Below are 56,293 nucleotides of genomic sequence, written 5' to 3' on the forward strand. Positions count from 1 at the left end.
AAAAAACCCGAAACTATCGTTTCGGGTTTTCTTTTGCGGAGAAAGAGGGATTCGAACCCCCGGACCTGTTACAGTCAACAGTTTTCAAGACTGCCGCAATCGACCACTCTGCCATTTCTCCAATAAGTCGATGCCTACTTGCGTAATGCGGTTGCAAATATAACAACCTTTTTCATTTTGCAAAAAGATTTAAGGTAAAAAATACACTTATTTTTTTGCAATAAAGCTATCCCATTCAATAACTGCTATTTACTTCCTAAAATAACTACTTCTTCATTCTTGCCTTTTGCCTAATGCCTATTGCCTTAATACCCCACATACTCCGTTATCTCCAATCCATACCCAATCATACCCACACGTTTAGTTTGGGTAGTGTTAGAGATGAGTCGGATTTTAGAAACATCAATGTCATGTAAAATCTGCGCGCCTATACCAAAGTCTTTGCTGTCCATTTTTACCAATGGCGCTTTCATGACCCCTTCGGCCTGCAAAAGTTTTAATTCAGATAAACGATTGAGTAAGTCACTCGAATCGCGTTCGCTGTTAATGAATACTACGGCTCCTTTTTGTTCTCTGTTGATGAGGTTGAACACGTCGTCTAACTTCTTATCCATACTATCCGTCAAAGAGTTCAGGATGTCATTGTTAGATTGGGTCGATATTACACGAGTCAATATAGATTCGCCCGAGCTCCAGCTTCCTTTGGTAAGGGCTATATGCACTTGCTTGTTGGTGTTTTGCCAATACGCTCTCAATCGGAATTGACCAAATCGAGTAGTCATTTCAAAGTCTTCTTTCTTTACAATCAGACTGTCGTGTTGCATTCTGTAGGCTACTAAGTCTTCTATAGAAACCAGTTTTAAATCGAATTTCTTAGCTACTTCAACCAATTCCGGTAAGCGTGCCATGGTACCGTCTTCGTTCATGATTTCTACAATCACACCGGCGGGTTTGAATCCGGCGAGTCTCGCAAAGTCGATGGCGGCTTCGGTATGACCGGTTCTTCTCAAAACCCCACCTTGCTTAGCCGTTAATGGGAATATATGTCCGGGACGCGCTAAATCATTCGGTTTGGTATCTTCTTTTACTAAAGCCAGGATTGTCTTGGCCCTGTCTGCTGCCGAAATTCCGGTGGTAACCCCATGTCCTTTTAAATCGACAGAAACGGTAAAGGCAGTTTCCATATGGTCGGTATTGTTCTTCACCATCGAATGCAATTCGAGTTCGTTACAACGACGTTCCGTCAGCGGCGCACAAATCAAGCCTCGGCCATGTGTCGCCATGAAGTTAATCATCTCCGGAGTTACCTTTTCGGCTGCCACCAAAAAATCGCCTTCATTCTCACGGTCTTCATCATCTACTACGATAATGACTTTGCCTTGGCGAATGTCTTCAATGGCTTCTTCTATAGTGTTGAGTTGTATTTTGTGGGTGTTGTTGTCCATTAGACAGGAGTGTTAGATTCTGAAATAAATTGGTTGACCAATAACTTATTGTACACATAAAACAGGAAGTAAAAAGGAAACCCTGCCAATAAGAGTACAAAAAGCGGAAGGTCACTATTTTTTGCAACGCGAAGGCTCAAAGCTGTTAAAGCTTGTTGGGCTTTGTATATGTTAAAGAACAGCAATACAGCTATGACTGAAGCTATGAGTATCATGGTTAAAGTGTCGGGTTGGCCCCAAAAGAAAACCCCAATCAAAAGCAGGTTGCTGATCAACGCGGCCAAACTAAATCGGTTGTATTGTTGGATTATACTCTCTAAAGATACTGTAGCTTTAGGAGCTGCTATTGGCTCCACAATAGTCTTAGGCACAACTTCTTCAGACAAAGTGTTTAGGTATTGGTGTACTTCTTTAGCATCAATAGCCAATTCAGGGGTTACTGAGGAAGGAACTAGTTCCGGTTGGGTCTTATCCGGGAAAATGCGGTTGAAGAAATTGGTCAACCAATCAAAGTTCATGCTAAAGCCTTTGTCATCGGTAGCCCTTTTGGTCAATAATATGGCAAAAGGCGTCAACACAAAAGAAGACATCCAACAGCCCAAGAAAGGAGAGATTTCATCCTGTTGCGCCACCTTTTTACCAAACGTATTAATGAAATGGAAGATGATAAAGATAAGGATGGCAAATACTATAGGCAATCCCAAGCCACCTTTGCGAATAATGGCTCCCAATGGCGCTCCTATAAAGAACATCAGCAAACAGGCATAAGCAATGACAAACTTGTCATACAAGGCTATCCAGTGTTGGTTGATGTTTTTTTGTTTGTCTTGCAAATCGTATTTAGAGCTTTCCAACGAAAAGTTGATGCCGTCAACATTGCTGCTGGCTACCCTAAGGATTTGTGTTTTGTCACTCTTGGAAAAAGTGCGCAATAAATCGGTGTTGTTGAGAGCAGGTGCCACAGTATCTTTATTAAGATCTATCGAAGTCATATTGGCACGCTGGTTGATGTTTTCGGTATAAGAGACGACTTCTTTTTTGTAGTTTTTCTGAAGCGAGTCGAGCGTGTAATTGAGTTCGCCCACATTCAGCATCGTATTGGTATTAGTGATTTTCTCTTCCTCTAAACTGGAGCTGTTTAGTTTAGACAAATCGATGTTGATGACATAACGCTGGAATTCGCTTTTAGCGAAAGGCATTTTACTGCGTTCTTCATATTTCTTCGGAACGATGTCTTCGTAATAATTACCGTCTTTCAAGATTAATTTCAACGTATTGGAATCTTCGCTGCTGACCAATTCGCCTTTCTTGGCTTTAATCACGGTATTGCTCGCCGATCCCATAGAAGATTTCTTGTGAATGGTTACTTGGCTGAGGTATTTGCCGTTTTCCCCCGATTTCTTTTCTACTTTGATGTTGTAATTGCCTACTTCACTAAATTGGCCTTCGGCGATGGCCATAGCGGGCTTCACTTGAGCAATGTTTCTACGGAAGTTGATGAACTTGTATTCGGCAAAAGGAATGACGTTATTGGCAAAGAAAAATGCCACGATACTCAACAATAAGATAAAAACGGTAAGACTGCGCATAGCTCGTTGCAAAGAAATCCCCGAAGACTTCATGGCAGCAAACTCATAGTTCTCGGCCAAGCTACCAAAAGTCATGATAGAAGCCAACAACACGGAAAGCGGTAATACTAAAGGAATGATGCTGGGCATTTTGAAAAGTAAGAACTTAAGAATCATAAAGATGTCTAAGTCTTTACCCGCCAATTCAGAAATGAAGAGCCAAACGACTTGCAATACGAATATAAAAAACAAGATTACAAATACCGTAGTAAATGTAATCAGGAAGGATTTTAATAAGTACCTATCAAGTATTTTCACCCGAGCTTAATCTATTTTGTTGATGTAGTAATTTGGATATTTACTCGGCACAAAGGTAAACTGATTTTTTGATAAAGGTTGGTTGGTTTTAAAAGAATTAACAGTCAAAGTAGTTTTAGTCCCGTTTTTGCCCATTTCAATCACATTGTAGATGTTTTTGGTTTGCGAATCGATGCCTAACAACACTTCTTTGCGTTGGTCTTTAGGATTGGTAGGAACCAATTTGATGTACTGAATTTTACGTCCTTTAACATCTTGAAGGATGTCCCAATAATACTTGTAACCACTGTTGAAAAAGGTAAGCATTTTGGCCGGAGTAACGGTGTTCTCCTCTTTTTCATTCACGCTAGAGATGGTAACTTCTTCGTCTTCGGGCACGATGGTGTAGCTTTTTTTGCCGTCGTATATTTTGGTTACGCCTAAAAAGTTCAACACATATTTGTTGCCTTCCAAAACCAGATTGCCTTTGCTTTCTTTGTTGATATTCTCTTTGCTGTTGGTAAGCGTGTATTTAAAATCGATGGAGATGTTCTTATAGGTTTTAACCTTAGCGGTAACTTGGTCGAGCAAGTCTTTGGCTTTTTTATCTTGTGCATTAGTAGTCAAACTAATGAATAGTAGTAATGCAATAGATAGTACTTTGTTCATTTTAATGGTTGTTTTGTTCATTGCTAAAAAATTGGTCTAACGAAGTCAAGTCGGGGATGTTTACACTACGCGCTTTACTTCCTTCAAACGGACCTACAATTCCGGCGGCTTCAAGCTGATCTATCAGTCTTCCGGCACGGTTGTAACCCAGTTTCAATTTCCTTTGCAATAATGATGCCGAACCCTGTTGGGCCGTTACAATAATTTCTGCGGCTTCTCTAAACATGCTGTCTCTTTCAGAGATGTCAAACTCTAAGTTGACACTGCTACCGTCTTCGCCAACGTACTCCGGCAATAGGTAAGCGCTGGCATACGCTTTTTGAGAGCCAATATAATCTACAATCTTTTCTACTTCAGGGGTATCAACGAAAGCACATTGTACACGCACCAAATCATTTCCGTTAGAGAACAACAAATCCCCACGACCAATCAACTGGTCAGCACCACCCGAATCTAAGATGGTTCGCGAGTCAATTTTAGAAGTTACTCTAAAAGCAATACGCGCCGGGAAATTGGCTTTGATCATCCCGGTAATTACGTTTACCGAAGGTCTTTGAGTGGCGATGATTAAATGGATTCCAATCGCACGAGCCAATTGGGCCAAACGGGCAATAGGCGTTTCCACTTCTTTACCGGCGGTCATAATCAAATCGGCAAACTCATCCACTACCAATACAATATAAGGTAAGAAACGGTGACCGTTCTCGGGATTCAGTTTGCGGGCTTTAAATTTCTCGTTGTATTCTTTGATGTTACGCACCATGGCGTCTTTCAACAACGAATACCGGTTGTCCATTTCCAAACAAAGCGAATTCAACGTGTTGATTACTTTATTATTGTCAGTGATAATGGCGTCTTCCGTATCCGGTAATTTGGCCAAATAATGACGTTCTATTTTATTGAATAACGTCAGCTCAACTTTCTTCGGGTCGACCAAAACAAACTTCACTTCAGCCGGATGTTTTTTGTACAACAAGGAAGTCAGTACCGCGTTCAATCCAACCGATTTTCCTTGTCCGGTAGCTCCAGCCATCAATAGGTGTGGCATTTTGGCTAAATCGACTACAAAGGTTTCATTCGAAATGGTTTTTCCTAAAGCGATAGGCAATTCCATTTCCGCTTCTTGGAACTTAGCCGAAGAGATAACACTCTTCATAGGCACCATGGTTGGGTTTTTATTCGGCACCTCAATCCCGATAGTACCTTTACCCGGAATAGGTGCGATGATACGAATACCCAATGCCGAAAGCGATAATGCAATATCGTCTTCCAAACTTTTGATTTTAGAAATACGAATACCGGCTTCGGGTACGATTTCATATAAAGTCACCGATGGACCAACGGTTGCTTTGATTTGGGCAATATCTATTTTGTAGTTGCGCAGGGTTTCTACAATACGGTTTTTATTTTCTTCCAGCTCTTCCTGGTTGATGGTGATACCCACAGAAGTATATTCTTTCAACAAGTCAATGGTTGGGAATTTGTAATTGGACAATTCTAAGGTTGGATCAAACAAACCAAAATCGGCTACTAATTTAGCGGCCAGGTTTTCATCCATGACATCTTCTTCTTCGGCTTTCTCGATTACAAAAGCTTCATCGTTGGTTTCTATAATTTGCTTAACCGGTTCTTTGTAAATTGGTTCATCCGGCGTTGGGGTAACCGCCATTTTGATGGTAGGTTCCAAATTGATTTCAGAAGCATTTTCAATCGTGGGTTTCAACGCTTCCTTATTGATTTCAAATTGGGAAGTTTTAAGCGATGGTTCTTCGATTGGCTCTTCCTCGGTATCATTTACGGCAAACTCTTCCAAATTGTAATCAGTTCCTTTGGCATTGGGAATGATGGTACTCAAATCTTCCTTGATGTCTTTGTGTTTCTTTTCGAAGAACGACTTGATGGCATCGGGTGATATTTTTATTTTGAAGATTAAATAAATAATGATGGAGAATATTAATACCAAAGCCGTTCCGGTTTTCCCGATATAATCCTGAAGGAATAAATTCATTTCGAAACCGATGGTGCCGCCTAATTCCGGTAAAGTATAAGCAAAGAAACCAAACAGGATAGACAAAACAATTAGGGCAAACAAATCCCAAAACCAAGTATTTTTCAATTTCTTCACCGGTAAATCCAAGACTAGGAAAGCCCCACTCAAAAAGAACAACTTGACGAATAGGAAGGAAGCGATTCCAAAACCGCGGTAGATAAACAAATCGGCTAAGTAAGCACCAAATTTGCCCAACCAGTTTTGCACCGGTTCGTCTCGGTCGGTTAGCGAATTAACAGCACTTTGGTCGGCCTGACCATGTAAAAAGAATGAAATAAAGGAAACCAAAAAGGCGATGGAAAGCAAGACCAACACAAAACCAAACAGCATTCGGTATTGTTTTTTAGTCTTTAGTATTTTAAGCTCCAGATTGGGATCTTTCTCTTTTTCTTTAGTTTCTTTCTTTACTGTTTTTGCCATTGGTTATCTATAACGCTATAAAAATAGAAATTAAATCGAATGATTATATAAATTTTGGCACATAAATGAGCAAACCAATAGCAATTGCGGCTATGGCGGCAAACAAAACACCACCGGCGGCAATGTCTTTGATAAAACCAATACGGTCATGAAACTCGGGATGCACAAAATCAGCCATTTTTTCAATACCGGTATTCATACTCTCAATGCCCAACACCAAGCCAAAAGCCAGTATTTGCATCATCCATTCATAACGGTCAATTTCAAAATAAAACCCCGCAACAATCATAAGGATGGCCAAAGAAAATTGCACCATAACACTGTGTTCGGTAGTAATTAGTTTGAAAGCACCTTTTACGGCAAAGCCCACGCTTTTTATTCTTCCGGTAATAAAGGAATTGTCTTTTTCGAATTCCATACTATTTTTATTATAACGCCGCTAAAGCAGATTCATAGTTAGGTTCGTTAGCAATTTCAGAAACCAGTTCAGTGTGTTTTACGGTGCCGTTTTCGTCAATTACAACGACAGCTCTTGCGTGTAAACCGCTGAAAGCACTGTCTACAATTTCCAAACCATAAGCTTTCCCAAAGTTTCCGGTATTGAAATCCGAAAGATTGATTACGTTCTCTAAACCTTCGGCACCGCAAAAGCGTTTTTGAGCAAAAGGCAAATCACGTGAAATACACAATACTTTGGTGTTTGCTAAAGTACTTGCTTTGGCATTAAATGTTCTTACTGAAGTCGCACAAGTATTGGTGTCAATGCTTGGGAATATGTTTAAAACAATTTTACTTCCGGCAAAATCGGCTAAAGTAGCGATGCTTAAATCGCTTTGTACTAGTTGAAATTCAGGGGCTTTTGAACCCACTTTTGGTAATTCACCATTGGTGTTGATTGGGTTTCCGCCCAAAGTAATTGCTGCCATTTTTTTTTCGTTTTTTGAATGCCAAAAGTAATGAAAATATTGGGAATTACGTATGGCAAATTATGAATTACGACTAAGAAGTTAAGATAATTTAAAAAACATTTGGTTTGTATTATTGTTTTATCGTAATATTGCAATATAATAATTATAAGAAACCATGGGCGCATCAAAAACTGAATCTTTTTCCTTTGAACAAAATGAAATGGCCACCTTATTCAAAGCTTTGTCACATCCGGCAAGAATTGCGATTGTTGATTATCTGTTGACCGTTGACAGTTGTATTTGTGGCGATATTGTAAACGAATTGCCTTTAGCACAACCAACCATTTCCCAACATTTAAAGGAATTGAAAAACGCCAATATCATCAAAGGCACTATAGAAGGTACCGCGATTTGTTATTGCATCAATCCGGATACGATTGACAAAATCGAAAACCATTTTGGTATGATTCGGCATAAACTCAAAAACAAATGTTGTTAATTACAAGGGAAAAGGGAAAAAGAAAAAGATTTCCTTTCTAATAATCTAAACAGTCTAACAATCTAAAAATCTAAATAATGAAACTCTCAGCAATTAAAAACGAATTAAAAAAGCTAAATACGATAGCTTTCCAATTGCCCAACGGCGACTTGGTTCCCAATCATTTTCACGTAACCGAAGTGGGTAAAGTAACCAAACATTTCATCGATTGTGGCGGAACTGTTCGTACAGAAGAAGTAGCCAACTTCCAATTGTGGGAAGCCAATGATTATGACCATCGCTTGCATCCGGAGAAGTTGGTTCACATTATAGAACTGTCTGAAGCCAAACTTCAAATCCCCGATTTAGAGATTGAAGTCGAATACCAAATGAAAGACACCATCGGTAAATTCAACTTGGATTTTGATGGCACTAATTTTTTATTGACTTCAAAACAAACCGATTGCTTGGCCAAAGACAACTGCGGCATACCACCGGAAAAAATGAAAGTCAAAATAGGCGAGTGGAAGCCAAAAGAAACTTCTTGTTGTGCGCCTAATTCGGGTTGTTGTTAATTAAATAGCCCAAAGTTTCGCAAAGAAATCGGTGTCCAAAAAAAGAAAAAGATGTTTGAAAATTTATCAAAAACTATCAAAAACATAACTGAAGTTTCAGTTTTAGAAGAGCGAAAAGAAGTGTTAAATCCCTTGGTGGATTACATTCAAAGTAAAGTCAATAATAAGGAAGAAATCCGTTTGAATTTTATTTGCACCCACAATTCCCGCAGAAGTCATCTGTCCCAAATTTGGGCTCAAACCATGGCGTTTCATTTCGGTATTACTAAAGTGTTTTGCTATTCAGGCGGAACTGAAGCCACGGCGATGTTTCCCAAAGTGGGAGAAACGTTATCCAACCAAGGGTTTCAAATACAAAAACTGAGTCAGGAACCAAATCCGGTTTATGCGGTGAAATATGCTGATAACCAACATCCGATTGTTTGTTTTTCCAAAGCTTATTTCGACGAGTTTAATCCGAAAACCCAATTTGGTGCCATCATGACGTGCAATAATGCCGACGAAGGTTGTCCGATGGTTTTGGGTGCAGAAGCTAGATTTCCTATAAAATATGATGACCCGAAAGCTTTTGACGGAACCGACTTGATGGATGAAAAATATGCAGAACGCAGTTTGCAAATAGCCAGTGAGATGTATTTTGTATTTTCACAGGTGAAGAAATAACAATAACAATAACAATAACAATGTCAATGTCAATATCAATGACAATATAAATATCAATGACAATATCAATATCAATGACAATATAAATATCAATGACAATTTCAAATAAGGGGTAATGATTCTTAATTGCTTAATGGTTCAATATGAAAAAAAGACTTAATTTTTTAGACCGATTTTTAACGTTGTGGATTTTTTTAGCCATGTTACTTGGCGTCGGAATTGGTTATTTTATTCCGAATTCGGATGATTTTATCAACTCGTTTTCTTCGGGAACAACTAATGTGCCTTTGGCGATTGGGTTAATCTTGATGATGTATCCGCCGTTAACCAAAATCGATTTTTCGAAAGTACCGCAAATGTTTAAGCAGCCTAAATTACTTACGGCTTCCTTTTTTATCACTTGGATAGTCGGACCGTTTTTGATGTTTTTTTTGGCAACATTTTTCCTTAAAGACTATCCCGAATACATGACCGGATTAATCATCATAGGCATTGCGCCTTGTATTGCGATGGTGATTGTTTGGAACGAACTGGCCGAAGGTAACCGCGAATTAACGGCCGGTTTGATTGGCATTAATAGTTTGCTTCAAGTATTCTTCTTCAGTTTATATGCATACTTTTATTTAGAAATCATGTTGCCGTTATTTGGTATTAAAGGATTAGCCTTAGATATTACTGTTGCCGAAATTGCCAAAACAGTTGGGATTTACCTAGGTATTCCTTTTGCTTTGGCGGTTGTTAGTCGATATGCGATTAAGCAATTGATTGGTGATAAATGGTTTAATCAAAAGTTCCTTCCGTTTGTTTCACCCATTACGTTGATTGCGTTATTGTTCACGATTGTAGTCATGTTCAGTTTGAAAGGCGAAATGATAGTCGATTTACCAATGGATGTAGTTCGAATTGCCATTCCGTTAGTGATTTTCTTTGCCATTATGTTCTTCTTGATGTTTTTTGTTTCGAAGAAGATTGGGGCGAACTACCGAGAGGCAGTTGCTTTATCGTTTACCGCTTCGGGTAATAATTTCGAGTTGGCAATAGCGGTTTCTATTGGCGTATTCGGGATTAATAGCGGACAAGCGTTTGCCGGCGTAATTGGCCCATTAGTAGAAGTACCGGCATTGATTATATTAGTCAATGTGGCTTTTTGGCTTAGAAAAAAGTATTTTACAAAAAACATTTAAATCTTATGGAAAGAAAAGAACACTGGGAAAATGTATTTTCTACCAAGACTGAAAAAGAAGTAAGTTGGTACCAACAATACCCCAAAACTTCCATCGATTATATAACCGCTTTAGGTTTGCCTTTGGAGGCGAAAATTATTGATATTGGTGGTGGCGATAGCTATTTGATGGACGCTTTGTTGGATTTGGGTTACACCAATTTGACTTTAGTAGACATTTCTGCGAATGCTATTGAAAGAATCAAAACCCGATTGGGCGACAAGGCAGCTAAAGTTACTTTTATCGTTTCAGATATTTTAGATTTTGAACCAACGGAACACTATGATTTTTGGCATGACCGAGCTTGTTTTCACTTTTTGACTAAACCGGATGATATTGATCAATATTCGAAAATTGTCAGTCAGGCTCTAGCCAATGACGGAAAGCTTTTTATCGGTACTTTTTCGGATAACGGACCTAAAAAATGCAGTGGTTTGGAAATCTCCCAATACAATAGGGAAAGTTTATGTTTTGTATTCGAAAGTGATTTTGAATTAAGCGGCTGTTTTACCGAAGCGCATCAAACGCCTTTTGACACGACCCAAGATTTCCTTTTTTGCGGATTCAAAAGAAAGTAAAAGCATGAAAAATATATTGGTTTTATGCACAGGCAACAGTTGTCGCAGCCAAATGGCACATGGTTATTTAACCCATTTTACAAATTCAAATGATGTTGCGGTTTATTCAGCCGGTGTAGAATCACATGGCGTAAATGCTTTGGCTGTAGCCATCATGAGAGAAGACGGCGTGGATATTTCAAAACACACTTCTAATCTTGCGGAGGAGTATTCAAATATTCCTTTTGATTTTGTGATTACGGTTTGTGACAATGCCAAAGAACGTTGTCCGTTTTTCCCAACGCAAGCCATAAAGTGGCACCATAATTTTCCTGATCCTTCAAAAGCAAAAGGGTCAACGATGGAAGTCATTGAATCGTTTAGAACAGTAAGACAACAGATTAAAGCGTATTGCAAAGACTTTGTCGAAACCCATAATCTCTAAATAAAAACGTCCCAAACAATCGGGACGTTTTTTATTATTATCTAACAATATAATTATACATGTAATGCACGGTTGTCAGTTGCCGCTAAAGCCGCTTCTTTTATGGCTTCCGCGAAAGTTGGATGCGCATGTGACATACGAGAAATATCTTCGGCACTGGCTCTGAATTCCATAGCGGTAACCGCTTCGGCAATCAAATCGGCACAACGAGCACCAATCATGTGGATTCCTAAAACTTCGTCGGTTTTGGCATCCGCTAAGATTTTTACAAATCCATCCAAATCACCACCGGCACGAGCTCTTCCTAACGCTTTGAAAGGGAAACTTCCTGCTTTGTAAGCCACTCCGGTCTCTTTTAATTGCTCTTCGGTTTTACCTACGGCAGCAACTTCCGGCCAAGTGTAAACTACACCCGGAATTAAGTTGTAATCGATGTGTGGTTTTTGTCCCGCCATGATTTCGGCTACTAAAACACCTTCTTCTTCGGCTTTATGGGCTAACATCGCGCCACGAACTACATCTCCAATTGCGTAGATGTTTGGCACATTAGTTTGCAAATGGTCATTGACATCAATCATACCTCTTTCGGTAACTTTTACGCCGGCTTTGTCTGCCGCTAATCCGTCAGTATAAGGACGACGACCTACGGCTACCAAACAATAATCGCCTTCAAAAGTTACGGTGTTACCTTTAGCATCATCGGCTTGAACGGTTACGCTTTTACCTTTTCGGGTTACTTCTTTTACTTTGTGAGAAGTGTAGAATTTCATGCCTTGTTTTTTCAAGACTTTGGTCAATTCTTTAGACAAACCGGCATCCATACCCGGAATGATTCGGTCTAAATATTCCACTACAGAAACTTGAGCACCCAATCTTAAATATACTTGTCCTAATTCGATACCAATAACACCACCACCAATGATGATTAAGTGTTTCGGTACTTCTGGTAATTTCAACGCTTCGGTAGAAGTGATGATTCTTTCTTTGTCCAATTTGATGAAAGGCAACGAAGACGGTTTTGAACCGGTTGCAATTACGATATTTTTTCCTTCGATTACTTCTGAAGAACCGTCGGCTTTGGTTACTTTAACATGAGTAGCATCTTCAAAAGACCCTAATCCTTCAAAAACGGTGACTTTATTTTTGTCCATTAAAAACTTCACACCACCGCTGGTTTGGTCAACTACGGCTTGTTTGCGGGCAATCATTTTTTCCAAATTTACCTTTACTTCTCCTGAAACCTCAATACCATGGTCGGCAAAGTGTTGTAATTCTTCATAATGATGAGAGGAAGCTAAAAGTGCTTTGGAAGGAATACAACCCACATTCAAGCAAGTGCCTCCTAAAGTAGAATATTTTTCAATGATGGCAGTTTTGAAACCCAATTGGGCACAACGAATAGCGGAAACATAGCCGCCCGGACCTGAACCTATGATGACAACGTCAAATGAACTCATAATACTATATAAAAATTAGTGTGTTTTGTTTACTGTGGCACAAAATTACGAATTAAATTTCAATGGCAATATCAATATTAATGGCAATGTTAATGATCATATCAATATCAATAATAATGGCCAAAATGAAATCATTTTTATAATGTAAAAGCCGTCGTGTTTTTAACTTCGCCAATCATGAATGTACTGTGTGTACTGCCTATGTGTTGGAGTGTAGTCAATTTGGTCACCATAAATTCGCGGTAAGCTTCCATGTCTTTGACACAAATTTTTAAGATATAATCGTAATCACCACTAACGTGAAAACACTCCAGAATTTCTTCTAATTTGACCACTTGATGTTCAAAAGTGGTTAAGAATTCTTTAGAGTGTTGGATGAGTTTGATATGGCAAAACACTACAAACCCTTTGTTTATTTTGTTTCGATTGAGTAAAGCCACGTATTGATCAATAATTCCTTCACGCTCAAGTTTCTTGATGCGTTCGTAAACAGCAGTAACGGAAAGATTTAGTTTTACCGATAACTCTTTAGTGGTTTTTTTGGTGTCTTGTTGGAGTAGGGCAAGGAGTTTTTTGTCGATGTTGTCCATGAGTTGTTGGTTGTTGGTTCTGAATAGTTTTAAAAACTAAAATTTTTCTTTTGAAAGTGTAAATTTAATAATTTTTACTATTAAAATTTATTTATATAGTTTTTAAATCTAAATTATATTATTTGTATTGATAATTTAACTGTATTTTATCAATTTTGTAAGTGAATATAACACATCCAATTTATGAATAACCACTTAAACCCGACAACCAACAACCGACAACCAACAACTAATTCAAATTTTCATCCTGCCGATAAAATCCAGGATTTGCAATACTTTGGAGAATTTGGAGGTGTGAATCCTTCTATTTCTGATAGCTCAACTTATACTTTTCTTTCGGCCAAAACCATGTTTGATACTTTTGAAGGCAATGCTGAAGGTTGTTACTTATACTCGCGTCATTCTTCGCCTATGAATTTGTATTTGGGGCAAGCGTTGGCGGCAATGGAAGGCACCGAGAGTGCCAATGTTTCAGCATCCGGTATGGGTGCAATTACGCCTGTTTTGCTCCAGTTGTGTGCTGCCGGAGATGAAATCGTCTCGAGTCGCACCATTTATGGCGGAACTTACGCTTTTATGAAAAACATGTTGCCGAAATGGAATATCAAAACCCGATTTGTCGATATTACCAAATTGGACCAAGTCACTGCAGCGATTACGCCAAACACCAAAGTTTTGTATTGTGAAACGGTTAGCAATCCTTTGTTGGAAGTTGCTGATATTGAAGCTTTAGCCATTATTGCCAAAGAGCACAATATTAAGTTGGTGGTTGACAATACTTTTTCGCCTTTGTCAGTCGCGCCGGCAAAACTGGGAGCTGATGTTGTGATTCACAGTTTGACTAAGTTCATAAACGGTAGTAGTGATACCGTAGGTGGTGTAGTTTGTGCTTCGCAGGATTTTATCAATGATTTGAAGAATGTGAATGACGGCGCAAGCATGCTTTTAGGACCAACTATGGATAGTTTAAGAGCATCAAGTATTTTAAAAAACTTACGCACACTCCATATTCGCATGAAACAGCATAGTCATAACGCTATGTTTTTGGCCCAACAATTTGAAAAAGACGGATTGAAAGTGGTTTATCCCGGATTGCCGAGTCATCCGAGTCATGAGTTGTATGACAGTATGATTAATCCGGAATATGGTTTTGGCGGCATGATGACAATCGATGTTGGAACTTTAGACAAAGCCAATGAGCTGATGGAATTAATGCAACACCGAAACTTGGGCTACTTAGCGGTAAGTTTAGGTTTTTATAAAACATTGTTTAGTGCGCCGGGAACTTCTACCTCAAGTGAGATTCCTTTGGAAGAGCAACACGAAATGGGCTTGACCGATGGCTTAATTCGTTTTTCCATTGGTTTAGATAATGACATTAAGCGTACTTATGAAATGATGAAACAATGTATGACTGAATTGAATATTATTTAAGTTATTATACTTTGATTTTTAATTTGATGTAACAGCTTTTGTGTTAAAGTTTTAAATAATATCAGGCATTAGTTGTAGGTATTTTTCTTGTTTTGTAGCTTTGAACATTAATTTTTTTGATATGAAACGAATACTACTTTTGCTCTCTTTTGTTAGTTTAAATGCGGTATCTCAAACGGTTAGTGTTTTGAATATTGCAACAAATGAATTGGTTTACAGCACACACAACGGAAAAATTTATGCTTCAATTCCAAGTGCTAACGGATCCAATGGAAACAGTATTGGAATAATAAACCCAACTACCATTTCTTTGGAAAATACTGTGCCTATTGGAAGTGAACCCAATGTTTTAGCCATTTCATCCGACGGGCAAACATTGTATTGTGGTTTTAACGGAACTTCCTCAGTAAGAAAGTTTAACGTGACAAACAATACAGCTGGAATTCAGTTTCCTGTAGGAAGTGATAGTTTTTTAGGCCCTTTTTACGCAGAAGACATTGAAGTGATGCCCGATAACCCTAACACAATTGCCGTTGCCCGTCGCAATAATGGTTTTAGTCCAAAACACGAAGGTGTAGCTGTTTTTGATGAAGGGATTATGCGTACTACAACTTCTCAAGACCATACCGGTAGTAACCAAATTGAATTTGTAAATGCTAATCTATTAGTAGGATTTAACAACGAGACTACCGAATTTGGTTTTCGAAAACTTACTGTAAATGCTTCGGGTGTTACAGAAACAAGTGTAGTGAACAGCATTACTTGGGGTTTTGGTTTAAAATTCTCATCACACAATGGGAAAGCATATTTCACCAATGGAACTGTAGTAGATTATAACTTTTCCCCTTTTGTTTCAGGTACTTTTACCAATGCCAATGGTCCGAGTGTTTTTGATACTAATACTAATTTAGTAGCTTTTGGAACTTATGATTTTAACGGAACCATCAATTTTAAACGATATAATCCGGAGACGTATTTGTTAACAGATAATTTACCAATAACTCAAGCTAACGGTGATGTAAAGTCGATTATTACTTGCGGTAATGGCTGTTATGCTTTCAATACTACAGATGATAAAGTGGTTATTATCAGATATACATTAGGAACAAACGACAATCATTTAGCGGCACAAACACAAGTATATCCTAATCCAACTAACGGTCTTTTGCACATAGTAATACCTGATAGTTTTACCTTGAATAATCTAACTATCACCAATACTTTAGGTCAAAAGATTATGACTTCTTACCAAAATACCGTTGATGTGAGTTCGCTATCAAAAGGCACTTATTTGATTACGGTAGAAACAGCTTACGGTAATGCCACGAAACAGTTTGTAAAATTATAAATGTAGTCAAATGAAAAAATGTCTTTTACTAATGGTTGTTATTTTAGGTAATACTTTCAACGCTGTCGCTCAATCCGATAGCCGATTGTATGATATTATTGAAGCGGTTTCAGCTGAACGTTTAGAAAAAGACATTCGCATTTTGGCCAATTTTGGCACCCGAAATACCTTTAGTGATACGATTTCTAATTCAAGAGGAATTGGAGCCGCTCGTCGTTGGATTAAAGGCGAGTTTGATAAGATTGACAAAGACTGTAAAAATTGTTTAGAGGTTTTTTACCAAAAAGATTTGGTTACACCTAAAGATGGGAATCGAATTCCAAAAGAAGCTTATGTTGTCAATGTAGTTGCAATTCAAAAAGGCACCAAATATCCCAATCGTTATATCATCATGACCGGCGATATCGATAGTCGCAATTCGGATACGATGGATTACACCAATGATGCACCGGGTGCCAACGACAATGCCTCGGGTATGGCCGGAACTATTGAGGCTGCGAGAGTATTGTCGAAATATAGTTTTGAGAACAGTATTATTTACTTAGGCTTGTCTGGTGAAGAACAAGGGTTATTTGGCGGAAAGGGTTTTGCCGAGTATGCGAAAAAGAACAATTGGGAAATCATAGGAGTGTTGAATAATGACATGATTGGGAATATAGAAGGGGTTGATGGTGTAATAGATAACAGAACTTTCCGAATATTTTCTGAACCAACGCCTGTAACTGAAACCGAAAAAGAAAGAAACCAACGCCGTTTTTATGGTGGAGAAGTAGATGGGATTTCTCGTCAATTGGCGCGTTACATACATAAATCGGTGACCACTTACATGCCCGAAATGAACCCAATGATGGTCTATCGTTTGGACCGATTTGGACGTGGCGGTCATCATCGTCCTTTTAATGATTTAGGGTATGCCGGTGTTCGTATCATGGAAGCCCATGAAAATTATAACCGTCAGCATCAAAATACCAGAGTTGAAAACGGAATCAACTATGGTGATGTAATCGAAGGCGTTAATTTTGATTATGCTAAAAAGCTAACGGCTGTCAATGCTATTGTTTTGGCCGGATTAGGTTGGTCACCACCGGAACCGAAAAACGTGACAATCGGTGGCGTAGTAGAACCGAATACCAAACTCAAATGGGATAAAGCTGCTGATGATTCCGTAATTGGGTACAAAATATACTGGCGATTGACCACTTCACCTCAATGGGAAAACAGCCGGTTTGTTGGCAACATTGATGCCTATGAACTAAAAGGAATAGTGATTGACAACTATTATTTTGGCGTAGCCAGTGTAAACAAAATTGGGCAAGAAAGTGTAGTGGTTTTTCCCTCAGCAGTGATGCGCAGTACGAGTAAGTAAAACTTATTGGTTTAAATAATACTGCAATTTTTCTTTGATGTTGTTCAAGGGTGTCGCAATCGCATTGACATATTGGAAATTTCCTTCTCGTTTGTTATCAATTGACAATTGAATCGGACAGGCTTCACTTTGAATGGCATTGACTTTGAATTCATTGCTTTGGGCATCATAAACCAAATAAGGAGCGCCAGAAGAACCAAATCTGAAATAGCCTTTAATCAAATAACGCAACCCTTCTAAAATATAATTGCCGCCAACACGTTCTTGAAAAATAGCAAAATGTTCTGTGAATCCCTCTATTTGGGCTTTGTTGAGTAATTTACCTACTTCACTCGTAGGCGAACTTTGCAGGCAATAATAATGCGCTTGCTCATCGCTTAAAATGGAATAGTCAATGGCAATACTTGGTATAGTGGCGATAATTTCCTCTGGCGTATTGACAATTCTATACAACGCAATATCATCACTGTAGAATGCTTCAACCAATTCAACTTCAATTAAATAAGTATGCCTGTTAATGGCCGGTTCTGCAAAGTAGTTTGTAGCAGTAAAATGGGGTGAAAGTCCCGGTTTAGTATAAAAACTATCGTCTTTGAATTGAATAATCAAATGGGCTTGGCAAATCTTTTTCTCTAAAAATGTGACCCAACGCGTATCAAAATTAATTTGCTTTAAGGCCTCAATGGCAAATTGGTAATCGCTTGGGTTGTTGCTGTTCCAATGCCTTTTTTGAAGGGTAGCGTCTAATAGAAAACAGTTTTCAAATAACTGTTTTTGAGCTTCATTTAAATAGGGTATGATGGCATTGGCAAAAATACTTTCATCAATCGACTTGAAAATCTTGGCTTCCGGTTTTAAATTATGTGCAACAGACAAAATGTACCCCTTCCCGATATGAAACGCACAGATGTTGTTTTCAAAATGCCTTCTGTTGGGATCATGACTGTTTTGGGTAAACATGATGCGAAACAAAGGAGAAGTTTGTTCGTGGGTTAGTTCGAGTTGTTTTTGAAGACGATTGTTGTTTGCCATAGCGCGCTTCTCATTTGAGTTACTCAAATATACCAAAGATATTCTAAAGGAGGTCTTTTTTTAATTTAAGTGTAAATAGTTGATTAACAGTATTTAAATTGATTTTTGTGAAAAATTATAGTTAAATTGCATTACCCAAATTTGACTAGTGGAGTCCAGAAACCACTCAAATCAACGGGGCAAAACCGAAAAGCCATATAAGTAGGAGATTAAAAAATAGAATACTTATGCCAAAATTTGTAATTGAAAGAGAAATTCCGGGCGCGGGTGATTTAACACCGGACCAACTTAAAGGAATTTCGCAAACCTCATGTGGTGTTTTAATTAAAATGGGACCTGAAATTCAATGGATTGAAAGTTTTGTTACCGATGATAAAATTTACTGTGTTTACATAGCGCCCAATGAAGAAATGATTCTGGAACATGCCAGTCAAGGTGGTTTTCCGGCGAATAAAATCTGTAAAGTGATTAATACGATTAGCCCGGTTACGGCAGAATAATTTTAAAATAAAACAGCCATTATAACTTTAAAGTGGCTGTTTTTTTGTATCTCAAAAACAACTTATTAACAAGAAAAGCGTTAATAAATAAACGGAATCTTTTGTGGGTTGAATGCATAAATACTTATATTTGAAACAAATAGCTTTGAAATCACCCACAATCATTTTCCCCGCTTGATTGGATTTTAGAAAGCCACACACCAACCAATCTAAACTTTATGAACGAAAAAACACTTTTTAAGTCGGCTTTAGTAACTTTGTTTATAGTAGTCAGCGTTGTCCTTGGGTATGAATTGTACTTTAGAAGTCAAGGCGTTAAAGTTGATTACGATGATGGAACATCACTTTGGTCAGACAAAAGAGCCAAAACCAATCAACCGGCAGAGAATGCGGTGGTTTTTATTGGTTCGTCCCGAATCAAATACGATTTAGATATTTCTACTTGGAATGCTTTAACAAAGGTTGAAGCCGTTCAGTTGGCCATCGAAGGCAGTTGTCCCAGACCGGCTTTAGAAGATTTGGCGAATGATCCCAACTTCAAAGGAAAATTGGTTATCGATGTTACCGAAGGCTTATTTTTTTCGAATGCTCCGCCTAATCTCGAATTGCCGTTAAAAAATATAAAATATTTTCACGACAGAACTCCGGCACAAATTGTCGGTTTTGAGCTCAATAAAGTTTTGGAATCGCAGTTGGTTATTTTGGACAAAAACAATTATTCACTCAATGCCCAACTCGATGCCTTAGAATTGAAAAGTCGTCCAGGCGTTTTTATGATGCCAATATTCCCGATGAACTTTGGAAGAACTACTTTTGACCGTCAAGCTTATATGACTGATTCCTTTGTGGCCGATGCTAAAGAATGTAAAAAAGTAATTGATATTTGGGGTTTCTTTGCTAGTTTGTCCAAAGGCGCACCGCCAACTCCTCAAGCGGCCTACGATGCTATTTTTAAATCGGTAGCTGAGCAGGTCAATAAAATAAAAGCCCGTGGCGGTGAAGTCGTTTTTGTGAGAACCCCATCGAGCGGACCTTATTTTCAAGGCGAAAGTATGGCTTTCCCAAGAGATAAATTTTGGGACCGATTGCTAAAAGAAACCAACAGTCCCGGAATTCACTTTAAGGATTATCCGGCGATAGCCAACTTTGACTGTCCCGAACTTTCGCATTTGAAAAAATCAGACGCGGTGATTTTTACCAAACATTTCTTTGAGTTGTTAAGTCAGCAAAAAGGATTTGCCTTTTTGAAAAACAAATCCACTAACTAATTCCGAGCTATTATGGTATTCAATTCTTATACATTCGTCGCTTTTTTTATCCTGATATTGTTCCTGCACAATTTACCGTTGTCATGGAAAACTAAAAAAGTTAATCTATTACTGGCCAGTTATATCTTTTATGCTGCCTGGAATCCGCCGTTTATCTTGTTGTTATGGTTGTCAACGGTGATTGATTTTTATGTGGGTCGAGCCCTTTATACCCAAGAAAATCCGCATAAGAAGAAGTTGTTGCTGGTGGTGAGTTTGATTGGCAACTTGGGGATGCTTTGTTTCTTCAAATATGGTACTTTTTTACTTGACAATTTTGTTTCGCTAACACATCTTATTGGTTTTGATTTTAATCCGGCCAAGCCAAATATTATTCTGCCGGCCGGAATTTCGTTCTATACTTTTACGACTTTGTGTTACACCATTGACATGTATAAAAAGGAAAGTAAACCGGTAAAATCATTACTCGATTTCTCTTTGTTTGTCACTTTCTTTCCGCATCTTGTGGCCGGACCAATCGTAAGACCGCCGCAATTAGTGCCACAATTTGAAAGTCCGAGAATAGCTTCGAGAAAACAAATGATGGACGGATTATTGTTGCTCACTTTAGGCTTATTTATGAAAGTGGTTTTAGCCGATGGCATGTTGGCTTCCGCGGCTGATGCAGTATTTTCTTCCCGTGATGTGCTTCCGAGTTTAGATGCTTGGATTGGTGTTTTAGCTTTTTCGGGTCAAATATTTCTCGATTTTGCCGGTTATTCTACTTGTGCGATAGGTGTAGCTTTGTGTCTCGGTTTTATCTTGCCGCAGAACTTTAATTATCCGTACGCAGCGATTGGTTTCTCCGATTTTTGGCGAAGATGGCACATTACATTGTCGAGTTGGTTAAGAGATTATTTATACATTCCGTTAGGCGGTAGTAAAAATGGTAAAGCCAAAATGTATTTTGCCTTAATGATGACGATGCTTTTAGGCGGTTTGTGGCATGGTGCCAACTGGACATTTGTCGTTTGGGGCGGTTTACACGGATTGTACCTTTGGGTGGAAAAGTTTTTTAAAGACCGCCGAGGTGTACAAAGTGATGTTTCAACTTCTGCCAACACGGTAACAAATTTTGCTTATGCGATGTTGACGTTTATGCTAGTCAATATTACTTGGGTTTTCTTCCGAGCGGATACTTTTGGGAAGTCATGGGGAATGCTTCAGTCGATGTTTGGTATGGTAGACGGTAAACCACTATTGACTACTTTGGCCATCTTGAAAGTCGCTGTCATTATTCCTTTATTAGTCTTGTGTCATTGGTTTTTACGCAACACAAAAATATTAGATGTGGCCTATAAAATGTCATGGGTATGGTTGAGTGTGTTTTGGTCGGCGATGTTATTATTGCTGATTTGGGCACAAGAAAGCGGCAGTTCGTTTATTTACTTTCAGTTTTAAAATCACTTAAAATAAAAAGGAGGTCTTTTCAGACCTCCTCAATTGTATGATTTTGATTTATCATTATTAACTTGCACCACTTGATGCATTCAACTATCGAATTCTCTCTTAGAGAACTTCAAGTAATTAATCAAAATCATATTCAAATTTACTTTTTTTCAGAAAGCAACCATGTTAAAATTAGCACTTTAACACTGATTTAACTTTGCCTTTGTAGTGTAAATTGTATGCTTTTTTTTCGATTATCCGTTGAGCGTATAGCTGACGCTGATTTTAGTATTCAACAACTTTGAAATCGGACAATTGGCTTCAGCATCTTTTACTAATTCTTCAAACTTTGCATTGTCAATTCCGTCTACTTTTGCTGTTAAGGTTAGGTTAGAAGCTACTATGGTTCCGTCTTCAAAAACAATTTCTGCGTCGGTTTTTAATTCGGTTGCCGTGAAACCGGCTGCTTGCAAGTTGAAAGCCAATTTCATAGAGAAACAGCCCGCATGTGCTGCACCTACTAATTCTTCGGGATTGGTACCAATACCTTCATCAAAGCGGGAACCAAAGGAATATTGTGTCTGATTTAATACTGTACTTTGCGTGGTTAAATGTCCTTTACCATCTTTACCTGAGCCGTTCCAAACGGCAGTTGCTCTTCTTTTCATACCTAGAATTATTTATGTTGTTATTTGGAAACCTCTAACTTACTAAAAATACGATTAAGAGTTGTTACTTTAAAGTTAATTGTTGTTAGGCTGAAAATGTCGTAAACCAACTTAGTATTTCCCATTCAATAATTCACCACCAATCGCTGATTTGGCTTCGATACCGATTTTCTTCATCATTTCGTATGTCGTACAAACCGCCGCAGAAGTCACCGGAATACCACATTCTGCCTGAATCAAATCAATGGCTTCTAACGATGGCATTTGCACACAAGCTGAAGCTACTAAAACATCCACATCAGTTAAATCCAATTGTTTGTAAATTTCCAATAAGTTCATAGGGTTTTGTGCGGCTACTTCTAAGTTGTCCGGAATTTCAAGCGCAATACTTTGTTTCACTTTAATGCCTTGGTGTTCGATATAATCTACCACCATATCGGTCAGCGGACGCATATAAGGCGTGATAATCGAAATTTGTTGGGCACCCAAAACTTTTAATCCGTTAATCAAAGCGCCGGCAGAAGTCACGATAGGTGTTGGAAAATCATTGGCCACCGTTTCCTGGTGTAAATTGACTTCCGAAACACAATGATAACCACGTCCCATACTCATAATCGCCACCAAACACGCATAACCCATTACATCTACATGTGCATCCGACAATTCCTGAGCGCACTTCAAACTCATCGCATCCATGGCTTCGAGTTCTTCTTTGGTCACTTTTTTCATGCGCATGCGGCTGCTGTGAAACGTAAAACGCTCCGGCAGTATGGTTTCTCTGGCTCTGAAAATGGCCGGTATTTCGGTTTCCATCGTCACGTTTGAGGATGGAACTATTTGTCCTATTCTATACTTTTTCATGTTTATTTTATCTTGGGCGTTTCCCTATCGGGTCGGGCTTTCCGTTACAATCTTTTTTTACAAAAAAGGATTTCCACTTCAATCCCTAACGCAATTAAAACCGAATGTCCACTGGACATTCTCCTCTTAATATCAAATCTAACGCATTTAAGTGCTATTTAGAAATCTCCTTAACAGTATTCACAATGGTTCCAATGCCTTCCACTGTTGCTTCAATCACATCGCCATCATACAACCATTCCTGCGGATCACGTCCTGCACCAACACCTGACGGAGTTCCGGTGGCAATGATATCGCCGGGTTCTAAAGTAAATACGATACTCAAATCTTCAATCAAATCATTGATGTTGAACAGTAAAAATTGGGTGTTGGAGTTTTGTTTTTCCACACCGTTTACTTTTAAGGATAAGTTGAGGTTGTGTGGGTTTTCGATTTCGTCTTTGGTTACTAATATTGGTCCCATTGGTGCAAAAGTATCTTGTCCTTTAGAAACAATCCATTGGCCTTCTCTTCTACAATCACGTGCCGAAATATCATTAATGACAGTATAACCAAACACATAATCCAATGCGTCTGCTTTCGGAACGTATTTTCCTTTTTTGCCAATGACTACCGCCAATTCTACTTCCCAATCCAATTGCGAAGTCAGTTTGGTGTTCTTAATGATTTCGGTATTGGTTCCGGTAACAGTAGTGGGCGGTTTCGAAAAGATAATCGGTTTCTGCGGAAGCTTTCCTGTAGTATCCAATGTTCGAGCACTTTCTGCTACGTGTTCGGTATAATTCAAACCAATCCCGATGATGTTCTTTCTCGGTTTTTGAATAGGAGCGAGGATAGTCACTTCGTCTAAGGAATAGGCTATTTCTTCAAAGAAATTTTCCGGTGTATCGGCGACCATATCGTTTAATTCTTCCACCAATTCGATGCCCATATCAATCAATTCGAGCATGTCGCTTGGTAACGGGAAATTGGATATTTCGCCAAAGTCTTCCATATCGATAACTTGGTTGTTGTGGAGGAATCCTAAACGGGGTTCTGTGTCGGCGGTTTGGTAAGTTAGTAGTTTCATTTTTTAAAGGTACTGAGGCGCTGAGGCGCTGAGGTTCTGAGGTTTATTTAGTAATTAATTGATGTCCGTTGTTTTCTTCATATACTCTTCCTTGGAATAATCCCAAAGATTCTATTACCGGTAAATCGTTGAAGTTGAACAAGCACGCATCTTCGGTATCGGAAGCGTTGTAGTGTTCGTGCCACGCCCAAGACGGTACACAGAAAATATCGCGTTCTTTCCAATCAAAGCGTTGGCCGTTGATTATGGTGTAACCACTTCCTTTGGCACATTGGTACACAAAAGAACCGGTATGTTTGTGGGCTTTGCCTTTGAAACCGGCCGGTAACAATTGCATGGCCGCACCCATAGTTTGCATCACATGACCTCCGGTTAACGGATTGGAATATTGCATTAAGAAACCATCAAACGAATTGATTTCATTGACTTTAGCCACTTCCAAAAGTGTTGGATATACTTTACTCCAAGAGTATTTGAACAACGGAGAATAAGGTTTGTCCCAAGTTTTATCAGCCGGAATTAAACCTGCGCCACCAAAGGTCATAGGAGAATGATTGACTGCTGAAGTCAAAGGCTGTTTTCCGTCATAAACTGCATAATCATTGGCTTCCAAAGCATTCACCAACGGAATATCTAAACCATCTTGCCAGATACAGGTCTGACCATCGGCTTCTACTCCGTGTTCGTGCCAGGCAGAGTTTGGGGTAATCACAAAGTCGTTGACTTCCAACATGATTTTATTTCCATCAACAACCGTGTATCCTTTATTGCCTTCCATGATAAAGCGTAGGGCAGAAGCGCGGTGTCGGTGAGCCGAAGTACTTTCGCCCGGACGAGTCACTTGGATACCGGTGTATAACCAACCTACAGCAGCTGAAACGTCTTTTCTTTTGTCGTTGACCAAATAAACTACACGTCTTCCGGCTTGTTCGGGCGTTACGAGTTCGGAGGATTTTAACACCAGACTTCTTAAATCTTGATATTTCCAAAGCATTGGAACCGAATTGGCGCGTGGTTCCCATGGTTCAATGTCATTGGCTACTGTCCAAAGTGCACCGGCACCAAGGGCTTCGAGTTCTTTATAATAAGCTTCGAGTTCGGGTGTGTCTTGTACTCTGGCGCGACCGATAACGTCGTCTGAATAGTTGTTTGTTTCCATAGTCTTACTACTATTTTTTATTAAACTCCTCGTGATTATCTACAAAGGTAATCTTTCTCGTTGGAGCGGTATTGACTCTTAAATCAAAAATATCAAAGCGGTTGTAATGTCCCAGAATGTCGTGCATTTGTTTAGGTTGGATACATTTTTCCAAATCGATATCGGCGTAAATAATGCCTTCGTTATCAATTAGCGGTTCGCCAATTACAGCGCCATTCGGACCAATAAATCCTGAGAAGGCTGAGCTTTTACGCGTTAACAATTCATCCACATTCGGTACATCTTCGCGTAGAGCATCTTTGATTTCTTGAGAAATGGTGGAACACGAAACAATCGTGAATAATTTACCCTCGAAAGAATGGGCTGCGGCCCGAATCTTAATCGCTTCTGCCATGTCATAATCCGGTGGCGCAACGGGTAGCGAAATGTAGTTGGCAATGTGTACCAATTCGCCTTGAGACAACAACGTAAAACGGGCTAAAGTATTCGTGTTTTCACCACAAGCTAACGTTCCTATTGGACCAACTTCGGTATCATAAACTTTTAGCGAAGAACCGTCGCCGGAAGTCCATGTTAGTTTTTCGGCCCATGTTGGGACAAGCTTTCTGTGTTTGCCGATAAGATTTCCTTTGTTGTCAATGATGAGATTGGTATTGTAAATTTCGCCATAACTGTCGCCGCGTTCATTGATTCCGATGACGATGTGCATGTTGTGGTCTTTCGCGGTTTGGAACAACGGTTGCATACTTTCATCAGTAATGGCAACCGAGTTTTTATACAATTGCTCGTACCATTTGCTGCCTTGCACCGGAGTCATGATCCAGTTCCAATAAGGATAACCGGCAATGAATACTTCGGGGAAAGCGATGAGTTGGGCGCCATTATCGCTGGCTTCTTTGACGAAGGAAATTACCTTTTCAATCGTTTTTTCTACGTTGAGAAAAACGGGTGATGTTTGTACAGTGGCGGCTTTGAATTTTTTGAATTCCATTCTAAATTATTTTAAATTTTGAATTTTAAATTATGAATGAGGAAAGCTTTTTCTTCATTTCCTCGTTAAACGGTTCCGCTTTGATAGCGTCTCTGCCGTTGTTGATAGCTACGTTGACCAGGGTCACTTCGCCTTCCAAACAAGTGTTACCTTGTTCGTCTTCAAAACGGAAACCGCAATTTACGGAGGCACTGCCGAGTTTGATTACCCAAAGTTTTTTGGTTAAGACTTCGCCTAAGCGTGCCGCTTTTTTGAACTGTACTTTCAAATCCACGGTTGGAATCCCATTGGTTTCGTGGATTTTGGAAAATGGTCGGTCGAGTGCTTCTTCAAACCAGTCTTCGACTAAGTCATTGAGCATTTCCAGGAATCGTGGATAGAAAACAATTCCGGCGTAATCGACGTGTTTGAAACGTATTTTTTCTGTTTTGGCAAAATAGTTGTTCATTTTTTCAATTTTCTTTTCTCTTTATTCTTTTTTTCTAAAAAGCCTATTTTAATTTAAAACGCTGTATTTTTCCGGTCTCCGTTTTAGGTAAAGCTTCGGTAAAATAAATCACTCTTGGATATTTATATGGCGCGGCTACTTCCTTGAACCAGTGTTGAATATGGTTCTTCATGTTATCGGTAGCTTTACTTTGTTCTTTTAATACAATGTGGGCGCAAACCAGCATGCCTCGTTCTTCATCGGGCAAACCGACTACGGCACATTCTAAAATTTCTTCATGGGTCAAAAGCACGCTTTCGACTTCAATCGCCGCAATATTATACCCCGAGGAAATAATCATATCATCGCCTCGAGCGACAAACCAAAAATAGCCTTCTTCATCTTGGCGGAAAATATCGCCGGTGACATTCCAACCGTTTTCGACGTATTCTTTTTGTTTGTCAATTCGGTTCAAATATTTACAACCGGTAATGCCTCGAACGACTAATCTTCCGGGTTCGTTGGTAGCTACATCATTTCCTTCTTTGTCTACAATTTTAGCTTCATAACCGGTAATTGCTACTCCTGTAGCACCGGGTTTCATATTGGCTTCATTGGATGAGATAAAGATATGCAACATTTCGGTTGCTCCGATGCCGTCAATGATTTTTAAACCGGTGGCGTCGTGCCAATCTTGCCAGACTTTTAATGGTAAAGTTTCTCCGGCTGAGACACATTTGCGCAAACTTGAAATGTCAAAATCGGCTACTTTCGTAGTGATGATGCGCCAAGCCGTTGGAGCCGTAAAACAAATGGTAATTTTATAATCTTGAATCGCTTGTAAAAGCATGTCCGGACTTGGTTTTTCAATTAAGAAAGTCGAAGCACCGAAGTACATTGGGAATAAAACTAATCCGCCTAAACCAAAGGTAAATCCGAGTGGCGGACTTCCGGTAAAGATGTCGTCTGCTGTTGGTTGGAGTGAATATTGCGGAAACGCTTCGCAAATATTTAAGATGTCTTTGTGGAAATGCGCGGTCATTTTGGGTAAACCGGTTGTGCCCGAAGTAAAGCCGATTAAGGCGATGCTGTCGGATTTGGTGTGGTAATTGGTGAAAGTTGTTGGTTTGTTTTCCATCAATTCTTTCAACTGTGAATTGCTATAGAAACAAACACTTTGTAAATAGTCTGATTTGACCAAATGCATTTCGTCTGCCAAACTATGGTCGCAAATAGCATGACTAATTTCGGCACAATCTATAATGGTTGTCAATTCTTTGGCGCGCAACAAAGGCATAGTTGCCACAACAATACCGCCGGCTTTTAAAATAGCAAACCAACAAGCTACCATCATCGGGTTGTTGGCAGAGCGAATTAATACTCGGTTGCCTGACTTTAATCCTAAATCTTCCACTAAAACATGTGCAATCTGATTGGCTTTTTCGTATAAATCTTGGTAGGTCCAAGTGGTTTCAAAAGTGCGAATGCAGGTATTGTTTCCACGACCTTCTTTGATGTGATTGTCTAAAAGTACATCCACACAATTCAGCATTTCCGGTCGGTTGAACTGCGGTAAGTCAAGAAAAACATAGTCGGGCTGTAACTCCGGGCTAGGCAAGTGTTGGTGGGCAAAGTTGTCGTCGTAGTGTTTCATTTTTTAGGTTCTAAGGCGCTGAGGCGCTAAGGTTCTAAGGTTTATTCTTTCTTATTACTTTTAGGTTTTAGGGCTTTTTTCATGCCTTCGGTTTGTTTTCTTTCAGCTGCTTTTAGCGGATAGAGATGTGAACTTCCGGCTTTGTATTGGTTGGGTATATCATTAGCTTCAAATTGCTCATAGGCTTGTGCGTTGCGAACGAAATTGGCATCTGCTAATAACGGTCGGCCCAGCGCCACCAAATCAGCTCTACCGTTTAAAATAATGGTGTTGATTTGGTCAATATCCTGAATATAACCGGTGGTTATGGTTGGAATGTGAACCGTGTTTCGAACTGCATCTGCGAAAGGCGTTTGCCACATTCTGCCGACTTGCGGTTTCTGATTGGCTACCGTATTTCCGGTAGAAACGTTGATGATATCGGCGCCGGCGTTTTTGAAAGCGTTGGCTATGGTGATCACTTCTTCTTCAGTGATTCCGTTTTGTGCCCAATCGGAAGCGGAGATTCTAACCGACATGGGTTTGTGTTTTGGAAAAGCATTTCGCATTTCGTTGAAAACCCTTAGGGGAAACTTCAATCGGTTTGCTATGCTTCCGCCAAATTCATCTGTTCGAACATTCGTCAAAGGCGATAGGAAAGAGGCTAGTAAGAATCCGTGGTGCGCTTGTAATTCGATTAAGTCAAATCCGGCAAGGTTGGAATTTTTGGTAGCTTGGACAAATTGGGAAACGATTAAATCCATGTCTTCGAAAGTCATCTCTCTTGGAACAGGAAGTTTGTCATTGAACGCTATTGGCGAAGCCGAAAGTAAATCCCAAGGCAAATCAATCGGTTCGTTTTGTCCTTCCCAAGGTTTTTTCGTAGCGCCTTTACGGCCGGAATGGCCTAACTGAATTCCGATTTTAGTTTGGGTGTTTTGATGGACGAAATTGGTTATTTTTTTCCAGTCAACTAATTGTTCCTGAGTGTAAATACCGGCGCAACCTAAAGTGATGCGTCCCGTTTTTGAAACGGCTGTCATTTCGGTAATGATTAGTCCGACACCGCCGGTGGCCCGACTTCCGTAATGCACCAAATGCCAATCGGTTACTTTACCGTCAAGGGCAGAATATTGTCCCATTGGCGACATGACGATTCGGTTTTGCAATGCTAAATCGCGTAGTTTAAACTTAGTAAACGCCGCAGGCAAAATTTGACTATTGTCATTGCTATTGTCATTGAACTCTTGAAGGACTTTATCGGTAAAAGATTTGTCTCTTAGTCTTAAGTTTTCAAACGTTACTTTTTTAGAACGCGTCATACAGCCAAAGGCAAACTGGTAGAACGGGTGTTGGTTATTCCTATCCATATTTTCAAACCAATCGAGTGATACTAGAGCAGCGTACTGAATCATTTCAACCGTGTTTCTTCGGGTTTTTTCGTATTGTTCGAATGCGGCTTGCACATTGTTCGGGTTGGCAATTACAGCATCGGATAAACCTATGGCAGAATCCATAGCCAATTTGGTTCCCGAACCGATAGAGTAGTGCGCGGTGGCTTTGGCATCGCCTAATAAAACAATATTCTTGTGAAACCATTTTTCATTGGTTACATGCGGAAACTGACGCCAATGTGATTTGTTGGAAATCAGCGGATGTCCGTCGAGTTCGGCTTTGAATATTTCAGCAATTTTGGCAATGGTATCTTCTTCATTGGTCACTTCGAATCCGTGTTTTTGCCAGGTTTCATCGCTGCATTCAAATATCCAGGTACTCATGCCTTCTTCGTATTGATAGGAATGGGCAACAATTACGCCATGTGGTGTAGTTCTGAAGAAATAGGTGAAGGCATTTAACGGTTTGGTTGAACCTAGCCATACAAAGCGGTTTTTCTTTAACGTGATTTTGGTACCGAATTCTTTTTCGTATTGCGTTCTGATACCACTGGCAATTCCATCAGAAGCCAGAATGATATCGGCATCTTGGTATTGGTTTATATCATCGATGTTTTGTTCGAAATGCAGATTGACGCCTTCTTCGAGACAACGTTGGTGTAATAATTTTAATAAAGTCTTTCTCGAGCAACCGCAAAAACCATTTCCGGCGATGCTCACTTCTTGTCCGTCACGCGCTATGATGATGTCATCCCAATAGGCAAATTTACTTCGAATTAACTCATACGATTGCATGTCGCGTTTAAGGAATTCGCCCAGAGTTTCATCGGAGAACACTACGCCAAAACCAAAACTATCGTCGGGTTTGTTGCGTTCGTACACGTCGATTTGGCAATGAGGCATTGCTTTTTTGGTTAGTATGGAAAAGTAAAGTCCGCCCGGACCGCCACCTATAACTGCTATTTTCATTCTTTTTAAAGGTTCTAAGGCTCTGAGGTTCTAAGGTTCTAAAGTTAGCCTCTTTTAATGGAGAACAATTCTCCTAATTTGGCATAATTAGCACCGGCTAATCTCGAGATGGGTTTATAGGTTTCTAAATTGATTTTGTAATGGTCTAACAACACTTCATCGTCAAAATGCATCATGACGATTCTGCCGATAATGATACATGCGCCACCATTTTTATGGTCTTCGAGGAAGTAATGGTGTACCAGTTCGCATTCGAAAGTAATTGGACTTTCTTTGACGCGCATGGGTTTCACTTTTAAAGATGCTATTGGTGTAACACCTGCTAATTCGAATTCGTCCACTTCAGACGGAACCGATTGTGCGGTGGTATTCATTTGCTCTGCTAATTCTTCCGTTACCATATTTACTACGAACTGCTTGGTCGCTAAGACATTGTTTAGCGTGTCTTTATTGGTGTTGTTGCCTCTTCCGGTAGCAAACATTACGTGAGGCGGATCTTCGCCAACGGCATTGAAATAGGAGAAAGGCGCTAAGTTGTTGATGCCTTCTTCGCTAATGGAAGAAATCCATCCGATAGGTCTTGGGATAATGGCGCCGGTTAGTAGTTTGTAAACAGCCGAATACTCGAGCTCATTAGGATCAAATAGCATGTTGTTGTTTGTTTACTACAAATTAAAGCTATTTTTTTTAATTTTTTTAACTGATTGCTATTTTGTAAAGGGAAATCTTGAGAATAATGCATAGTGCAAACCACGAGATTTAGTATTAACAGTCACAAGGCTATGTGACAATAAAATATGAATTTAAAAGCTTGTTTTATGGGATAAATTAAGCGTTTTCTTTTTCGTGAATTTTAAAAGCTTTTTTGACTAATGATACTATAGTAGTAGCAATTATAGCTCCGAGAAACGCCAAGAATATATCCTTTTGCGCATCCCAAATATCGCCTTGAGTACCCAGGTAAGCAACGCCTTGTGCCGGAAAAAACAAATCGGCTACGGCCCATTCGATGAGTTCGTAGAACCCGCTTACGGATAAGGTGATTTCAATAGGCAAGACCCAAGCCACCATGTTAGGATATTTAACCCATTTTAAGAACAATTCTCTCATCGGGTAAGCCAATAAGAATCCGAAACTAAAGTGTACTATGCGGTCGTAATGATTGCGTTCCCAACCCATATAATCTTTTAACCAATACCCAAAAGGGTTTTCGGCATAAGTGTATTTGGCGCCATAAATATGCAGACACAAGTAGACGCAAATGAGTAAATAGGAGAGGTCGCTGAATTGGTATTTTTTAAAAGAAATGATAAGGAAGGCAAAGAACAAAACCGTCAAGGTGTTTTCGAGCAACCAGTTGTTCATGTCGTTGGTTCCGATTAGCGTGCTTATCCAAATGATGGTGAATACACTCAGGAAAATCCACAACCAAGGGTTTTTGTTAAAGGGTGTTCTTTCTTTGGAAATGGCGATGGTAAATGGCATAATGAATCGGTTTAGAAAACGAATATATGGAATTCCTTTTTGTGATTTGCAAAAAAGACCGCAACAGTAGTAAACTATCACGGTTTTTCAATACAATTAACTTAACTGAAATCTAATAATAAAAACTATTTCTTTTACCAACTTGGTGGTAATCGTTTCTTTTAATTCAACAATGTTAGGGATGTTTTATGGCAGAATTTAAAACAATATTTTACTAAATTTTTGTTATTCAATGGATTATTTTTTCTAAGAGGTTTTTTAAATTTTAGTGGAAAAGACTTTGTTTTTATTGAAATATTTTTACTTTTATTGAAGTGTTAGTTTGACAATTATGGATGGCTTTTTAATCTGTTTTAGTATAATCTGTTTTTTATTAGCAGTTTTAGCAAGTTTTATCTTGTTTTTTGTTAATAAAGAGCAAGTTTTTTGTAATAGATTGATAGGACTGGTTATATTGTTATTTGGGTTGCAAAATCTTATAAGTTTTTTGGTTTTCAGCGGATTAATGATCAAGATACCTCATATTTATAGGGTTTTGGGTCCAACAACATTATTAATATTGCCCTTGAGTTATATTTATGTCAGAGCTGTTTTAAAAAGTGAAACCTCTTTCAGAAAAAGTGATTGGATACTATTGATTCCTTCGGTGTTATATGCTGTTAATTTAGCACCAGTTTATTTTTTACCTTATGAGGACAAACTGATTTTAGTAAGAAACTATCTTGCAAACCCTAGGCTTCAAGGACAATTCAATGAAGGTATTTTACCTCCTTACGTTTTGTTATTTATTAGAACGATTTGGTCTACCGTTTTTTTGATCATGCTGTTTAACTCATTAAGACAGTTTAAAAAAAATGTTGACAACAAGATATTGGAGATAAATAAAGATTTGCTTCAATGGTTGACTAATTTTTCATATGTTTTGCTAGCCTTAGTTTCTGTTTTTATTATTCATGCTATTATTGCTCCAATTTTTAAATTAGATACCAAAATAGGGGATTACACACTTGTCTTTGCAGTTTTTATACTGACTTCGATTTTATTTGCAAAACCCAGAGTTTTGTATGGGTTGTATCTTCCAACTAGTGAGTTAAAATTTATAACTGATTACGACCCAAAAATAGATAATACTTCGGAAAAGAATACAGAGGTTGTTGGAATACATGTTTTAGATAAACAAAAGTATTTGAAGAAAATACTAGAAAATCAAGAATATAAAGAGGCTATAGAACAGTTCTTTAGAGCCAATTTGCCTTTTTTAAATCCTAACTATAGTTTAGATAATTTGGTTGACGACTTAAAAATTCCAAAGCATACTTTGTCATCCTTTATCAATCAAGAATATGGCATGGGCTTTAGAAAGTTTTTGAATAGCAAAAGAGTTGAATATTTACTAGAAAATTATAAAAAACCCGAATGGAAAAACCATACATTAGAGGCAATTGCTAATGAATCGGGGTTTAAAAACAGGTCCACTTTTATATTAAACTTCAGAGAGTTTACTCAAAAAAAGCCATTAGAATACTTCAAAGATAAAGCTTGATTTCTTGGTTTTTTTATGTTTTCATACAAATTTTTTTTGTTTTAATACATTTTAAAAAATGTAATTATCTTACGGTTTTTGCTTACAAAGTATATTTGTTAGAGCATTTACCTAACAAAACAATTGTATTATGAAAACAGTATTCTATTTGAGAAGTTTATTATTGGCATCATTTCTTTTTACATCAACAATTCAGGCACAAGATACCGGTGAAGGAAAAAAAGAGATTGACCCATCCAACCCCACAAATTTATACACCCAAGTTAATGGAAATTTAGAATACCAAGATGGAAAGACAGCCAACTTGTACGGTTTAAGAGTAAATGTTCAGTATGCCTTTAATCCTGATAATCTTATGTTGTTGGAATTGCCATTATTGCACAACGATTTGACCAATAAAACCGGATTTGGTGACATGAGAGTGCGTTATTTTCACGTGGCTAAAAAAGGAATTACCAAAAATTTTATTGCTATAGTTCCCTTTGCCGATATTTCAATTCCAATAGGAAATTATGAAAACGGATTAGGAACCAGTTCTTGGTCATTGGCCGGTGGAGTTGTAGGAGGTTTTATAATCAATCAAAAACTCTCTTTATTTCCGGGTGTAAGTTATGTTCACATTACAAAGCCAAGTACTGATGTTATTCCAGAAGCTTTCAAATATTCTTCGGATGGAATTGGATTTCAATTTAATGCCAGTTACAAATTCAGCAAGAGTACATTTATGTTTGTTAATCCAACACCTACTTTGTTAAACACAAACGGAAATTGGAAGACATTTTGGTCAGGTGAATTTAATTTAAATCACATTATTACACCTAATAAGTTTAAGATGAATATTGGATGCTCACCAAATTTTACTAATGATATATATTTATATAAAATAGGTGCGACGTTATTTATTTAAAGTAATCTTTATGAAAACAATAGTTTCCTTTTTAGCGTTATTGACTTTAATAGGATGTAAAAAAGAAGTTGAGCCTACCATTGATGTTGACAAAGCTAAAGTTGACACCCTAACTACACCCGAACCGAGTATAGTAAAGCAAGATACTATAGTTGCTACAGTAGACAATTCCAATACTTCTCTCGATTGGAATGGCGTTTATAAAGGAGTTACACCTTGTGCAGATTGTGAAGGAATTGAAACAGAAATCACTCTGAATAAAAACCTAACCTATAAAAAAACGACTAAATATCTTGGAAAAAAAGACACTCAAATAAATACTGTAGAAGGAAAATTTGTGTGGAATTCAGACGGGATAAATATCACTTTATTAGGAATTAAAGAAGCACCAAGCCAATATCTTGTTGGAGAAAATAAACTTTTTCAGTTAGATAGGAGCGGCAAACGAATCACCGGAAATCTTGCTTCTACCTATATATTGATAAAAACAGAATAGCCATGAATACATTAAAGAAAATATCGCTAATTATTATCACTCTAATCATGAGTATGGGCTGTTCAACACCAAAGAATATTCCAGCCAATAACGAATCAGAAGTTAATTACCCATTAACAGAAACTTATTGGAAACTTATCGAGCTAAATGGTCAACCCGTAACCGCTGTTGAAAACAGAAGAGAAGCTTTTTTAATTTTAAAGAAAGACAACAATAGGGTTAACGGCAATAGTGGCTGTAATAATCTTAACGGATATTATCAATTGACCGGTCAAACAGAATTAACGTTTTCCAAAATGGCAACAACGATGATGGCTTGCAAAGATATGACTATAGAAAAGGCATTTTTGGAAACCTTACAAAGGGTTGATAATTATGCTATTAAGGGTAAAGTATTAAGTCTTAGCAAAGCCAAAATGGCACCAATGGCCAAGTTTGAGGTTGTATTTATGAAATAACAACTTTTTATCTCAATCAAACATTAATTAGGTAAAATGAAAAAAAAAATATTGTTTTTATTGTTGTTCAATTTTATTTTTTGTTTTTCACAAGAAAATGATAAAACAAAAAAGTCACTAGCTACTCAATCAAATTTAACCGGAGATTGGTTAGGTGCTCGACCTTGGCTAAGTGATAATGGAATAACAATCCTACCGCGTATTACATCATTCTACGAAGGAATGTCATCAGGCGATGGAGATAAAAAATTTGAATTTAGTGGAAAAGCAGATGTGCAAATTATTTTTAATGGCGAAAAATTAGGCCTTTGGAAAGGACTAAAAATCATTACTCATAGTGAACTCAATTATGGTCAGTCTACTATTGGCTATGGTGGCGTTTTATTGCCAAAAAACACTGCGCTTGCTTTTCCTGGTATGAATGGATCTGATTATTTTGATATTTCTAGTTTGTTTATTTCACAAAGTGTTGGTAGTAATAAAACGCTAATGGTAGGTAAAATAAATATGGTGGATATCGCATCTGGAACCAGATTTTCAGGCGGTGCAGGAATTGATAATTTTTTGAATGTGGCTTTTGCTGCGCCACCATCAGGATTAGTTCCTCCTTATATTTTTGGTTCGCTCTTTACAATAAAAACAAAACCCCTAAATTATACTTTTGGGATTTATGATCCTATTAGCGCAGTTAATAAATCAGGATTTGAAAATCCGTTTGAATCTGGAGTTACTTTCTTTTCATCTTTTGAAAAACCAGTAAAAATTGCCGGTAAAACCGGAGCCCATAGTTTAAAAGTGGTTTACAGTACTCAAAACGGAACAAGCTTAGAAAGTTTAGATGATAATTTGATTCTTCCACCTACTGTTGGAAACGAAATAGTCACCAAAAACAATCGCTATTATTTAGGCTATTCTTTCAATCAATATTTGGTTCAACCAACCGCTGATGTTGATAAAGGCTGGGGATTGTTTGGCACTATTGGATTTTCCGATAGCGATCCAACACCCATAAATTGGTCATTCCTTCTTGGTATAGGCGGTAATAGCCCAATTAAAAGCAGAAGTGCTGATGTATGGGGAATTGGATATTTTCACACTTCAATAAGTAATGGTTTAAAAGATTCTGCTCTTACGGCTTCTTTTGTATTGAATGATGAAAGCGGATTGGAAGCATTTTATAAAGCCCAATTATTGCCTTGGTTTAAATTAGGTATCGATTTTCAAATGATAAATCCTGTATTAGATAAATGCAAACCAGCATCGTTCGTTGGTTTGAGAAGTTCCATAAAATTATAAAATACATATTAACTTAATTACTAATATAAACAACATGAAAAAACTAATCACATCATCATTGCTTTTACTAGCTTTAGTAAGCTGTAAAAAAGAAGAAGTTACTAATCCTGCTGACACCATATACTTTGGAGGCGATATTGTAACTATGGAAGGCGAAGAAGCTCAATACGCAGAAGCCGTTGCCGTAAAAGACGGAAAAATTCTTTTCGTTGGAACCAAAGACGAAGCCGAAAAATTTCATGGAGAGAAAACTGAAATGAAAGATTTACAAGGGAAAACTCTTATTCCAGGTTTCATTGATGGTCATTGTCATTTTGCTGCCTTTGGCTCACAAGCTATTTCCGCTAATTTATTAGCAGCACCGGATGGTAATTGCAACACTATGGATGATTTAGTAAACGAACTAAAATCATGGCATCAAAAAAATGGAACTGATAAAACCCAAGGGTGGATTATTGGAATTGGCTTTGATGATGCGGTACTCAAAGAGAATCGTTTTCCAACAAAAGATGATTTAGACAAAGTATCCAAAGACATACCGGTTATGGCAACTCATATTTCAGGCCATTTTTGTGTAGTAAATACTAAAGGATTAGAACTATTAGGTATTACTGCAGCTACAAAACAACCTGATGGTGGAGTAATTAGAAGAGTAGCAGGTACTATGAATCCTAATGGTGTTTTAGAAGAATTAGCAGCCATTCCACACATGATGAAACTAGTTGCACCACCAGATAGAAAACTAAGTGATATGTATATGGATGCCGGACAAAAAATGGCAGCTAGTTATGGCTACACTACTTGTAACGAAGGAAGAGCAACAAAAAATCATGAGCAAATGGCGGATTATGCCCAAAGAGGGAAATTGTATTTAGATGTTAACTCATGGATTGATTACTCTTGTCCGCAATACATGAAATCAGAATGGTACAGTAAAGAATACAAAAATCATTACCGAATTGCGGGGTTAAAACTTACACTTGATGGTTCACCTCAAGGAAGAACAGCATGGCGTAAAGACCCTTATTTAATTCCGCCGGATGGTCAAAAAGAAGGCTATAATGGTTATCCTGCCATTCCAAAAGATGAGGATGTACAAAAAATTGTAGATGATGCTTTTGCCAATAATTGGCAGTTAAAAGCACATACTAATGGTGATGCTGCAGCCGATCAATTGTTTAGAGCGGTTAATAAAGCTTCTAAAAAGTATGGTAACAAAGACAGACGTACAACATTAATACATGGTCAATTAATTAGAATGGACCAATTAGACAGTATCAAAAAATATGACATAGTTGGTTCATTCTTTCCAATGCATACTTTTTATTGGGGCGATTGGTATAAAGAAATTATTGGCCCGGATAAAGCACAATTAATAAGTCCGATAAACTCTGCTTTGAAAAAAGGAATTCGTGTAACCAGTCATACTGATGCGCCAGTGGCGATGCCAAACTTAATGATGATTATGTACACCACCGTAAATCGAATCAGCAGAAGCGGAACTGTAATTGGTCCGGACGAAAGATTAACCCCTTATCAAGCATTAAAATCAATTACGATTTGGGGCGCAGAACAATTTTTTGAGGAAGATAATAAAGGAACACTAACTGTTGGTAAATTAGCTGATATGGTAGTATTAGATAAAAACCCTCTGAAAGTTGATCCTTTGACATTAAAAGATATTAAAGTAACGGAAACTATTAAAGAAGGAAAATCAATTTTCAAAAAATAGAAATCATTAACTTAAAACTATCATTATGAAAAAATTAATTTACAGCGTGATTGGTTTGATATTGTCAAGTTACTTTAGTTATAGTCAAACTTTGCAAGACATGAGCGGTTCTATGACTGCAGAAAATCAAATCGTAATTTATACTGCCAAAGAAATCATCACAATGGATACAGCAAGGCCTAAAGCTGAAGCTGTAGCTGTTCAAAACGGAAAGATTATAGCGGTTGGGACCAAAGAAGAAGTGGCTAAAATAGTAGGAGATAGAAAAGCACGATTAGATAAAACTTTTAATGATAAGGTCATAGTCCCTGGTTTTATAGCACAACATGACCATCCAGTTTTGGCGGCTTTGTCTATGGCTTCGGAAGTACTTTCTATTGAAGACTGGGAATTACCTAATGGAACTGCCGCAGTCGTAAAAGATAAAAATGATTTTATGACCCGTTTGGCAGCCGCCGAGAAAAAAATGGAAGATAAAGAGGAGGCTTTGGTTACCTGGGGTTATCATCCAAGTTTTTATGGGCCACTTACTAGAGCCGATTTAGATAAAATTAGTACAACTCGACCAGTTTTAGCTTGGTTGAGAAGTTGTCATGAGGTGGTGATGAATACCTATGCTATGGAAAAAAATGGCGTAACAGCCGATCTTATTAAATCTTGGGGAGAATCTCCACAAAAACAATCGAATTTTGCAGAGGGTCGTTTTTGGGAACAAGGCATGTTTGCTGTAGCACCCAAAATTGCTAATCTATTGGCTACTCCAGAAAAACTTGAAAAAGGCCTATATATTGTAAGAGATTATCTGCATTCTAAAGGAATTACTTTTGGAAATGAACCTGGAGGTTTGTTAGTAAAACCTTTGCAAGATGCTGTTAACAGTGTGATGTCGTCGGAGGAGATGCCTTTCCGTTGGAGTTTTATTGCGGATGGAAAAACCTTATGTGATAAGTATAAAGATGACAAACAGGTTTTAGAAGAAGCAAAAAAACTAGATAGTTGGTATTATGGTAAAACTTCATTAGGTAAAAACCAAGTGAAATTGTTTTCAGATGGTGCAATTTATTCTTTGTTAATGCAGGTAAGAGATCCTTATACAGATAAGCATCATGGCGAATGGATGACCGATTTACCCGTTTTTGAACGTGCTTTCAAAATATTTTGGGATGCTGGCTATCAAATTCATGTGCACGTAAATGGCGATGCTGGATTGGATCGTGTTTTGAATACGCTTGAAAAAAACCTAAAAGCAAATCCTCGTGAGGACCATCGTACTGTTATTGTACACTTTGCTGTGAGTGCCAAAGACCAAGTAGATCGTTTGGCAAAGTTAGGATGTGTAGTGAGTGGAAATCCATATTATCCAGTGGCATTAGCAGATAATTACAGTAAGAATGGTTTAGGGCCGAAAAGAGCCGATAGTATGGTTCGAATGGGTGATGTTGAAAGAGCCGGTGTGTCATACTCTTTCCATAGTGATATGCCAATGGCACCAGCCGACCCTTTGTACCTGATGTGGTGTGCTGTAAACCGTCTTACTACAGGAGGAAGAGTTGCTGCTCCAGAACAAAAGGTATCAAGAGAAGGTGCCTTGAAAGCCGTTACAATTGATGCCGCCTATTCTTTAAAAGTAGAAGACCAAATGGGTTCTATTGCAATTGGAAAGTTAGCCAACTTTACCATTCTTTATGACAATCCTGTAAGTTGTGAAGCTATGAAAATTAAAGACATCAAAGTATGGGGAACTGTTGCAGAAGGAAAAAAACAACCAGTAGGTTTAAAAAATACTAAAAGCATCCTTGGAATGAATAATCAAAAAGACTCTGATGGATTGGCTGAAGAAACTCTAAACCATGTAATGAAAATACTATCGGCACATAGTGATGATCAACACTAATAGTAGTACTCATGGTATTGTTTTTTCAAATTTTATGGGCAATAGGATGCATAGCTTGGAATATGTACGGTTTATATCTGATTTCAAACGGTCAAAAACCGATAGGTCCAACTGCAACTGCTTTTGGAGCTGTACTATGTGCGGTCTTTGCAATTCTCTTTTGGTGGTTTCTTAAAAAAAACCTGAAATGGCCCTATATTATTTTCTCTGCTGTTGCAGCTTTGATGGCGGGTTTTGTGATCTACGGCTCTTTTACCAAAGACCTTTCTTTATGGCCTTCTGAAAGTTGGCGCTGGGCAGGAATTCTATTAAACGGAACAGGATTGATTGCCTGTGTGGCCGGAATATTTAGAATGTGGAACAAAAAAGATGTATTATGAAAAAATATTTATTTCTTACTTTACTATTTTCGGTTATTGTATTTACGTCTTGCCATACCAATAAAACAGCTGTAACTAATGCAACAACGAATACAATGAAAGCTAACTTAATTGATGGTACTTGGGAAGTCAATTATATATTGAATACTCCTAAACCAATTGGAGAATTATTTCCAAATGTAAAACCGACTATCACTTTTGATTCTTATAAAAATGCTATTTTCGGTATGTCCGGTTGTAATAATTTTAACGGAAAATGCACTATTGAGGCAAATTCCATTAAAATAGAATCAGCAATAGCATTAACTCGTAAAATGTGTCCTAATATGTCAGGTGAACAGGCTTTTTTGGAAACCTTAAAAAAGGTAAATTCTTATTCTGTCTCCAATCAAGGTAAAACATTAAATTTAATAATGGGAGATATCGCAGTGATGCGACTAGAGAGAAAATAGTAAAATAACTGAAATTATAAAAGAAGGAAAATTGATATTTAATAAATAAAATATAATTTACAAAAATGTCGTTTAACTTTAACTAGAATTTTTATTTAAATATCCATATCTCCTTACCACAAGAGATGTACTTTACATAACAAGTGGAGGAATGTTGGTTTTTGGAACATACCGATTTAATATTGGAGTTGCCCATAGAGTAAATGATGTGATTGGCAATCAAAAAAAGTTGAATATACAACGGAGTAACTTGGACTGGTGCTACCAAGGCAATTGATTTTATTAAGTAAAACATTAATTATGAAAGATAAAATTGTTCACAAATCAGAAAAAATTATTTATTTAATCCTAACAATAATTTTACTGTTATACATTGTTTTTCAAATAGTTGATTTGGGATATCAGTTTGTGATTGCTGTAAGTAATTACAATTTTGGAAATCCGGACGTGCTTAATAACAAAATTTTTTCAACGGTAGCCGTGATTTTCTTTAATATTTTAATTTCGATTGAGATTTTAGAAACTTTTAAAGAACACGAAAATAATGTTGAATACAAATCCAAAATAATCATACTTATTGCCATAACGGCTATGACTAGAAAAATCATCACTATTGATGTAAAACACCTAGATTACCTTACTGATATTGGTATCGCTGTATTGGTATTGAGTTTGTGTATCGGGTATTATTTTATTTCAAAAACAACTAACAAAAACTGACATGAAATTTATTCAATTACTCACAATCGGGTTGTTTTTTTCGACAACCATTGTATTAGCACAGGAAGAGAATCATCACGCATTTAAACCGCATCACTCTTTGGGCTTAATGATTAGTCATACCCAAATTAGTCAAGGTGTTCAAAGCAACGGTGACAAAAAATGGTTGTCATTACCTTCTTGGGCTATTAACTACAATTTTAAATTTAGTCCAAAATGGGCTGTTGGTTTGCATACAGATATAATTGTTGAGGATTTCGCTGTTGAAGAGCATTTAAAAAGTTCCAGTGGCGAAGTATTGGAACGAAGTTATCCTATTGCTACTGCTGTAATGCTTTCGTACAAACCGGGAAAACATTTCAGCTATATGTTGGGAAGTGGAGGCGAATTTGCCCATACAGGTGATTTATTCTTATTTAGAATCGGAGTGGAATATGGTTATCATATCTCAAGCAATTGGGAACTCAATGCCAATATTACCAACGATTTAAAAGTTAATGCCTATAATTCTTGGGCTATAGGTTTTGGAATTACGAGAGTCTTTCATTAAAAAAAATGCGTTTTGAAATCAATATGGTTTTTTATTAAAGTTACGGTTAGAGGCGGAATATTATTTTTACTTCCTTTTGTTTTTATCATTATGATAGTGGAGAAAATAATTTCTATACTTTCTTCAATCATAACTCCTTTAGCCGCAAAGTTTGGCATCGATCATTTTGCCGGAAAAGCTACTATTGGTATTCTAATAGCTTTATGTGTTTTTATCATTTGCTTTTTGGGAGGTTTATTGATGAGAATTTATATTTTCAAGAGAATAAACGAAATTTTAGACGAAAAGTTATTGAAACTTTTCCCGGCCTATGATGAATTAAAATCAAAAGCTCCTAATAAAAATAAAGAATAGAACTTCTCGATTTTTTAGTTGATTTATTAATTTGAAATAGGAAACAAAGTAATCAACTAAGTAGTTGGTCATATGTACAAATCATTTGTGTGACTAATGATTATTATAATTTTTGTATTTGAGATTCGCAAAAAAAAACCGCAACAGTAGTAAACTGTCACGGTCTTTCAACACAATTAACTTAACTAAAATCCTAAAAACAATAACTATTTTCTGCTACCAACTTGGTGGTAATCGTTTCTCTTAATCCAACGATGTTTGGCATGTTGGTATATTTGGTGAATCGGCGTAATCCCATGAGCATCATGCGTTGTTCGTCGCCTTCGGCAAAAGAGATAATGCTTTCTTTTCCTTTTTGAGTTACAACATCTACAGCTTTGTATAAATACAACTTAGCCATGGCAATTTGTTCATTTACATTAGATTCACCTTCCTTTTTAGCTAATTTTTCAGTTCTTAAAATGGTGCTTTCTGCAATGTAAATTTCGATTAGCATATCAGCAGCTGCCATAAGTAATTGCTGGTGTGCGTCTAAGTCCATGCCGTATTTTTGAACCGCAGCTCCGGCTACCATTAAGAAAGCTTTTTTCAATTTGGCCACCATTTCTTTTTCTTCTGAAAACAATTCAGAATAATCCGGTGTGTCGAATGACGGAATGCCCATTAATTCTTCTTGTACTTTCATGGCGGGTCCAAGTAAATCAACATGACCTTTCATGGCTTTTTTGATTAGCATTCCTACCGATAACATTCGGTTGATTTCATTCGTTCCTTCGTAGATACGAGCAATACGGGCATCACGCCAAGCGCTTTCCATAGGCGTATCTTCTGAGAATCCCATGCCGCCGTAAATTTGAATACCTTCATCAGCACAGTTTTGAACGTCTTCTGAAACCGCTACTTTTAATATGGAACATTCGATAGCAAATTCTTCAACTCCTTTTAATTCCGCTTCTTGATGGCTTGCACCTTCAGCTTCTCGCAATTTGATACGGTTTTCAATGTCTTTTGCTGCGCGATAAGTAGCACTTTCTCCGGCATAAGCGGAAGTCGCCATTTCGGCTAATTTATAACGAATGGCACCAAAACTAGAGATTGGTGTATTGAACTGAATTCTTTCATTAGCATAATTCACCGCATTGGAAGTTACGCGACGTTGCGCATCCAAACAAGCGGCAGCTAATTTGATACGTCCAACGTTTAAAGCGTTCATGGCAATTTTGAAACCTTCTCCACGTCCGGCCAACATATTTTCAACCGGCACTTTTGTATCGGCAAAGAAAACCTGACGAGTAGAGGAAGCGCGAATACCTAATTTGTGTTCTTCTTCGTTCATGGTGATTCCGTTGCTTGGGTCATTTTCTACGATGAAACCGGTGATGTTTTTATCATCTTCGATACGAGCGAATACGATGAATACTGAACAAAAACCTGCATTAGAAATCCACATTTTTTGTCCGGTGATGTTGTAATGTTTACCATCTGCAGATAAAACAGCTTTTGTTTTTCCGGAGTTGGCATCAGATCCTGCGCCCGGTTCGGTCAAACAGTACGCACCAAACCATTCTCCTGAAGCTAATTTAGGAACGTATTTTTGTTTTTGCTCTTCGGTACCGTATAAAGTAATTGGCGTCGTTCCAATTCCGGTATGCGCACCAAAAGCTGTTGAAAACGAACCTGTAGCGCCCGAAATGTAATCACACACCAAACAAGTATCTACGAATCCCATGCCCATTCCGCCATAAGCTTCAGGAACGGCTACGCTTAGGAAACCCATTTCTCCGGCTTTGCGCATTACTTCTTCGGTAAAGGCATAGTCTTTCTTTTCGAAACGGTCTTTGTTGGGCCAAATTTCTTTATCTACGAATTCCTTAACAGAATCGCGCATCATGATTTGTTCTTCTGAGAAATCTTCGGGTGTAAAAACGTTTTCACATTTGGTTTCCTTTACCAAAAACTGTCCACCTCTTGTTATATCTTCCATTTCTTTATTATTTTAAATTTTGAATTATAAATTTTAAATTATTTCGTTTGTGCTGTTTTGATAATCTTAGTTATGATATTGATTATGTGCTCAATTTCAATGAGGTACTCATTTATTTGTATTTTAGTTAATTCTGATTTGTCTAACAACCGCAACCAATATTTTGTTTCTCTTGCTTCTTTATTGGCTATTGAAAGTTTATTGATAAAATCCTTTTTTGATTGAGCCGCTATTGCTTCTTCTACATTTGCTCCGATACTTGTTCCGCTTCTTAGCAATTGTTTGGAAACTATAAATTCATTTTCTTTTTTTAATTGAATAAATAATCTGATAACCATCAGAGAAAAATCTAATGTTTTATTGGCAATCAGATTGTCTTTCATTTAAAATTTAGAATTCAAAATTTATAATACTTCATAAACGCCTGCCGCACCTTGTCCGGTTCCCACACACATGGAGACGATACCGTATTTGTCACCTCGGCGTTTCATTTCGTCAAATAATTGCACAGATAATTTAGCTCCGGTGCAACCTAACGGATGTCCTAATGCAATGGCGCCACCATTTACATTTACGATATCAGGGTTGATGCCTAATTCTCGAGTAACGGCTAAAGCTTGTGAAGCAAAAGCTTCATTTAATTCGATTAGATTAATATCATTTAAAGTCAGGCCTGCTTGTTTTAAAGCTTTCGGAATGGCTTTTACCGGACCGATTCCCATGATTCTCGGCTCAACACCGGCTGCGGCATAACTCACCATTCTTGCAATAGGAGTGAGGTTTAGTTCTTTGACCATTTCTTCGCTCATGATTAAAACAAAAGCAGCGCCGTCACTCATTTGAGAAGAGTTTCCTGCTGTTACGCTTCCGCCGGCAGCGAATACAGGTTTTAATCCTGCTAGTGCTGCAGTGGAAGTTCCTGCTCTTGGTCCTTCGTCTTTGGTTACGGTATATGATTTTGTTTCTTTCTTGCCGTTTTCATTGATGAAGGTTTGTTCGATGGTGATTGGAACAATTTGTTTATCGAATTTACCTTCGGCTTGTGCTTGCAATGCTTTTCTGTGTGAATGGAAGGCAAACTCATCTTGGTCTTCGCGAGACACGTTGAATTGTTTGGCTACAGCTTCAGCAGTTAAACCCATTCCCCAGTAATAGTCTTCGTGACCTTCAGCCGCAACGCTGTAATCCGGTGTTGGTTTGTAACCGCCCATTGGAATAAAACTCATGCTTTCGGCACCACCGGCGATGATGCAATCGGCCATACCGCTTTGGATTTTGGAAGTAGCCATCGCAATGGTTTCTACTCCGGAAGCGCAATAACGATTCACCGTTACACCCGGAACATCGGTTACTTTTAATCCCATTAACGAAATCAAACGGGCTACGTTTAATCCTTGTTCGGCCTCAGGCATGGCGTTTCCAACCATAACGTCGTCGATTCTTGTTTTGTCGAAATCAGGTAATTCATTCATCATGAATTGTATGGTTTCGGCAGCTAACTCGTCGGGGCGTTTGAAACGAAAAACTCCTTTTGGGGCTTTCCCGACAGCGGTTCTGTATGCTTTTACTATATATGCTGTTTTCATTTTTACTATTTTAAATTTTGAATTATAAATTTTAAATTGGGTTGAAGTTTTAACGATTTCAAATCATTTAAAATTCAACATTTATAATTTAAAATAATTAATTTCTCAACGGTTTTCCTTTGGTTAACATAAACTGAATTCTTTCCAATGTCTTTCTTTCGGTGCAAAGCGATAGGAAAGCTTCTCTTTCAATATCTAATAAATATTGTTCGCTTACCAATGTCGGTTCTGATAAATCGCCACCAGCCATAACGTAAGCCAGTTTGTTAGCAATTTTTTGATCGTGTTCCGAAATGTATTTTCCGGCTACCATTTGGTCGGTTCCAACTAAGAACATCCCTAAGGCTTGCTTGCCTAAAACTTTTACATCGGTTCTTTGAATAGGTTGGGTATAACCGGCTTCTGCCATTAGCAAAGCGTGTTTCTTGGCTTCGGCTATTTGACGGTCTTTGTTTACGACTACAATGTCTTTTCCTTTTTGCAATACGCCCATATCAAAGGCTTCGTAGGCTGATGTAGCTACTTTTGCCATAGCGACAGTTAAGAAGTATTCTTGAAGCACATTCAACTCTACATCGTTTTTACGGAATAGGTCGGAAGCGCGTAAGGTCATTTCTTTTGAACCTCCGCCACCGGGAATTACGCCGACACCGAATTCCACCAAACCAATATAAGTTTCTGCTGCAGCTACTACTTTATCAGCGTGCATGCTCATTTCGCAACCACCACCAAGTGTCATGCCGTGTGGCGCAACGATAACCGGAATAGAAGAATAACGACAACGCATCATCGTGTCTTGGAACATTTTGATGGCCATGTTTAGTTCGTCATATTCTTGTTCGACTGCCATCATGAAGATCATTCCGATATTGGCACCAACAGAGAAATTAGCTCCTTGGTTTCCAATGACTAATCCGTTGTATTGTTTTTCGGCTAAGTCTATGGCTTTGTTGATTCCCACTAAAACGTCACCTCCAATGGTGTTCATTTTCGACTGAAATTCAAGGTTTAAGATGCCATCGCCTAAATCATGTATTACGGCACCGCTGTTGCTCCAAACTTTCTTGCTTTCGCGAATATTATTTAGGATAATGAAACTGTCTTGTCCCGGAACTTTGGTTTGTGATTTGGTTTGACTATTGTAATAGTAAGTTGCACCTTCTTTAACGGTGTAGAAACTTGTACTTCCTGAAGCGAACATTTCATTCACCCAAGCGGCCGGTTGGTAACCTTCGGCTTGCATTAATTCGATGCCTTTCGCTACGCCGATAGCGTCCCATATTTCGAATGGTCCGTTTTCCCAGCCGAATCCGGCTTTCATCGCGTCGTCTATTTTGTAGAAGTCGTCAGTGATTTCGGGAACTCTATTGGATACATAAGCAAACATAGCCGAGAAGTTCTTTCTGTAAAATTCGCCTGCTTTGTCTTTTCCTTTTACTAAAACCTTGAATCTATCAATAGGTTTGTCAATGGTTTTTGTTAATTCTAAAGTACCGAACGAAGCTTTCTTTGCGGCTCTGTACTCCATTGTATTTAAATCTAAAGACAAGATCTCTTTGTCTACTTTTTTATAGAAACCCTGACCGGTTTTGCTACCGAGCCATTTGTTTTCCATCATTTTGTTGATGAAATCAGGCAATTTGAATAACTCATGCGCTTCGTCGGTTGGGCAATTTTCATATATTCCGTTAGCTACGTGTACCAAAGTATCTAAACCAACTACATCTACCGTTCTGAAAGTCGCCGACTTTGGGCGACCGATTACCGGACCGGTTAACTTATCTACTTCTTCTATGGTTAAGTCCATTTCTTTGACCAAATGGAATAAACTTTGGATCCCAAAAATTCCAATACGGTTTCCTATGAACGCCGGAGTGTCTTTGGCTACGACCGAAGTTTTGCCTAAAAATTTAGAGCCATAGTCAAATAGGAAATCTAATACTTCGTTGGATGTTTTTGGTCCCGGAATGATTTCAAATAACTTTAAATATCTTGCCGGATTGAAGAAGTGCGTTCCGCAAAAATGCGCTTGAAAATCATCGCTTCTTCCATCGCTCATAAACTTAATTGGAATGCCCGAAGTGTTTGAGGTTACTAGAGTTCCCGGTTTTCTGTATTTGTCGATTTGTTCGAAAACCAATTTCTTGATGTCTAAGCGCTCTACTACGACTTCTATAATCCAATCGTAATTGTCAATCTTAGCCATGTCATCGGTGGTGTTTCCTGTGGTAATACGGGAAGCAAACTTCTGACTGTAAATAGGTGATGGGTTTGATTTCAAAGCATTTGCTAAATGCTCGTTGACCAAGCGGTTGCGAACGACTTTACTGTCGAGTGTCAATCCTTTCTTTTCTTCGGCTTCGGTTAAAGCATTTGGGACAATGTCCAAAAGCAAAACTTCAACACCAATGTTAGCAAAATGACAAGCAATTCCCGAACCCATGATTCCGGAACCTACTACTGCCACTTTTTTTATTGTTCGTTTCATTTTAAAACTGTTTATAGTTTGTAGTTTATGGTTTGTAGTTAAAATATTTTTTTCTCCGAGATCAAATCACCAATCGCATCAGCCACTTCCATGAAGTGCTGTAACTTTTCTTCTGGGATGTTTTGTTTCACCACTTCATTGAATTTTAATACAGTGATTTTAGACTGTTCTCTCATTTGTTTGCCTAAAGGAGTGAGATAAATAAGAACACCCCGGCCGTCTTCGGGATTTTTCTTTTTGGTGATTAACCCTTTTTCTTCTAACGTTCTTAAAGTTCTGGTTAGGCTTGTGGCTTCCATGCCCATTCTTGAACTGATAAATGTGGATGGAGTACCGTCTTCTTTATCAATACTCAGTAAGGCAAAACCTATCGCCATTGAGCCTTCAAATTTTGAAGCTTCTTCATTGTACATACGAGCAACTGCTTGCCAAGTAGCTCGGAGTATATAATCTATGGTTTTATCTTTCATACCTATAAAATGCTAAAACGTTTTCGTTACGAATTCAAAGATAATAAAAAAATAATATGCATGCATACTATATTTAAAAAAAAATTATATTTTTTTGTTTTCAGGATGAGTAAAGGAGAAGAAGTGAAAAATCGGTGGCAATAAATTTATTGATTCATTTAACCCCGTACTTTTCTTTTTAGTTCTATTTTCCTTACTTTTATGTAAAGAAATTTTAAAGACAAATAGCTGTAAAATAGACCTTGTATTATTTCAAATAAGTACTATTTAAAAGCAACTGTTTCACTCATAGACAGCAATTAATTAACCGAAGCGAAAACGGGTGAACTAAAACGTTTCGTAGGGTTGTGACCTATAATCTGCATCAGTCCCGTTTTCTTTTCGGCACTTACTTTGGTTATTTAAAATGATGATTTAAGATTACAAAAGGCTACAATACAGCAGATTAGTACTATTCAAAGGAAAATGTATGAAAAGTATACAACAAACCATTGGTATTGATGTGTCTAAATTAACGTTAGATGTTTATATCAAAACCAGTAAAATTCATGGTCAGTTTAGTAATGATGCTAAAGGTTTTGAACAGCTAATCAGTTGGTTGCTGGAGCAACAGGTTACTTTGGACGAAACCCTTTTTTGTTTTGAACATACGGGATGGTATTGTTTGTTATTGAGTTATTTTCTTCATGAAAACAAGTACCCTTATTGTTGTGTCAACGCTATTGAGATCAAACGTTCGATGGGACTTAAAAGGGGAAAAAGTGACAAGGCCGATGCTTGGGAAATAGCCAATTATGCATGGCTTAGAAGAGATGTTTTAATTCCGTCAAAACCTCCGGCTAAGAAATTAGTAGAACTGCAACGAATGATGAGTTTGCGGGAGCAATTGGTCAAACAACTTACAGCAAGTAAAAATCTTTACAAAGGCATGCAAGACTTGGTTAGTGATGAAATAAATGATGTTTCAATAGTTATTTTAAAAGAAAATATGGTTCAATTAAACAAGCAAATTCAGACTACAGAAAAAGCGATGAAAAGTTTAATAAAACAGGATGAAACTATGCTAACTAATTACAAGCTTTCAAAAACAGTTAAAGGTGTTGGAATGGTACTGGCCATTCAAATGTTACTCCATACACATAATTACACTCGATTTGAAAGTTCACGCCAATTTTCTGCTTATTGTGGGTTGGCACCTTATCCGCATCAATCGGGTACTAGTATTAATTATCGGCATAAAATTCATTATCTCAGTGACAAGAAGATGAAAAGTTTGCTTTCAATGTCTGCTATTAGTGCCATTCAGCATGATGAAGAACTCAAGTTGTATTATCAAAAAAGGGTGGAAGAAGGAAAGCCCAAAATGGTGGTTTTAAACATTATCAGAAACAAAATTGTATCAAGAGTATTTGCAACGGTCAACCGAGGGACGCCTTTTGTTGCTATGCGTAAACTTAGTGTGTGAAATTTGATATTTATTTTTGAGAGGCAAGAATTAGCTATAGTTGTAACAAACTAGTGCTGTGAATAGTACTTAAAAGATAAGTGTTGGAATGGTTAAATAGCAACGCAAAATAAAAGTATTAATAATACCTTACTGTTTTTAAGTTTACTAAGTTTGGTATTGTAACTAGTAGTAGTTAGCAATAAGGCCAAACTCTTTACTTGTTTTTTAAGGTCCATAACCAAGCATCACCAATTTCATGATCTTGTACTACCTCAGTAAACTCAAAACCGTTATGCTGTAAAATTTTAGTTGAAGCATTATTTTCGGGTGCTGTTGTGGCTGTTATTGTCATTGTTGGGTCGAATTTTTGAGAAATTAAGACTAGTTCCCTACATGAAAACGTTGCGATTCCCTGTCCTTCAAATTCTTCGAATGTCCAGTAGGCAATTTCAACTTTTCCATCTTTGGGTTTTCCTTTAAACCCACAACAACCTACAATTTGATTGTCTTTTATTACAAAGTATCCAATCCATGGAAAATAATAACCAATTTTTTGATAGAAATCGTCATAAGCATTCAACAACATTTTGCAATTTTCTGAGGCGTAAATTTCTTCGGATTTATCAACTTTTAATTCAATTGGTTTAAGTTCCATTTCTGTTTATTTTGGTTCAATTTTACTTGTATTTAAACGTTACTTAAGCTTGCTACAAAGGGTTTCTGTGGACTGAAGAAGCCGAAACTTTTTCTTAAACATGAATTTAAAGACACAAAACTACTTTAAATTAAACCAAAATCCGCAATCTTGCATTACCTGTGTTGTAGCTGGGTTTTTTATGTATGTTGAATAATAAAACACATTATTTTACTTTAACCAGCCATAATCACAAACTGCTGTTAGCGGTAGTACTTGTTATTATGGAGCTTTCCATTTTATTTTACTTTCTATTTCTTCAAATGTAAAATTTCCTAATTCTTGTATTTTCCCTTTTTCATTTATATATCCGTTTTTTTTACAAACAATTGAAAAATGGTGACAATCATTTTCTTTTGCATGTTTGTCCCAAGGAATTTTATCGCAATTTTCACTAATAATTGCTTTGCTATTATGAAAAGAAGTTACCATTTCAAATTGTGGTTTTATGATAATGTTGCCTTTATAATCTGCAAAGCCAATTTTATTATTATCATCAACAATTCTTATTTTATTGTCAATGATTTCATCCGGAGAAGGTTCTCCATAGCTTGTATTATAAACTTTAAAAAGAATGTTTTCATTAAAATCAATTGCAATCCAACCGCTTTTGTCTTTCATTGCAAAAACCGCAAAATAGCCAAGCACATCTTCTGTAAAACATATAATGTATTTAGAGTCATCTAACTCTTTAATTTTATTTCCTTTTTCATCAACGATATAATATATAGAATCATCTTTAGTCTGTTTGGATTTAACAACAAACTTCAGTTGTTCATTCATTGAAAACAATGGAAATGTGATAAGTAAAATTTTTAGGATTAATTTCATTTTCTACAGTTTGTACTGAAAGTAGTTGCTAACGTATTGCGGCTTGTGATAGTGGCGACGATTAATTACTGATGATTTCAAATATAAAATTCCTTTTTGAATTTTCGGAGAAAATTCGGGACAAGCCCAAGCGCGCAGTAGTTACAAACTGCTGTTAGCGGTGGTTTTGTTTTATTAATAATATATATTTTCTACCACATTCTCCAATTTTCGTGTAGTTATTCATCGAGTTTCCATAATTCTGGATTGTTAATGTATCGTTACCGACAAATGCTTCAATTCCAATTGGAATTTTAATGTTTTCTTTTTCAACTTCATCTATTTCATCACTTACATCACCAAGATATTCATCCCATTTGATTCTTCAAAGACTATGTATAATTCATTTGGATCATTTTTAATAAACTTCACTTTCCCTTTTAAGTCACGTAAATCTGTTTTTAAGTGATAAGAATACTCATTTTTATTTTTAAGTATCTCTACTGATAATTCACAGTTTTCACTTTCGTTTGGGTCAATTTCAGTTTTGTAAAACCCTGAAATTGTATCTAAAACTCTGAATTCATTCTTTTCTTGAATTATAGAATTAGTCTTTTTATTTCCACAAGAAATTAAAAAGAAAAGCGCGAAGAAAAAGGTTGTTGTTTTATACATAATTTCTAAGTAGGCAAAATCAACGCTAACGTTCCGCGGCTTGTGATAGTGGCGTTCTTCATTCACTTGCGTTTTCAAATATAACTAAAATTTCAGTCAGCCGAGACATTTCTGATAAAACCAAAACCAGCCATAATCACAAACTGCTGTTATACAACTGTTTTATTTTAGCTTTCTTTTCTTCGGATTTTGTCTGTTAGAAAAAAATGAAATTATTTCAATCTGCTCATTTGTAACTCTGTAGTAAAGAGTATTGTATGACAAAATTACAACACGACGAATTTCTTTTTTATAATCAGATGCTTGAAATAAATTTGGATTCTGCGAAATCAAGGCTAATTTTTCTTCAATATTCTCTGCTAAATTCCGTAACTCTTTTTCAGTCCAATTTTCCTCAAGATATTCAATTGTTTTTTCTAATTCTTTAAGAGCAAAGTCTGTCCAAAGAATTTTATAACCATTTTTCATAAATCTTTCTTGCGTTTGAATGAGGATTAAGTTTACCTGAATTAGCGTCTTTAATTCCACTTTCAATTGCGTCTTTCTCGCTTTCTGAAATTGAATTCCACCAATCTTTACTTTCTTTTTTTCTCAACTCCATAATTTTCTCAATTACTGTTGAATCCTCAATCGAAGAAAGCCATTGGATTAATTCCAATTTTTTATTCTGTATGTTTAATTCAATTTTCATAACTCATTTGATTTAATAATCAAAAGTACAAATTAATTCATTAGGTCTAAAAAAACGTGAACGAAAACTGTTGCATAACGTTCCGGCGCTTGGCGAGGTTGCGAACTTCGAAACCGATTATTTTCTGTTAAAGATAAAATTTCTTGTGAAATGTAAACGTGTATTTACTACAAAATTCGCAATTGTGTGAAACGGCTGTTATAAATCCGGCGTTTTATGTTGAATTACATAAGCACGCAAAGTAACCACAAACATTTGCCGGTTTCATTTTGGTTTCTTTTCCAGTTTCCATTTCATTCAAAATTTGTAGCAATATTTTTGTAGCATTTTATATTGCTACATTTTTTTTGCTACAACTTTTTCACGCAAACTTTTCACGCAAACTTTTTCAACTTTCAAAATTCTAGCGCAACAAATTCCATTCTAATTTCGATTTCTTTTTGAGCAAACTTGGAAATAGGAGTGAAGCTTAAACTAAAAAGTTCTAGCGATGGAAAACGCTGGTTTATAACGTTTTGCAGCTTGTAACTGCTGCGATGATTTATTACTGATGATTCCAAACATAAAACTCCTTTTTGATTTCCGCCAGGAAATCGGGGAGAAGCCCAAGCTACGCAGTTGCTACAAACGGCTGTTAGCGGTAGGTGGCTGAGTTTCACTTTTCAATATCTCTTTTAAAAAATCCGGCAACACTTTCCGCTTTCCGACTTTTAATTCCGGTTTGTTTCATCAATTCAGCCAACTTTATAAAACTTTTTTCAAATTCCTTTTCAACTTTTCTAGATTTAAAACCATAAACTTCCCAAGCTGAGCCTGAACCGCCCCAAATGTCGACGGTTAATAAATGTTTTACAAACTTTTCTTTGTCATCATTATATAAATATTGCAATGGTTTTCTGATCGCATTAGCTTGAGGCGTGAATCCATTATCACGCAACAATTCAAGAATTTGAGTCAGTGTTTCTATTAACTCTTCTTTGTTTATAATATTTATTTCTTTTCGTTTAAATAGTCCGAACATGATTTTTTGCAGATTTTTGGCCACTTACCGCTAACGTGCCGCGGCTTGCAACAGCTGCGACGATTTATTACTAATGATTCCAAGTATAAAACTTGGCTTTGAATTTTCGAAGAAAATTCGGTGGACAAACCAAGCCACGCAGTTGTTGCAAACTGCTGTTAGCGGTAGGTTTTTTATTCAACCCATTCTCCTTTATTAACTTTTAAGTCTAAAAAGTTTCCATTGTGAGCATTGTATGTGAGTTCACTCTGAAGAAATATTCCGTTTTCTTTATGTTCTTCGTTTATAAATTTCCAAACTAATATGTTATTAACAGTATCGTAATCTAATTCTACGTTTGTTTTGTCTTTAATAAAAAAATTTTTCTCAACGGCTTTTTTCTTAATTTCTTCTAGTGAAATAAATTTATTGCTTGTTGATGATTTTTTAGGGAAATCAATATCTTTTATAATATTTCCAAACTCATCTAATTCAACATTTGAAGTGTATTCTCCAATTCCTTTTTCTAGATTTGTATAGGCGAAGCAAAGAAAATAATAATATCTCGTTTCCATCTTCGCATTTTCAAAGTATTTTTTATAAGGAATACTGTCAATTATTTGTCCTTGTTTAAAATATATATTTTTATAAAATTTTTTGCCAACCCTGGATAAAAGATAGCTTTTGACCTTAGTCGAAATTGCAATAGGTAGTTCACTTAAACTTCTAGGTTCTTTAGAGACATAGCCACCAAAATCAAAGTAAGGACAATTCATAACAAGAGTTTCTTTTGGAAAATTCTTGGCTCTGTAATTTGGATTAGCTTTTAATTCAACAGTAATTGTATCTTTTATTTCCCAGTCTATTTTTTCTTTGACCTTTATGTAATTTGCTTGGTCAATATAATAATAGTAATTTTTAGTTTTATCAAATTTTAAAACCTTTAAATAAAAGTATCCATTTTTATCGGTTATGCCTGTATTTTCTAAGACATCGTTATCATTAATTATGTGTGCTAATATATCTTTCGCTGGTTTCTTTGAGGTAAAATCTACAAACTTGATAGTGCTTTGAGAAAATAAATTCAAGGAGCAGATCAATAAAGAGAATTGAATTAATTTTTTCATGAGTTGATTGTTAAGATGCATTTCTGGAGTAAGTTCTGGAAAACTTACCGCTAACGTTGCAGATTGTGATAGTGGCGTTCCTCAAACACTTGCGTTTCCAAATATAACTAAAATTTCAGTCAGCTGAGACATTTCTGATAAGCCCAAAACCAGCCATAATCA

Annotated in this window: 55 protein-coding genes, 1 tRNA gene and 1 pseudogene; 25 read left to right on the forward strand and 32 right to left on the reverse strand. The window is 37.3% G+C overall.

Annotation, left to right across the window (positions count from 1 at the left end; all coding sequences use genetic code 11):
• Positions 1-36: 36 nt before the first annotated feature.
• The 7 genes and pseudogenes from ICG50_RS12110 to tpx form a co-directional block, all read right to left on the reverse strand.
• A tRNA-Ser gene (locus tag ICG50_RS12110) sits at positions 37-121 on the reverse strand.
• A 184-nt stretch (positions 122-305) separates the two neighbouring features.
• Positions 306-1,445: a 3,4-dihydroxy-2-butanone-4-phosphate synthase gene (gene ribB / locus ICG50_RS12115; protein WP_187661165.1), complete on the reverse strand. Its 1,140-nt coding sequence runs from the start codon at positions 1,443-1,445 to the stop codon at positions 306-308.
• Between the two features lie 467 nt (positions 1,446-1,912).
• Positions 1,913-3,331: pseudogene (locus ICG50_RS12120) on the reverse strand (LptF/LptG family permease); the annotation flags it as partial.
• A 6-nt stretch (positions 3,332-3,337) separates the two neighbouring features.
• Positions 3,338-3,979: an outer membrane lipoprotein periplasmic chaperone LolA1 gene (gene lolA1, locus ICG50_RS12125; protein WP_187661167.1), complete on the reverse strand. Its 642-nt coding sequence runs from the start codon at positions 3,977-3,979 to the stop codon at positions 3,338-3,340.
• A 1-nt stretch (position 3,980) separates the two neighbouring features.
• A complete protein-coding gene (locus ICG50_RS12130; protein WP_379761736.1) occupies positions 3,981-6,359 on the reverse strand; it encodes a DNA translocase FtsK in 2,379 nt (792 codons plus the stop codon).
• 133 nt (positions 6,360-6,492) lie between these two features.
• Positions 6,493-6,867 carry a diacylglycerol kinase gene (locus ICG50_RS12135; RefSeq protein ID WP_187661169.1) on the reverse strand — a complete coding sequence of 125 codons (375 nt, stop codon included), beginning with the start codon at positions 6,865-6,867 and terminating at the stop codon, positions 6,493-6,495.
• Between the two features lie 10 nt (positions 6,868-6,877).
• Positions 6,878-7,375: a thiol peroxidase gene (gene tpx / locus ICG50_RS12140; RefSeq protein ID WP_187661170.1), complete on the reverse strand. Its 498-nt coding sequence runs from the start codon at positions 7,373-7,375 to the stop codon at positions 6,878-6,880.
• Positions 7,376-7,532: 157 nt separating this feature from the next.
• On the opposite strand from tpx, the gene ICG50_RS12145 reads away from it, so the two are divergent.
• From ICG50_RS12145 to ICG50_RS12170, 6 genes are all read left to right on the forward strand, one after another.
• The gene (locus tag ICG50_RS12145) at positions 7,533-7,856 is read left to right on the forward strand and encodes an ArsR/SmtB family transcription factor (RefSeq protein WP_187661171.1); all 324 of its coding nucleotides are present in this window, start codon (positions 7,533-7,535) and stop codon (positions 7,854-7,856) included.
• 77 nt (positions 7,857-7,933) lie between these two features.
• The gene (locus tag ICG50_RS12150) at positions 7,934-8,410 is read left to right on the forward strand and encodes a DUF6428 family protein (RefSeq protein WP_187661172.1); all 477 of its coding nucleotides are present in this window, start codon (positions 7,934-7,936) and stop codon (positions 8,408-8,410) included.
• 51 nt (positions 8,411-8,461) lie between these two features.
• Entirely contained in the window at positions 8,462-9,073 is a 612-nt protein-coding gene (locus tag ICG50_RS12155; RefSeq protein WP_187661173.1) for a low molecular weight phosphatase family protein, read from the forward strand.
• A 143-nt stretch (positions 9,074-9,216) separates the two neighbouring features.
• Positions 9,217-10,257 carry an ACR3 family arsenite efflux transporter gene (gene arsB, locus ICG50_RS12160; protein WP_187661174.1) on the forward strand — a complete coding sequence of 347 codons (1,041 nt, stop codon included), beginning with the start codon at positions 9,217-9,219 and terminating at the stop codon, positions 10,255-10,257.
• A 5-nt stretch (positions 10,258-10,262) separates the two neighbouring features.
• Positions 10,263-10,874 carry a class I SAM-dependent methyltransferase gene (locus ICG50_RS12165; RefSeq protein ID WP_187661175.1) on the forward strand — a complete coding sequence of 204 codons (612 nt, stop codon included), beginning with the start codon at positions 10,263-10,265 and terminating at the stop codon, positions 10,872-10,874.
• A 4-nt stretch (positions 10,875-10,878) separates the two neighbouring features.
• Positions 10,879-11,298: an arsenate reductase ArsC gene (locus ICG50_RS12170; RefSeq protein ID WP_187661176.1), complete on the forward strand. Its 420-nt coding sequence runs from the start codon at positions 10,879-10,881 to the stop codon at positions 11,296-11,298.
• A gap of 53 nt (positions 11,299-11,351) precedes the next feature.
• Here the strand turns inward: ICG50_RS12170 and lpdA are convergent, their stop codons facing one another.
• Both lpdA and ICG50_RS12180 read right to left on the reverse strand, forming a co-directional pair.
• Positions 11,352-12,755: a dihydrolipoyl dehydrogenase gene (lpdA, locus tag ICG50_RS12175; protein WP_187661177.1), complete on the reverse strand. Its 1,404-nt coding sequence runs from the start codon at positions 12,753-12,755 to the stop codon at positions 11,352-11,354.
• A 137-nt stretch (positions 12,756-12,892) separates the two neighbouring features.
• Positions 12,893-13,345: an Lrp/AsnC family transcriptional regulator gene (locus ICG50_RS12180; protein WP_187661178.1), complete on the reverse strand. Its 453-nt coding sequence runs from the start codon at positions 13,343-13,345 to the stop codon at positions 12,893-12,895.
• Between the two features lie 183 nt (positions 13,346-13,528).
• Here ICG50_RS12180 and ICG50_RS12185 point away from each other — a divergent pair, with 183 nt between their 5' ends.
• The 3 genes from ICG50_RS12185 to ICG50_RS12195 all read left to right on the forward strand — a co-directional run bounded on the left by ICG50_RS12185 (position 13,529) and on the right by ICG50_RS12195 (position 17,493).
• Complete coding sequence (locus ICG50_RS12185) at positions 13,529-14,779, forward strand: aminotransferase class I/II-fold pyridoxal phosphate-dependent enzyme (protein WP_187661179.1); 1,251 nt, start codon at positions 13,529-13,531, stop codon at positions 14,777-14,779.
• Positions 14,780-14,900: 121 nt separating this feature from the next.
• Positions 14,901-16,127 carry a T9SS type A sorting domain-containing protein gene (locus tag ICG50_RS12190; RefSeq protein ID WP_187661180.1) on the forward strand — a complete coding sequence of 409 codons (1,227 nt, stop codon included), beginning with the start codon at positions 14,901-14,903 and terminating at the stop codon, positions 16,125-16,127.
• Positions 16,128-16,137: 10 nt separating this feature from the next.
• A complete protein-coding gene (locus tag ICG50_RS12195) occupies positions 16,138-17,493 on the forward strand; it encodes a M28 family peptidase (protein ID WP_187661181.1) in 1,356 nt (451 codons plus the stop codon).
• A 3-nt stretch (positions 17,494-17,496) separates the two neighbouring features.
• Here ICG50_RS12195 and ICG50_RS12200 read toward each other — a convergent pair whose 3' ends face one another.
• Positions 17,497-18,525: a hypothetical protein gene (locus tag ICG50_RS12200; protein WP_187661182.1), complete on the reverse strand. Its 1,029-nt coding sequence runs from the start codon at positions 18,523-18,525 to the stop codon at positions 17,497-17,499.
• A gap of 227 nt (positions 18,526-18,752) precedes the next feature.
• Between ICG50_RS12200 and ICG50_RS12205 the strand changes: the two genes are divergently transcribed.
• The 3 genes from ICG50_RS12205 (at position 18,753) to ICG50_RS12215 (ending at position 21,733) form a co-directional block, all read left to right on the forward strand.
• Positions 18,753-19,025 carry a DUF4242 domain-containing protein gene (locus ICG50_RS12205; RefSeq protein WP_187661183.1) on the forward strand — a complete coding sequence of 91 codons (273 nt, stop codon included), beginning with the start codon at positions 18,753-18,755 and terminating at the stop codon, positions 19,023-19,025.
• Between the two features lie 218 nt (positions 19,026-19,243).
• Positions 19,244-20,293: a hypothetical protein gene (locus ICG50_RS12210; protein WP_187661184.1), complete on the forward strand. Its 1,050-nt coding sequence runs from the start codon at positions 19,244-19,246 to the stop codon at positions 20,291-20,293.
• Between the two features lie 12 nt (positions 20,294-20,305).
• Complete coding sequence (locus ICG50_RS12215; protein WP_187661185.1) at positions 20,306-21,733, forward strand: MBOAT family O-acyltransferase; 1,428 nt, start codon at positions 20,306-20,308, stop codon at positions 21,731-21,733.
• Positions 21,734-21,975: 242 nt separating this feature from the next.
• On the opposite strand, the gene ICG50_RS12220 is transcribed toward ICG50_RS12215, so the two are convergent.
• From ICG50_RS12220 to ICG50_RS12265, 10 genes are all read right to left on the reverse strand, one after another.
• A complete protein-coding gene (locus ICG50_RS12220; RefSeq protein ID WP_187661186.1) occupies positions 21,976-22,389 on the reverse strand; it encodes an OsmC family protein in 414 nt (137 codons plus the stop codon).
• Between the two features lie 111 nt (positions 22,390-22,500).
• Entirely contained in the window at positions 22,501-23,250 is a 750-nt protein-coding gene (locus ICG50_RS12225) for a maleate cis-trans isomerase family protein (RefSeq protein WP_281384531.1), read from the reverse strand.
• A gap of 154 nt (positions 23,251-23,404) precedes the next feature.
• A complete protein-coding gene (locus ICG50_RS12230) occupies positions 23,405-24,319 on the reverse strand; it encodes a fumarylacetoacetate hydrolase family protein (protein ID WP_187661187.1) in 915 nt (304 codons plus the stop codon).
• 43 nt (positions 24,320-24,362) lie between these two features.
• Positions 24,363-25,478 carry a cupin domain-containing protein gene (locus ICG50_RS12235; RefSeq protein WP_187661188.1) on the reverse strand — a complete coding sequence of 372 codons (1,116 nt, stop codon included), beginning with the start codon at positions 25,476-25,478 and terminating at the stop codon, positions 24,363-24,365.
• Between the two features lie 10 nt (positions 25,479-25,488).
• Complete coding sequence (locus tag ICG50_RS12240) at positions 25,489-26,469, reverse strand: carbon-nitrogen hydrolase family protein (protein ID WP_187661189.1); 981 nt, start codon at positions 26,467-26,469, stop codon at positions 25,489-25,491.
• A gap of 25 nt (positions 26,470-26,494) precedes the next feature.
• On the reverse strand, positions 26,495-26,917 hold the full coding sequence (locus ICG50_RS12245; RefSeq protein ID WP_187661190.1) for an acyl-CoA thioesterase: 423 nt from the start codon (positions 26,915-26,917) through the stop codon (positions 26,495-26,497).
• A 43-nt stretch (positions 26,918-26,960) separates the two neighbouring features.
• The gene (locus tag ICG50_RS12250; protein WP_187661191.1) at positions 26,961-28,550 is read right to left on the reverse strand and encodes an AMP-binding protein; all 1,590 of its coding nucleotides are present in this window, start codon (positions 28,548-28,550) and stop codon (positions 26,961-26,963) included.
• A gap of 41 nt (positions 28,551-28,591) precedes the next feature.
• Positions 28,592-30,892 (reverse strand): oxidoreductase, encoded by a 2,301-nt coding sequence (locus ICG50_RS12255; protein WP_187661192.1) that lies wholly within the window; start codon positions 30,890-30,892, stop codon positions 28,592-28,594.
• 44 nt (positions 30,893-30,936) lie between these two features.
• A complete protein-coding gene (locus tag ICG50_RS12260) occupies positions 30,937-31,542 on the reverse strand; it encodes a flavin reductase family protein (RefSeq protein ID WP_187661193.1) in 606 nt (201 codons plus the stop codon).
• Positions 31,543-31,720: 178 nt separating this feature from the next.
• Positions 31,721-32,377 carry a DUF2238 domain-containing protein gene (locus ICG50_RS12265; protein ID WP_187661194.1) on the reverse strand — a complete coding sequence of 219 codons (657 nt, stop codon included), beginning with the start codon at positions 32,375-32,377 and terminating at the stop codon, positions 31,721-31,723.
• Between the two features lie 331 nt (positions 32,378-32,708).
• On the opposite strand from ICG50_RS12265, the gene ICG50_RS12270 reads away from it, so the two are divergent.
• The 12 genes from ICG50_RS12270 to ICG50_RS12325 all read left to right on the forward strand — a co-directional run bounded on the left by ICG50_RS12270 (position 32,709) and on the right by ICG50_RS12325 (position 43,159).
• Positions 32,709-33,920, forward strand: a complete 1,212-nt coding sequence (locus ICG50_RS12270; RefSeq protein ID WP_187661195.1) for a helix-turn-helix domain-containing protein — start codon at positions 32,709-32,711, stop codon at positions 33,918-33,920.
• 130 nt (positions 33,921-34,050) lie between these two features.
• Entirely contained in the window at positions 34,051-34,827 is a 777-nt protein-coding gene (locus ICG50_RS12275; protein WP_187661196.1) for a hypothetical protein, read from the forward strand.
• A gap of 10 nt (positions 34,828-34,837) precedes the next feature.
• The gene (locus tag ICG50_RS12280) at positions 34,838-35,323 is read left to right on the forward strand and encodes a copper resistance protein NlpE (RefSeq protein ID WP_187661197.1); all 486 of its coding nucleotides are present in this window, start codon (positions 34,838-34,840) and stop codon (positions 35,321-35,323) included.
• 2 nt (positions 35,324-35,325) lie between these two features.
• Positions 35,326-35,781 (forward strand): META domain-containing protein, encoded by a 456-nt coding sequence (locus tag ICG50_RS12285; protein WP_187661198.1) that lies wholly within the window; start codon positions 35,326-35,328, stop codon positions 35,779-35,781.
• Between the two features lie 36 nt (positions 35,782-35,817).
• Complete coding sequence (locus ICG50_RS12290) at positions 35,818-37,077, forward strand: carbohydrate porin (protein WP_187661199.1); 1,260 nt, start codon at positions 35,818-35,820, stop codon at positions 37,075-37,077.
• A gap of 34 nt (positions 37,078-37,111) precedes the next feature.
• On the forward strand, positions 37,112-38,809 hold the full coding sequence (locus tag ICG50_RS12295) for an amidohydrolase (protein ID WP_187661200.1): 1,698 nt from the start codon (positions 37,112-37,114) through the stop codon (positions 38,807-38,809).
• Between the two features lie 25 nt (positions 38,810-38,834).
• Entirely contained in the window at positions 38,835-40,703 is a 1,869-nt protein-coding gene (locus ICG50_RS12300; protein ID WP_187661201.1) for an amidohydrolase, read from the forward strand.
• A gap of 11 nt (positions 40,704-40,714) precedes the next feature.
• Positions 40,715-41,083, forward strand: a complete 369-nt coding sequence (locus ICG50_RS12305; RefSeq protein WP_187661202.1) for a hypothetical protein — start codon at positions 40,715-40,717, stop codon at positions 41,081-41,083.
• Complete coding sequence (locus ICG50_RS12310) at positions 41,080-41,535, forward strand: META domain-containing protein (protein ID WP_187661203.1); 456 nt, start codon at positions 41,080-41,082, stop codon at positions 41,533-41,535. Before ICG50_RS12305 ends, ICG50_RS12310 begins: the two co-directional genes overlap by 4 nt.
• Positions 41,536-41,835: 300 nt before the next feature.
• Entirely contained in the window at positions 41,836-42,255 is a 420-nt protein-coding gene (locus ICG50_RS12315) for a phosphate-starvation-inducible PsiE family protein (protein WP_187661204.1), read from the forward strand.
• 1 nt (position 42,256) lies between these two features.
• Positions 42,257-42,805, forward strand: coding sequence for a hypothetical protein (locus ICG50_RS12320; protein WP_187661205.1), 549 nt, complete (start codon positions 42,257-42,259; stop codon positions 42,803-42,805).
• A gap of 12 nt (positions 42,806-42,817) precedes the next feature.
• Positions 42,818-43,159: a hypothetical protein gene (locus ICG50_RS12325; RefSeq protein ID WP_187661206.1), complete on the forward strand. Its 342-nt coding sequence runs from the start codon at positions 42,818-42,820 to the stop codon at positions 43,157-43,159.
• 193 nt (positions 43,160-43,352) lie between these two features.
• Here the strand turns inward: ICG50_RS12325 and ICG50_RS12330 are convergent, their stop codons facing one another.
• The 5 genes from ICG50_RS12330 to ICG50_RS12350 form a co-directional block, all read right to left on the reverse strand.
• On the reverse strand, positions 43,353-45,143 hold the full coding sequence (locus ICG50_RS12330) for an acyl-CoA dehydrogenase family protein (RefSeq protein ID WP_187661207.1): 1,791 nt from the start codon (positions 45,141-45,143) through the stop codon (positions 43,353-43,355).
• A gap of 38 nt (positions 45,144-45,181) precedes the next feature.
• The gene (locus tag ICG50_RS12335) at positions 45,182-45,526 is read right to left on the reverse strand and encodes a four helix bundle protein (protein ID WP_187661208.1); all 345 of its coding nucleotides are present in this window, start codon (positions 45,524-45,526) and stop codon (positions 45,182-45,184) included.
• A gap of 21 nt (positions 45,527-45,547) precedes the next feature.
• Positions 45,548-46,729: an acetyl-CoA C-acyltransferase gene (locus ICG50_RS12340; RefSeq protein ID WP_187661209.1), complete on the reverse strand. Its 1,182-nt coding sequence runs from the start codon at positions 46,727-46,729 to the stop codon at positions 45,548-45,550.
• Between the two features lie 97 nt (positions 46,730-46,826).
• Positions 46,827-49,217 carry a 3-hydroxyacyl-CoA dehydrogenase/enoyl-CoA hydratase family protein gene (locus ICG50_RS12345; RefSeq protein WP_187661210.1) on the reverse strand — a complete coding sequence of 797 codons (2,391 nt, stop codon included), beginning with the start codon at positions 49,215-49,217 and terminating at the stop codon, positions 46,827-46,829.
• A gap of 38 nt (positions 49,218-49,255) precedes the next feature.
• Positions 49,256-49,687, reverse strand: coding sequence for a MarR family winged helix-turn-helix transcriptional regulator (locus ICG50_RS12350; protein WP_187661211.1), 432 nt, complete (start codon positions 49,685-49,687; stop codon positions 49,256-49,258).
• 469 nt (positions 49,688-50,156) lie between these two features.
• Here ICG50_RS12350 and ICG50_RS12355 point away from each other — a divergent pair, with 469 nt between their 5' ends.
• Positions 50,157-51,152 (forward strand): IS110 family RNA-guided transposase, encoded by a 996-nt coding sequence (locus ICG50_RS12355; protein ID WP_187661212.1) that lies wholly within the window; start codon positions 50,157-50,159, stop codon positions 51,150-51,152.
• A gap of 196 nt (positions 51,153-51,348) precedes the next feature.
• Here ICG50_RS12355 and ICG50_RS12360 read toward each other — a convergent pair whose 3' ends face one another.
• From ICG50_RS12360 to ICG50_RS12390, 7 genes are all read right to left on the reverse strand, one after another.
• Positions 51,349-51,789, reverse strand: coding sequence for a GNAT family N-acetyltransferase (locus ICG50_RS12360; protein ID WP_187661213.1), 441 nt, complete (start codon positions 51,787-51,789; stop codon positions 51,349-51,351).
• A 261-nt stretch (positions 51,790-52,050) separates the two neighbouring features.
• The gene (locus tag ICG50_RS12365; RefSeq protein WP_187661214.1) at positions 52,051-52,659 is read right to left on the reverse strand and encodes a WG repeat-containing protein; all 609 of its coding nucleotides are present in this window, start codon (positions 52,657-52,659) and stop codon (positions 52,051-52,053) included.
• Between the two features lie 330 nt (positions 52,660-52,989).
• On the reverse strand, positions 52,990-53,313 hold the full coding sequence (locus ICG50_RS12370) for a hypothetical protein (protein WP_187661215.1): 324 nt from the start codon (positions 53,311-53,313) through the stop codon (positions 52,990-52,992).
• Positions 53,314-53,475: 162 nt separating this feature from the next.
• Positions 53,476-53,781 carry a type II toxin-antitoxin system RelE/ParE family toxin gene (locus tag ICG50_RS12375; protein WP_187661216.1) on the reverse strand — a complete coding sequence of 102 codons (306 nt, stop codon included), beginning with the start codon at positions 53,779-53,781 and terminating at the stop codon, positions 53,476-53,478.
• Positions 53,765-54,004 carry a hypothetical protein gene (locus ICG50_RS12380; RefSeq protein WP_222940206.1) on the reverse strand — a complete coding sequence of 80 codons (240 nt, stop codon included), beginning with the start codon at positions 54,002-54,004 and terminating at the stop codon, positions 53,765-53,767. The genes ICG50_RS12375 and ICG50_RS12380 overlap by 17 nt, the downstream gene beginning before the upstream one ends.
• Positions 54,005-54,659: 655 nt before the next feature.
• Positions 54,660-55,025, reverse strand: coding sequence for a hypothetical protein (locus ICG50_RS12385; protein WP_187661217.1), 366 nt, complete (start codon positions 55,023-55,025; stop codon positions 54,660-54,662).
• Positions 55,026-55,198: 173 nt separating this feature from the next.
• Positions 55,199-56,131, reverse strand: a complete 933-nt coding sequence (locus ICG50_RS12390) for a hypothetical protein (protein ID WP_187661218.1) — start codon at positions 56,129-56,131, stop codon at positions 55,199-55,201.
• Between the last annotated feature and the right edge of the window lie 162 nt (positions 56,132-56,293).

This window comes from Flavobacterium buctense (genome assembly GCF_014486695.1).
Taxonomy (GTDB): domain Bacteria; phylum Bacteroidota; class Bacteroidia; order Flavobacteriales; family Flavobacteriaceae; genus Flavobacterium; species Flavobacterium buctense.

Excerpts from the sequence above, each read along its gene's own strand:
- ribB (WP_187661165.1), bottom strand. The coding sequence starts at position 1,445 with ATGGACAACAACACCCACAAAATACAACTCAACACTATAGAAGAAGCC.
- lolA1 (WP_187661167.1), bottom strand. The coding sequence starts at position 3,979 with ATGAACAAAGTACTATCTATTGCATTACTACTATTCATTAGTTTGACT.
- ICG50_RS12130 (WP_379761736.1), bottom strand. The coding sequence starts at position 6,359 with ATGCTGTTTGGTTTTGTGTTGGTCTTGCTTTCCATCGCCTTTTTGGTT.
- ICG50_RS12135 (WP_187661169.1), bottom strand. The coding sequence starts at position 6,867 with ATGGAATTCGAAAAAGACAATTCCTTTATTACCGGAAGAATAAAAAGC.
- tpx (WP_187661170.1), bottom strand. The coding sequence starts at position 7,375 with ATGGCAGCAATTACTTTGGGCGGAAACCCAATCAACACCAATGGTGAA.
- ICG50_RS12145 (WP_187661171.1), top strand. The coding sequence starts at position 7,533 with ATGGGCGCATCAAAAACTGAATCTTTTTCCTTTGAACAAAATGAAATG.
- ICG50_RS12150 (WP_187661172.1), top strand. The coding sequence starts at position 7,934 with ATGAAACTCTCAGCAATTAAAAACGAATTAAAAAAGCTAAATACGATA.
- ICG50_RS12155 (WP_187661173.1), top strand. The coding sequence starts at position 8,462 with ATGTTTGAAAATTTATCAAAAACTATCAAAAACATAACTGAAGTTTCA.
- arsB (WP_187661174.1), top strand. The coding sequence starts at position 9,217 with ATGAAAAAAAGACTTAATTTTTTAGACCGATTTTTAACGTTGTGGATT.
- ICG50_RS12165 (WP_187661175.1), top strand. The coding sequence starts at position 10,263 with ATGGAAAGAAAAGAACACTGGGAAAATGTATTTTCTACCAAGACTGAA.
- ICG50_RS12170 (WP_187661176.1), top strand. The coding sequence starts at position 10,879 with ATGAAAAATATATTGGTTTTATGCACAGGCAACAGTTGTCGCAGCCAA.
- lpdA (WP_187661177.1), bottom strand. The coding sequence starts at position 12,755 with ATGAGTTCATTTGACGTTGTCATCATAGGTTCAGGTCCGGGCGGCTAT.
- ICG50_RS12180 (WP_187661178.1), bottom strand. The coding sequence starts at position 13,345 with ATGGACAACATCGACAAAAAACTCCTTGCCCTACTCCAACAAGACACC.
- ICG50_RS12185 (WP_187661179.1), top strand. The coding sequence starts at position 13,529 with ATGAATAACCACTTAAACCCGACAACCAACAACCGACAACCAACAACT.
- ICG50_RS12190 (WP_187661180.1), top strand. The coding sequence starts at position 14,901 with ATGAAACGAATACTACTTTTGCTCTCTTTTGTTAGTTTAAATGCGGTA.
- ICG50_RS12195 (WP_187661181.1), top strand. The coding sequence starts at position 16,138 with ATGAAAAAATGTCTTTTACTAATGGTTGTTATTTTAGGTAATACTTTC.
- ICG50_RS12200 (WP_187661182.1), bottom strand. The coding sequence starts at position 18,525 with ATGGCAAACAACAATCGTCTTCAAAAACAACTCGAACTAACCCACGAA.
- ICG50_RS12205 (WP_187661183.1), top strand. The coding sequence starts at position 18,753 with ATGCCAAAATTTGTAATTGAAAGAGAAATTCCGGGCGCGGGTGATTTA.
- ICG50_RS12210 (WP_187661184.1), top strand. The coding sequence starts at position 19,244 with ATGAACGAAAAAACACTTTTTAAGTCGGCTTTAGTAACTTTGTTTATA.
- ICG50_RS12215 (WP_187661185.1), top strand. The coding sequence starts at position 20,306 with ATGGTATTCAATTCTTATACATTCGTCGCTTTTTTTATCCTGATATTG.
- ICG50_RS12220 (WP_187661186.1), bottom strand. The coding sequence starts at position 22,389 with ATGAAAAGAAGAGCAACTGCCGTTTGGAACGGCTCAGGTAAAGATGGT.
- ICG50_RS12225 (WP_281384531.1), bottom strand. The coding sequence starts at position 23,250 with ATGAAAAAGTATAGAATAGGACAAATAGTTCCATCCTCAAACGTGACG.
- ICG50_RS12230 (WP_187661187.1), bottom strand. The coding sequence starts at position 24,319 with ATGAAACTACTAACTTACCAAACCGCCGACACAGAACCCCGTTTAGGA.
- ICG50_RS12235 (WP_187661188.1), bottom strand. The coding sequence starts at position 25,478 with ATGGAAACAAACAACTATTCAGACGACGTTATCGGTCGCGCCAGAGTA.
- ICG50_RS12240 (WP_187661189.1), bottom strand. The coding sequence starts at position 26,469 with ATGGAATTCAAAAAATTCAAAGCCGCCACTGTACAAACATCACCCGTT.
- ICG50_RS12245 (WP_187661190.1), bottom strand. The coding sequence starts at position 26,917 with ATGAACAACTATTTTGCCAAAACAGAAAAAATACGTTTCAAACACGTC.
- ICG50_RS12250 (WP_187661191.1), bottom strand. The coding sequence starts at position 28,550 with ATGAAACACTACGACGACAACTTTGCCCACCAACACTTGCCTAGCCCG.
- ICG50_RS12255 (WP_187661192.1), bottom strand. The coding sequence starts at position 30,892 with ATGAAAATAGCAGTTATAGGTGGCGGTCCGGGCGGACTTTACTTTTCC.
- ICG50_RS12260 (WP_187661193.1), bottom strand. The coding sequence starts at position 31,542 with ATGCTATTTGATCCTAATGAGCTCGAGTATTCGGCTGTTTACAAACTA.
- ICG50_RS12265 (WP_187661194.1), bottom strand. The coding sequence starts at position 32,377 with ATGCCATTTACCATCGCCATTTCCAAAGAAAGAACACCCTTTAACAAA.
- ICG50_RS12270 (WP_187661195.1), top strand. The coding sequence starts at position 32,709 with ATGGATGGCTTTTTAATCTGTTTTAGTATAATCTGTTTTTTATTAGCA.
- ICG50_RS12275 (WP_187661196.1), top strand. The coding sequence starts at position 34,051 with ATGAAAACAGTATTCTATTTGAGAAGTTTATTATTGGCATCATTTCTT.
- ICG50_RS12280 (WP_187661197.1), top strand. The coding sequence starts at position 34,838 with ATGAAAACAATAGTTTCCTTTTTAGCGTTATTGACTTTAATAGGATGT.
- ICG50_RS12285 (WP_187661198.1), top strand. The coding sequence starts at position 35,326 with ATGAATACATTAAAGAAAATATCGCTAATTATTATCACTCTAATCATG.
- ICG50_RS12290 (WP_187661199.1), top strand. The coding sequence starts at position 35,818 with ATGAAAAAAAAAATATTGTTTTTATTGTTGTTCAATTTTATTTTTTGT.
- ICG50_RS12295 (WP_187661200.1), top strand. The coding sequence starts at position 37,112 with ATGAAAAAACTAATCACATCATCATTGCTTTTACTAGCTTTAGTAAGC.
- ICG50_RS12300 (WP_187661201.1), top strand. The coding sequence starts at position 38,835 with ATGAAAAAATTAATTTACAGCGTGATTGGTTTGATATTGTCAAGTTAC.
- ICG50_RS12305 (WP_187661202.1), top strand. The coding sequence starts at position 40,715 with ATGGTATTGTTTTTTCAAATTTTATGGGCAATAGGATGCATAGCTTGG.
- ICG50_RS12310 (WP_187661203.1), top strand. The coding sequence starts at position 41,080 with ATGAAAAAATATTTATTTCTTACTTTACTATTTTCGGTTATTGTATTT.
- ICG50_RS12315 (WP_187661204.1), top strand. The coding sequence starts at position 41,836 with ATGAAAGATAAAATTGTTCACAAATCAGAAAAAATTATTTATTTAATC.
- ICG50_RS12320 (WP_187661205.1), top strand. The coding sequence starts at position 42,257 with ATGAAATTTATTCAATTACTCACAATCGGGTTGTTTTTTTCGACAACC.
- ICG50_RS12330 (WP_187661207.1), bottom strand. The coding sequence starts at position 45,143 with ATGGAAGATATAACAAGAGGTGGACAGTTTTTGGTAAAGGAAACCAAA.
- ICG50_RS12335 (WP_187661208.1), bottom strand. The coding sequence starts at position 45,526 with ATGAAAGACAATCTGATTGCCAATAAAACATTAGATTTTTCTCTGATG.
- ICG50_RS12340 (WP_187661209.1), bottom strand. The coding sequence starts at position 46,729 with ATGAAAACAGCATATATAGTAAAAGCATACAGAACCGCTGTCGGGAAA.
- ICG50_RS12345 (WP_187661210.1), bottom strand. The coding sequence starts at position 49,217 with ATGAAACGAACAATAAAAAAAGTGGCAGTAGTAGGTTCCGGAATCATG.
- ICG50_RS12350 (WP_187661211.1), bottom strand. The coding sequence starts at position 49,687 with ATGAAAGATAAAACCATAGATTATATACTCCGAGCTACTTGGCAAGCA.
- ICG50_RS12355 (WP_187661212.1), top strand. The coding sequence starts at position 50,157 with ATGAAAAGTATACAACAAACCATTGGTATTGATGTGTCTAAATTAACG.
- ICG50_RS12360 (WP_187661213.1), bottom strand. The coding sequence starts at position 51,789 with ATGGAACTTAAACCAATTGAATTAAAAGTTGATAAATCCGAAGAAATT.
- ICG50_RS12365 (WP_187661214.1), bottom strand. The coding sequence starts at position 52,659 with ATGAAATTAATCCTAAAAATTTTACTTATCACATTTCCATTGTTTTCA.
- ICG50_RS12370 (WP_187661215.1), bottom strand. The coding sequence starts at position 53,313 with ATGTATAAAACAACAACCTTTTTCTTCGCGCTTTTCTTTTTAATTTCT.
- ICG50_RS12375 (WP_187661216.1), bottom strand. The coding sequence starts at position 53,781 with ATGAAAAATGGTTATAAAATTCTTTGGACAGACTTTGCTCTTAAAGAA.
- ICG50_RS12380 (WP_222940206.1), bottom strand. The coding sequence starts at position 54,004 with ATGAAAATTGAATTAAACATACAGAATAAAAAATTGGAATTAATCCAA.
- ICG50_RS12385 (WP_187661217.1), bottom strand. The coding sequence starts at position 55,025 with ATGTTCGGACTATTTAAACGAAAAGAAATAAATATTATAAACAAAGAA.
- ICG50_RS12390 (WP_187661218.1), bottom strand. The coding sequence starts at position 56,131 with ATGAAAAAATTAATTCAATTCTCTTTATTGATCTGCTCCTTGAATTTA.